Origin of the sequence: Kitasatospora sp. NPDC087861 (genome assembly GCF_044742585.1) — a bacterium.
GTDB lineage: Bacteria > Actinomycetota > Actinomycetes > Streptomycetales > Streptomycetaceae > Kitasatospora.
On sequence record NZ_JBIUUS010000009.1, the window covers coordinates 55,573 to 112,792 of the forward strand.

At 73.5% G+C, this 57,220-nt stretch carries 47 protein-coding genes and 1 pseudogene (1 of these 48 cut by a window edge); 34 read left to right on the top strand and 14 right to left on the bottom strand.

What is annotated here, in order from left to right; translation table 11 throughout:
* Positions 1 to 288 precede the first annotated feature (288 nt).
* From infC to ACIOJE_RS15215, 11 genes are all read left to right on the top strand, one after another.
* Positions 289 to 1,008, top strand: coding sequence for a translation initiation factor IF-3 (infC, locus tag ACIOJE_RS15165; protein WP_280681875.1), 720 nt, complete (start codon positions 289 to 291; stop codon positions 1,006 to 1,008).
* Between the two features lie 143 nt (positions 1,009 to 1,151).
* Positions 1,152 to 1,346 (top strand): 50S ribosomal protein L35, encoded by a 195-nt coding sequence (gene rpmI / locus ACIOJE_RS15170; RefSeq protein WP_030055648.1) that lies wholly within the window; start codon positions 1,152 to 1,154, stop codon positions 1,344 to 1,346.
* A gap of 108 nt (positions 1,347 to 1,454) precedes the next feature.
* Entirely contained in the window at positions 1,455 to 1,850 is a 396-nt protein-coding gene (gene rplT, locus ACIOJE_RS15175) for a 50S ribosomal protein L20 (RefSeq protein ID WP_030055649.1), read from the top strand.
* Between the two features lie 125 nt (positions 1,851 to 1,975).
* Entirely contained in the window at positions 1,976 to 2,842 is an 867-nt protein-coding gene (locus tag ACIOJE_RS15180; protein WP_400666462.1) for a TrmH family RNA methyltransferase, read from the top strand.
* Positions 2,843 to 2,962: 120 nt separating this feature from the next.
* Positions 2,963 to 4,066, top strand: coding sequence for a sensor histidine kinase KdpD (locus ACIOJE_RS15185; RefSeq protein WP_280681694.1), 1,104 nt, complete (start codon positions 2,963 to 2,965; stop codon positions 4,064 to 4,066).
* 246 nt (positions 4,067 to 4,312) lie between these two features.
* On the top strand, positions 4,313 to 5,434 hold the full coding sequence (pheS, locus tag ACIOJE_RS15190; RefSeq protein ID WP_280681692.1) for a phenylalanine--tRNA ligase subunit alpha: 1,122 nt from the start codon (positions 4,313 to 4,315) through the stop codon (positions 5,432 to 5,434).
* A complete protein-coding gene (gene pheT / locus ACIOJE_RS15195; RefSeq protein WP_400776506.1) occupies positions 5,434 to 7,935 on the top strand; it encodes a phenylalanine--tRNA ligase subunit beta in 2,502 nt (833 codons plus the stop codon). Before pheS ends, pheT begins: the two co-directional genes overlap by 1 nt.
* A gap of 103 nt (positions 7,936 to 8,038) precedes the next feature.
* Positions 8,039 to 8,476 (top strand): GntR family transcriptional regulator, encoded by a 438-nt coding sequence (locus ACIOJE_RS15200; RefSeq protein WP_280681688.1) that lies wholly within the window; start codon positions 8,039 to 8,041, stop codon positions 8,474 to 8,476.
* Positions 8,476 to 9,402 carry an ATP-binding cassette domain-containing protein gene (locus ACIOJE_RS15205; protein ID WP_280681686.1) on the top strand — a complete coding sequence of 309 codons (927 nt, stop codon included), beginning with the start codon at positions 8,476 to 8,478 and terminating at the stop codon, positions 9,400 to 9,402. The genes ACIOJE_RS15200 and ACIOJE_RS15205 overlap by 1 nt, the downstream gene beginning before the upstream one ends.
* Complete coding sequence (locus ACIOJE_RS15210; RefSeq protein WP_400776509.1) at positions 9,399 to 10,373, top strand: ABC transporter permease subunit; 975 nt, start codon at positions 9,399 to 9,401, stop codon at positions 10,371 to 10,373. Before ACIOJE_RS15205 ends, ACIOJE_RS15210 begins: the two co-directional genes overlap by 4 nt.
* 178 nt (positions 10,374 to 10,551) lie before the next feature.
* The gene (locus tag ACIOJE_RS15215) at positions 10,552 to 11,394 is read left to right on the top strand and encodes a chitosanase (protein ID WP_280681682.1); all 843 of its coding nucleotides are present in this window, start codon (positions 10,552 to 10,554) and stop codon (positions 11,392 to 11,394) included.
* A gap of 66 nt (positions 11,395 to 11,460) precedes the next feature.
* Here ACIOJE_RS15215 and ACIOJE_RS15220 read toward each other — a convergent pair.
* From ACIOJE_RS15220 to ACIOJE_RS15230, 3 genes and pseudogenes are all read right to left on the bottom strand, one after another.
* Positions 11,461 to 11,559 (bottom strand): annotated as a pseudogene (locus ACIOJE_RS15220) (3-hydroxyacyl-CoA dehydrogenase family protein); the annotation flags it as partial.
* Positions 11,560 to 11,600: 41 nt separating this feature from the next.
* Entirely contained in the window at positions 11,601 to 11,768 is a 168-nt protein-coding gene (locus ACIOJE_RS15225) for a hypothetical protein (RefSeq protein WP_400776511.1), read from the bottom strand.
* 41 nt (positions 11,769 to 11,809) lie between these two features.
* Entirely contained in the window at positions 11,810 to 12,292 is a 483-nt protein-coding gene (locus ACIOJE_RS15230; protein WP_400776514.1) for a hypothetical protein, read from the bottom strand.
* 954 nt (positions 12,293 to 13,246) lie between these two features.
* Between ACIOJE_RS15230 and ACIOJE_RS15235 the strand changes: the two genes are divergently transcribed.
* Positions 13,247 to 14,014, top strand: coding sequence for a helix-turn-helix domain-containing protein (locus tag ACIOJE_RS15235; RefSeq protein WP_400776516.1), 768 nt, complete (start codon positions 13,247 to 13,249; stop codon positions 14,012 to 14,014).
* 262 nt (positions 14,015 to 14,276) lie between these two features.
* Here the strand turns inward: ACIOJE_RS15235 and ACIOJE_RS15240 are convergent, their stop codons facing one another.
* Positions 14,277 to 15,146: a 3-hydroxybutyryl-CoA dehydrogenase gene (locus ACIOJE_RS15240; protein ID WP_280681667.1), complete on the bottom strand. Its 870-nt coding sequence runs from the start codon at positions 15,144 to 15,146 to the stop codon at positions 14,277 to 14,279.
* 282 nt (positions 15,147 to 15,428) lie between these two features.
* On the opposite strand from ACIOJE_RS15240, the gene ACIOJE_RS15245 reads away from it, so the two are divergent.
* Entirely contained in the window at positions 15,429 to 16,247 is an 819-nt protein-coding gene (locus ACIOJE_RS15245) for an SDR family oxidoreductase (protein ID WP_280681665.1), read from the top strand.
* Positions 16,248 to 16,268: 21 nt separating this feature from the next.
* Here the strand turns inward: ACIOJE_RS15245 and ACIOJE_RS15250 are convergent, their stop codons facing one another.
* Positions 16,269 to 17,174 (bottom strand): polysaccharide deacetylase family protein, encoded by a 906-nt coding sequence (locus ACIOJE_RS15250; protein ID WP_280681663.1) that lies wholly within the window; start codon positions 17,172 to 17,174, stop codon positions 16,269 to 16,271.
* A gap of 275 nt (positions 17,175 to 17,449) precedes the next feature.
* Here ACIOJE_RS15250 and ACIOJE_RS15255 point away from each other — a divergent pair, with 275 nt between their 5' ends.
* Positions 17,450 to 18,334 (top strand): SAM-dependent methyltransferase, encoded by an 885-nt coding sequence (locus ACIOJE_RS15255; protein WP_280681661.1) that lies wholly within the window; start codon positions 17,450 to 17,452, stop codon positions 18,332 to 18,334.
* A gap of 161 nt (positions 18,335 to 18,495) precedes the next feature.
* Entirely contained in the window at positions 18,496 to 19,002 is a 507-nt protein-coding gene (locus ACIOJE_RS15260) for an FBP domain-containing protein (protein ID WP_280681659.1), read from the top strand.
* A 5-nt stretch (positions 19,003 to 19,007) separates the two neighbouring features.
* Here ACIOJE_RS15260 and ACIOJE_RS15265 read toward each other — a convergent pair whose 3' ends face one another.
* Both ACIOJE_RS15265 and ACIOJE_RS15270 read right to left on the bottom strand, forming a co-directional pair.
* Entirely contained in the window at positions 19,008 to 19,382 is a 375-nt protein-coding gene (locus ACIOJE_RS15265; RefSeq protein ID WP_280681657.1) for an RNA-binding S4 domain-containing protein, read from the bottom strand.
* Between the two features lie 50 nt (positions 19,383 to 19,432).
* Positions 19,433 to 19,837, bottom strand: coding sequence for a VOC family protein (locus tag ACIOJE_RS15270; RefSeq protein WP_280681655.1), 405 nt, complete (start codon positions 19,835 to 19,837; stop codon positions 19,433 to 19,435).
* 82 nt (positions 19,838 to 19,919) lie between these two features.
* Here ACIOJE_RS15270 and ACIOJE_RS15275 point away from each other — a divergent pair, with 82 nt between their 5' ends.
* The 17 genes from ACIOJE_RS15275 (at position 19,920) to cobA (ending at position 41,540) form a co-directional block, all read left to right on the top strand.
* Positions 19,920 to 21,119, top strand: coding sequence for a methyltransferase (locus ACIOJE_RS15275; RefSeq protein WP_400776519.1), 1,200 nt, complete (start codon positions 19,920 to 19,922; stop codon positions 21,117 to 21,119).
* A gap of 129 nt (positions 21,120 to 21,248) precedes the next feature.
* On the top strand, positions 21,249 to 22,277 hold the full coding sequence (argC, locus tag ACIOJE_RS15280) for an N-acetyl-gamma-glutamyl-phosphate reductase (RefSeq protein ID WP_400776521.1): 1,029 nt from the start codon (positions 21,249 to 21,251) through the stop codon (positions 22,275 to 22,277).
* Positions 22,278 to 22,291: 14 nt separating this feature from the next.
* Positions 22,292 to 23,446 (top strand): bifunctional glutamate N-acetyltransferase/amino-acid acetyltransferase ArgJ, encoded by a 1,155-nt coding sequence (gene argJ, locus ACIOJE_RS15285; protein ID WP_400776746.1) that lies wholly within the window; start codon positions 22,292 to 22,294, stop codon positions 23,444 to 23,446.
* A 102-nt stretch (positions 23,447 to 23,548) separates the two neighbouring features.
* Positions 23,549 to 24,424, top strand: a complete 876-nt coding sequence (gene argB, locus ACIOJE_RS15290) for an acetylglutamate kinase (protein WP_280681871.1) — start codon at positions 23,549 to 23,551, stop codon at positions 24,422 to 24,424.
* The gene (locus ACIOJE_RS15295; RefSeq protein WP_280681649.1) at positions 24,421 to 25,626 is read left to right on the top strand and encodes an acetylornithine transaminase; all 1,206 of its coding nucleotides are present in this window, start codon (positions 24,421 to 24,423) and stop codon (positions 25,624 to 25,626) included. The genes argB and ACIOJE_RS15295 overlap by 4 nt, the downstream gene beginning before the upstream one ends.
* Positions 25,627 to 25,649: 23 nt before the next feature.
* Positions 25,650 to 26,198, top strand: a complete 549-nt coding sequence (locus ACIOJE_RS15300; protein ID WP_280681647.1) for an arginine repressor — start codon at positions 25,650 to 25,652, stop codon at positions 26,196 to 26,198.
* Between the two features lie 131 nt (positions 26,199 to 26,329).
* Positions 26,330 to 27,523, top strand: a complete 1,194-nt coding sequence (locus ACIOJE_RS15305; protein WP_400776526.1) for an argininosuccinate synthase — start codon at positions 26,330 to 26,332, stop codon at positions 27,521 to 27,523.
* Positions 27,524 to 27,569: 46 nt separating this feature from the next.
* Entirely contained in the window at positions 27,570 to 28,994 is a 1,425-nt protein-coding gene (gene argH / locus ACIOJE_RS15310) for an argininosuccinate lyase (protein WP_400776529.1), read from the top strand.
* Positions 28,995 to 29,104: 110 nt separating this feature from the next.
* Entirely contained in the window at positions 29,105 to 29,362 is a 258-nt protein-coding gene (locus ACIOJE_RS15315) for a hypothetical protein (RefSeq protein WP_280681641.1), read from the top strand.
* Between the two features lie 413 nt (positions 29,363 to 29,775).
* A complete protein-coding gene (locus ACIOJE_RS15320) occupies positions 29,776 to 30,279 on the top strand; it encodes a GNAT family N-acetyltransferase (RefSeq protein ID WP_400776532.1) in 504 nt (167 codons plus the stop codon).
* A 563-nt stretch (positions 30,280 to 30,842) separates the two neighbouring features.
* On the top strand, positions 30,843 to 31,868 hold the full coding sequence (locus ACIOJE_RS15325) for a methionine ABC transporter ATP-binding protein (protein WP_400776534.1): 1,026 nt from the start codon (positions 30,843 to 30,845) through the stop codon (positions 31,866 to 31,868).
* Entirely contained in the window at positions 31,865 to 32,590 is a 726-nt protein-coding gene (locus tag ACIOJE_RS15330; protein WP_280681635.1) for a methionine ABC transporter permease, read from the top strand. The genes ACIOJE_RS15325 and ACIOJE_RS15330 overlap by 4 nt, the downstream gene beginning before the upstream one ends.
* Before the next feature lie 57 nt (positions 32,591 to 32,647).
* Positions 32,648 to 33,472, top strand: a complete 825-nt coding sequence (locus ACIOJE_RS15335) for a MetQ/NlpA family ABC transporter substrate-binding protein (protein ID WP_280681633.1) — start codon at positions 32,648 to 32,650, stop codon at positions 33,470 to 33,472.
* A 198-nt stretch (positions 33,473 to 33,670) separates the two neighbouring features.
* A complete protein-coding gene (locus ACIOJE_RS15340) occupies positions 33,671 to 34,306 on the top strand; it encodes a GNAT family N-acetyltransferase (protein ID WP_280681631.1) in 636 nt (211 codons plus the stop codon).
* Positions 34,307 to 34,541: 235 nt separating this feature from the next.
* Entirely contained in the window at positions 34,542 to 35,813 is a 1,272-nt protein-coding gene (gene cbiE, locus ACIOJE_RS15345; RefSeq protein ID WP_400776537.1) for a precorrin-6y C5,15-methyltransferase (decarboxylating) subunit CbiE, read from the top strand.
* Positions 35,814 to 36,558: 745 nt separating this feature from the next.
* On the top strand, positions 36,559 to 40,158 hold the full coding sequence (gene cobT / locus ACIOJE_RS15350; protein WP_400776749.1) for a nicotinate-nucleotide--dimethylbenzimidazole phosphoribosyltransferase: 3,600 nt from the start codon (positions 36,559 to 36,561) through the stop codon (positions 40,156 to 40,158).
* Between the two features lie 104 nt (positions 40,159 to 40,262).
* Positions 40,263 to 41,540, top strand: a complete 1,278-nt coding sequence (cobA, locus tag ACIOJE_RS15355) for a uroporphyrinogen-III C-methyltransferase (RefSeq protein ID WP_280681625.1) — start codon at positions 40,263 to 40,265, stop codon at positions 41,538 to 41,540.
* 49 nt (positions 41,541 to 41,589) lie between these two features.
* Here the strand turns inward: cobA and ACIOJE_RS15360 are convergent, their stop codons facing one another.
* Positions 41,590 to 44,331: a SpoIIE family protein phosphatase/ATP-binding protein gene (locus ACIOJE_RS15360; protein ID WP_280681624.1), complete on the bottom strand. Its 2,742-nt coding sequence runs from the start codon at positions 44,329 to 44,331 to the stop codon at positions 41,590 to 41,592.
* Between the two features lie 100 nt (positions 44,332 to 44,431).
* Between ACIOJE_RS15360 and ACIOJE_RS15365 the strand changes: the two genes are divergently transcribed.
* Together ACIOJE_RS15365 and ACIOJE_RS15370 are read left to right on the top strand one after the other, a co-directional pair.
* Entirely contained in the window at positions 44,432 to 45,253 is an 822-nt protein-coding gene (locus tag ACIOJE_RS15365; RefSeq protein ID WP_280681622.1) for an RNA methyltransferase, read from the top strand.
* Between the two features lie 288 nt (positions 45,254 to 45,541).
* Positions 45,542 to 47,122 carry a Na+/H+ antiporter gene (locus ACIOJE_RS15370; protein WP_280681621.1) on the top strand — a complete coding sequence of 527 codons (1,581 nt, stop codon included), beginning with the start codon at positions 45,542 to 45,544 and terminating at the stop codon, positions 47,120 to 47,122.
* An 82-nt stretch (positions 47,123 to 47,204) separates the two neighbouring features.
* On the opposite strand, the gene ACIOJE_RS15375 is transcribed toward ACIOJE_RS15370, so the two are convergent.
* The 6 genes in view from ACIOJE_RS15375 to ACIOJE_RS15400 are tightly spaced (at most 17 nt apart) and all read right to left on the bottom strand, a layout consistent with a single transcriptional unit that may run on beyond the window.
* Positions 47,205 to 48,353, bottom strand: coding sequence for a class I SAM-dependent methyltransferase (locus ACIOJE_RS15375; RefSeq protein ID WP_400776542.1), 1,149 nt, complete (start codon positions 48,351 to 48,353; stop codon positions 47,205 to 47,207).
* Positions 48,350 to 49,546, bottom strand: coding sequence for a glycosyltransferase (locus tag ACIOJE_RS15380; RefSeq protein WP_280681617.1), 1,197 nt, complete (start codon positions 49,544 to 49,546; stop codon positions 48,350 to 48,352). The genes ACIOJE_RS15375 and ACIOJE_RS15380 overlap by 4 nt, the downstream gene beginning before the upstream one ends.
* Complete coding sequence (locus tag ACIOJE_RS15385) at positions 49,543 to 50,403, bottom strand: alpha/beta hydrolase (RefSeq protein WP_280681615.1); 861 nt, start codon at positions 50,401 to 50,403, stop codon at positions 49,543 to 49,545. The genes ACIOJE_RS15380 and ACIOJE_RS15385 overlap by 4 nt, the downstream gene beginning before the upstream one ends.
* A gap of 2 nt (positions 50,404 to 50,405) precedes the next feature.
* Complete coding sequence (locus ACIOJE_RS15390; protein WP_280681869.1) at positions 50,406 to 50,711, bottom strand: acyl carrier protein; 306 nt, start codon at positions 50,709 to 50,711, stop codon at positions 50,406 to 50,408.
* A 17-nt stretch (positions 50,712 to 50,728) separates the two neighbouring features.
* Positions 50,729 to 55,405: a beta-ketoacyl synthase N-terminal-like domain-containing protein gene (locus tag ACIOJE_RS15395; protein WP_400776545.1), complete on the bottom strand. Its 4,677-nt coding sequence runs from the start codon at positions 55,403 to 55,405 to the stop codon at positions 50,729 to 50,731.
* An 8-nt stretch (positions 55,406 to 55,413) separates the two neighbouring features.
* Positions 55,414 to 57,220, bottom strand: the end of a protein-coding gene (locus tag ACIOJE_RS15400) for an SDR family NAD(P)-dependent oxidoreductase (protein ID WP_400776547.1). The gene runs 5,168 nt beyond the window's last position; 1,807 of the gene's 6,975 nt are visible here — the last part of the coding sequence; its start codon lies off the right edge, out of view; it ends in the stop codon at positions 55,414 to 55,416.

Sequence of the window (57,220 nt, forward strand, 5' to 3'; positions counted from 1 at the left end):
GGGCAACCGCGAAAGTCTCCCACCTGGTCGACCTCGCGGTCGACGGGTCCCGGTCCGCGACGGGCGCCACGGCGCCGAGTCGCCGCAGCGCTCCTCACCAGGGCGCCGCCCCCGGTTGTGTGGAGCCCCGCTTGTACCGAGCGGGGCTTTTTTCGTGTCGCGGTGCACACGGTACCGAGCAGGTGCCTGGCAGCGCAGCACGAATGAAGCCCCGCCCAGTGGTCGAGTCCACTACGTGCGACCGCCGTCCGACGGCCGCATCGCAGAAGGTGCAACCGAGGAGGCCCCATCAGCACCGAGCCCCGCATCAACGACCGGATTCGCGTCCCGGAGGTGCGACTCGTCGGTCCCAGCGGCGAGCAGGTCGGCATCGTGCCGCTTGCCAAGGCGCTGGAGCTCGCGCAGGAGTACGACCTCGACCTGGTCGAGGTCGCGGCGACCGCCCGGCCGCCGGTGTGCAAGCTCATGGACTACGGCAAGTTCAAGTACGAGTCGGCCATGAAGGCCCGTGAGGCGCGCAAGAACCAGGCGCACACGGTCATCAAGGAGATGAAGCTCCGGCCGAAGATCGACCCGCACGACTATGACACCAAGAAGGGTCACGTCGTTCGGTTCCTCAAGCAGGGCGACAAGGTCAAGATCACGATCATGTTCCGCGGTCGTGAGCAGTCCCGCCCCGAGCTGGGCTTCCGTCTGCTGCAGCGGCTCGCCGACGACGTCCAGGACCTGGGCTTCGTCGAGTCCTCGCCGAAGCAGGACGGCCGAAACATGATCATGGTTCTTGGCCCGCACAAGAAGAAGACCGAGGCGATGGCCGAGGCCCGCGCGCTCGCCGACGCCCGCAAGGCCGAGCGTCAGGGCCGGACCCCCGGTTCCGACGCCGCCGCGGCTGACGAGGACGCAGCGCTCGAGGCCGAGAACGCCGCGGCCGAGGCGGAAGCCGACGAGGCTGACGTCGAGGACGCCGCCGAGGTCGAGCAGCCGGCCGAGGCCTCCCAGGACGCCTGAGCCGTTACGGCCAGGGCGGCCCGGGGGACCGGCCACCAGAGGTGACGGGGCGGCCCGCCCGGTCACCGTAGATCCATCCAGTTCACGCCCGCGTGGCTCAGGCCGCGCGGGCGCGGACGGGACCGACGAGGAGATACGGCGAAATGCCGAAGCAGAAGACGCACAGTGGCGCCAGCAAGCGCTTCAAGATCAGTGGCTCTGGCAAGGTGCTGCGCGAGCGCGCCGGCCGCCGCCACCTCCTGGAGCACAAGCCCTCGACGCTGACCCGCAAGCTGGCCGGGACCGTCGAGCTGGCCCCCGCTGACGCCAAGAAGATCAAGAAGCTTCTCGGCAAGTGATCGCCCTCCCGCTCGGCGCGAGCCCGAGCGGGGCAGCTGATCCTTCCCGACCCATTCGAATGACGGACCACGTGAAGTAGTCCGTGGTCCAATCCAAGGAGTAATCAAGTGGCACGCGTCAAGCGGGCAGTCAACGCCCACAAGAAGCGCCGGGTCATCCTGGAGCGCGCCAGCGGCTACCGTGGCCAGCGTTCGCGGCTGTACCGCAAGGCCAAGGAGCAGGTCACCCACTCGCTGGTCTACAACTTCAACGACCGCAAGAAGCGCAAGGGCGACTTCCGTCAGCTGTGGATCCAGCGCATCAACGCTGCGGCCCGTGCCAACGGCATCACCTACAACCGCTTCGTGCAGGGCCTGAAGGCCGCCAGCGTCGAGATCGACCGCAAGATGCTGGCCGACCTGGCCGTCAACGACCCGGGCGCCTTCGCGTCGCTGGTCGAGGTCGCCCAGAAGGCGCTGCCGGCCGACGTCAACGCCCCCAAGGCTGCCGCCGACGCCGCCTGATCTTCCGAGATCAGTTGAGCTCTGACCGGACCCGCAGGCCCTCCTGCGGGTCCGGTTCTGCGTTCCCCCGGATCTTCAGCGGTTTCCCCGGATCCTCAGAGCCGCCCGCCACAGAGAACGAGACCATGCCGAGCACCGACATCCCCCTGCTCACCTCCGTGCGCTCGCCGCGCGTCGTCGCCGCCCGCCGGCTCGCCAAGCGGAACCAGCGCACCAAGGAGCGCCGCTTCCTGGCCGAGGGCCCGCAGGCCGTCCGGGAGGCCGTCGCCTTCGGGCAGCTGCCGGGATCGGCCGAGCACGCCGTGGTCGAGGTGTACGTGACCCCGGAGGCCGCCGAGCGGCACGCCGGCATCGTCGAGGCGGCGCTGGCCGAGGGACTGCCGGTGCTGACCGCCACCGACGAGGTGATCGCGGAGATCTGCGACACGGTGACCCCGCAGGGCATCGTGGCGCTCTGCCGCTTCATCGACACCCCGTTCGCCGAGGTGCTCAAGGCCCGCCCGAGGCTCGTCGCGGTGCTCGCCCACGTCCGTGACCCCGGCAACGCCGGCACCGTGCTGCGCACCGCCGACGCGGCCGGCGCGGACGCCGTGGTGCTCACCGACGCCTCGGTGGACCTGTACAACCCGAAGGCCGTCCGGGCCTCCGTCGGCAGCCTGTTCCACCTGCCGGTGGCGGTCGGCGTGCCGGTCGAGGAGGCGGTCGGGCAGCTGCGCGCGGCCGGAGTCCGGGTGCTCGCCGCGGACGGCGCGGGGGAGCGCGACCTCGACCAGGAGCTCGACGAGGGCACCCTGGGCGCGCCCGGCGCGTGGGTGTTCGGCAACGAGGCGTGGGGGCTCCCGGAGGAGACCCGCGCGCTCGCCGACGAGGTCGTGCGCGTCCCGATCCACGGGCACGCCGAGAGCCTCAACCTGGCCACCGCAGCGGCCGTCTGCCTGTACGCCTCGGCCCGGGCGCAGCGTTCGCCCGGCGGCTGCCGCTCGAACGCCTGAACCGCGCGCTCGTGGTACGCCCGGATCACCCCGCCGCGGGCCCTACTGCGGGGGGCTGCGAGGCGCTAGGGTCTGCCTCGGTGGGGGGAACGGCACGGTGGGTAATCGGGGAGGACACCCATGGTCGGCAGCGGGCCAGAGCTCGACCCGGACGACCTACCGGACGGCCTGGTGGTCGCCGATGGGCGGGGCCGGGTGGTCTGCTTCAACCGGGCCGCGGTCCGGCTCACCGGCGTGCTCCGGGAGGTCGCGCTCGGGCAGGAGCTGGAGGACGTCCTCCCGCTGGAGGACCTGGACGGCCGCCGCTGGTGGCAGCTGACCGACCCGTACGGCGGCCTGGCCACCCGTACCGGACAGCCGGAGCGCAACCTGCTGCTGCCCGGCGGCCGTGAGGTGCTGGTCTCCGCCCGGTACGTCCGGGCCGTACCGCTGGGCCCGCCGGAGCGCCTGGTGATCGCGCTGCGCGGCACCGAGGCCCGGCGCCGCACCGAGCGCAGCCACGCCGAGCTGATCGCCACCGTCGCGCACGAGCTGCGCTCGCCGCTGACCAGCGTCAAGGGCTTCACGGCCACGCTGCTGGCGAAGTGGGAGCGGTTCACCGACGGGCAGAAGCGGCTGATGCTGGAGACCGTGGACGCCGACGCCGACCGGGTCACCCGGCTGATCGCCGAGCTGCTGGACATCTCCCGGATCGACGCGGGCCGGCTGGAGCTGCGCAAGCAGGTGGTGGACCTGGCCGCCGCGGTGCGCCGGCACGTCGAGCGCAAGGTCGCCACCGGCATCCCGGAGGAGCGCTTCGACGTCCGGATCAGCGAGTCGCTGACCGTCCTGTGGGCCGACCCGGACAAGGTCGACCAGGTGCTGGCCAACCTGCTGGAAAACGCGGTGCGCCACGGCGAGGGAACTGTCACGATCGAGGTGGCACCGGCCAAGGAGGTCGTCGAGGCACCCGTCTGGGAGCGCTCCGGCACCCCGCCCCGCATCGTGGAAGGCACCGCGGTCACCGTGAGCGACGAAGGAAGCGGCATTCCCGAGGAGTCGATGCCGCGCGTCTTCACCCGCTTCTGGCGCGGGTCCAAGCGCGGCGGCACCGGTCTGGGCCTGTACATCGTCAAGGGCATCGTGGAGGCCCACGGCGGTTCGATCCGGGTCGACCGCGCCCCCTGCGGCGGCGCCCGGTTCCGATTTATCCTGCCCGCCAGCGTGCCGGACTTCATGTTCTGAGGTCCCGCTGGACGGGCATCGCGGCAGCCGCGCTACGCGCTGCGACTACACTCGACCTTTGGCGTTGTGGGACGCCCTGTGCGGCTGAGCCGCGGACACCCCTCTTCCCCGTCGTGCGGAGAACGGCTGCCCGTGCCCCGGCCACGCCGGGCGTAGCGCAAAGGTCCCCTCCTGCCCGAGGGCGGGCAAGGAGGGAGAGCCACCCTTACCTGAGCACGGACGAGCAGGAGCACGGGAAAGATAGAGATGTCGGCACCCAACAAGTCGTACGACCCGGTCGAGGTCGAGGCCCTCAAGCCCGAGGTGGTGGAGCAGGCGCGGGACGAGGCCGTCGCCGCCTTCGCCGCCGCCAGCACGCTCGACGAGCTGAAGCAGGCCAAGGTCGCCCACACCGGCGACCGCTCCGCGCTCTCCCTCGCCAACCGCGAGATCGGCGCCCTGCCCCCGCACGCCAAGGCCGCCGCAGGCAAGCTGATCGGCCAGGCCCGCGGCGCCGTCAACCAGGCCCTCGCCAAGCGGCAGGTCGAACTGGAGGCGGAGCGCGACGCCCGCGTGCTGGTCGAGGAGGCGGTGGACGTCACGCTGCCGTACGACCGCGCTCCGCGCGGCGCCCGGCACCCGCTGACCACGCTGGCCGAGCGCATCGAGGACACCTTCGTCGCGATGGGCTACCAGGTCGCCGAGGGCCCCGAGGTCGAGGCCGAGTGGCTCAACTTCGACGCCCTCAACCTGGGCCCGGACCACCCGGCCCGCTCGATGCAGGACACCTTCTTCGTCCAGGCCCCGGACGGCTCCGCCGACTCCGGCGTGGTGCTGCGCACCCAGACCTCCCCGGTCCAGGCCCGCACCCTGCTCGACCGCGAGCCCCCCGTCTACGTCGTCTGCCCCGGCCGGGTCTACCGCACCGACGAGCTGGACGCCACCCACACCCCGGTGTTCCGCCAGGTCGAGGGCCTCGCGGTGGACGAGGGCATCACCTTCGCCGACCTCAAGGGCACCATCGAGGTGCTGGTCGAGAAGCTGATCGGCGGCGGCCTGGAGCTGCGCTGGCGCCCCTCGTACTTCCCGTTCACCGAGCCGAGCGCCGAGATCGACCTGCAGTGCTTCGTGTGCCGCGGCGAGAGCGTCGGCAACCCGGACCGCCCCTGCCGCACCTGCTCGTCCGAGGGCTGGATCGAGCTCGGCGGCTGCGGTGTGGTCAACCCGCGCGTGCTGGTCGCCTGCGGCGTCGACCCGAACCGCTACAGCGGGTTCGCCTTCGGCCTGGGCCTGGAGCGGATCCTGATGAATCGTCACAACGTCGCCGACATGCGCGACATGGTCGAGGGTGACGTGCGCTTCACCCTCCCGTTCGGGATGGAGATCTGATGCGCGTCCCGCTTTCCTGGCTGCGTGAGTACGTCGACCTGCCGGCCGGCGAGACCGGCCGTGACGTGGCGGAGCGCCTGGTCCGGGCCGGCCTGGAGGTCGAGACCGTCGAGCAGCTCGGCGGCGACCTCAAGGGCCCGCTGGTGGTCGGCGAGGTGCTCTCCATCGAGGAGCTGACCGGCTTCAAGAAGCCGATCCGGCACTGCTTCGTCAACGTCGGCGACGCCAACGGCACCGGTGAGCCGCAGGAGATCGTCTGCGGTGCCACCAACTTCGCCGTCGGCGACAAGGTAGTCGTGGTGCTCCCGGGCGCCGTGCTGCCCGGCCCCTTCCCGATCTCGGCCCGCCAGACCTACGGCCAGACCTCGGCCGGCATGATCTGCTCCGCCCGCGAGCTCGGCATGGGCGACGACCACGACGGCATCATCGTGCTGCCGCCGGAGTTCGAGCCCGGTACCGACGCGATCGAGCTGCTCCAGCTGGTCGACGAGGTGCTGGACATCGCCGTCACCCCGGACCGCGGCTACTGCCTGTCCCTGCGCGGCGTCGCCCGCGAGGCCGCCGCCGCGTACGGGCTGCCGCTGGCCGACCCGGCGCTGCTCGACGTGCCGCCGGCCAACTCCTTCGGCTACCTGGTCAAGGTCGCCGACCCGGCCGGCTGCGACCGCTTCGTGGCCCGTACGGTCGTCGGCGTCGACCCGACCGCCAAGTCCCCGATCTGGCTGCAGCGCCGCCTGCAGAAGGCCGGCATCCGCCCGATCTCGCTGACCGTCGACATCACCAACTACGTGATGCTGGAGGTCGGCCAGCCGCTGCACGCCTACGACAAGCAGCGCGTGGAGGGCCCGATCACGGTCCGTCGGGCGGAGCAGGGCGAGACCCTCACCACCCTCGACGGCGTGAAGCGCACGCTCTCCGCCGAGGACCTGCTGATCTGCGACAACAGCGGCCCGATCGGCCTGGCCGGCGTCATGGGCGGCGCCTCCACCGAGATCCTCGACCCGGCCGCCGGCCCGGGCACCACCGAGGTGATCATCGAGGCGGCGCACTTCGACGCGGTCGCCATCGCCCGCGCCGCCAAGCGGCACAAGCTGCCCTCCGAGGCGTCCAAGCGCTTCGAGCGCGGCGTCGACCCGGAGGCCGCCCGCGCCGCCGCCCAGCGCGCCGTCGACCTGCTGGTCCTGATCGCCGGCGGCACCGCCGAGGCCGGGGTCACCGACATCGCCGCCCCGCACCCGGTGCGCACCATCACCATCGCCGCCGACCTGCCCGACCGGGTCGCCGGCACCGCGTACGGCCGCGAGACCGTCACCCGGCGCCTGCAGGAGATCGGCTGCTCGGTCGCCGGCGCCGACATCCTGGAGGTCACCCCGCCGACCTGGCGGCCCGACCTCACCGACCCGTACGACCTCGCGGAGGAGGTCATCCGGCTGGAGGGCTACGACAACGTCCCCGCCCGGATGCCCAATGTGCCCCCGGGCAAGGGACTGACCGAGGCCCAGCGCACCCACCGCCGGATCGGCGTCGCGCTGGCCGGGGCCGGCTACGTCGAGGTCAACAACTACCCGTTCCTCGGCGAGAGCGCCTTCGAGGCGCTCGGCCTGGAGCCGGAGGACCGGCGCCGCCGCACCGTCAAGCTGGTCAACCCGCTCAACGACGAGGAGCCGGCGCTGCGCACCACGCTGCTGCCGGGCCTGCTCGGCGCGCTGCGCCGCAACGTCGGCCGGGGCAACACCGACCTGGCGATCTACGAGACCGGCACCGTCTTCCTGCCCAAGGACGAGCTGACCGTGGCCCCGCGCCCGGCCGTCGACCACCGGCCGAGCAACGAGGAGCTGGCCGAGCTGGACGCCGCGCTGCCGGACCAGCCGCGCCGGGTCGCGGTCGCCCTCGCGGGCGAGCGGCTGCCCTCCGGCTGGTGGGGCCAGGGCGCCCAGGCGTTCTGGGCGGACGCCGTCGAGGCGGCCCGCACGGTGGCCCGCGCGGCCGGTGTCGAGCTGACCGTCCGCCAGGGGCAGCAGGCGCCCTGGCACCCGGGCCGCTGCGCCGAGCTGGTCGTCGCCGGCACCGACCGGGTGGTCGGCCACGCCGGTGAGCTGCACCCGCGCGTCGTCAAGGCGCTCGGCCTGCCGGCCCGCACCAGCGCGATGGAGGTCGACATCGACCTGCTCACCGCCGACGGTGCCGAGAAGGTCAACGGCCCGGCCGTCTCCGGCTTCCCGGTGGCCACCCAGGACGTCGCGCTGATCGTCGACGCAGCCGTCCCGGCCGCCGACGTGGAGGCCGCGCTGCGCTCCGGCGCGGGCGAACTGCTGGAGGCCATCCGGCTGTTCGACGTCTTCACCGGCGAGCAGGTCGGCGAGGGCCGCAAGTCGCTGGCGTACGCGCTGCGCTTCCGCGCCGCGGACCGCACGCTGACCGCCGAGGAGGCGACCGCCGCCCGTGAGGCGGCCGTCGCCGAGGCCGTCGCCCGCACCGGCGCGGTGCTGCGCGGCGCCTGATCACGCCCGGCCCAAGGGCCCCGTCCGGACCTCGGTCCGGGCGGGGCCCTTTGCCTTTCCTTGGGTTGACGGCCCGTCGCCATCGCCACTTAACTCATTAACTATGGAACTAGACAAAGGTGCCGACCAGCCCTCCCCGATCGAGTTCCGTCTGGACCCGGCCTCCGGTGTCCCGACCTACCTGCAACTCGTGCAGCAGGTCGAACAGGCGCTGCGGATGGGCTGGTTGACCGAGGGGGACCGCTTGCCCCGGGTACGCGAGGTGGTGGCGGGGCTGGCGATCAACCCCAACACCGTGCTCAAGGCGTACCGCGAACTGGAGCACCGCGGCCTGGCGGTCGGCCGGCGCGGTCAGGGCACCTTTGTGCGTGGGCTGCCCGCCGGAGTGGTGCCGCTGCGCGAACGGGCCGCGCTGCGGCGGGGGCTGCTGGACTGGATGCGCTCGGCGCGGAACGCCGGGCTGGACGAAGGGGGGATGGTCGCGGTGTTCGAGGACGCGCTGCGCGACCTGCGCGAGGGACGGGACGGGGTGGTGGCCTGATGGCCGCGGACACGGTGATCGACTGCGGCGGGCTGGGCAAGCGCTACCGCCGCTCCTGGGCGCTGCGGGACTGCAACCTCGCCGTCCCGGCCGGGCGCGTGGTGGCGCTGGTCGGCCCGAACGGCGCCGGCAAGTCCACCCTGCTGGGCCTGGCCGCCGGCCTGACCCTGCCGAGCGAGGGCATGCTGTCCGTCCTCGGCGGTCAACTCCCTGGCTCACCAGAGGCGTTGGGCCGGATCGGCGTCGTCGCCCAGAACGCCTCGCTCTACCCGGGCCTGCCCGTCCGCGATCTGCTCCGGATGGGCGGCCACCTGAACCGCCGCTGGGACGGGGCCCGGGCGCGTACCCACCTGGACGGTCTCGGCATCCCGCTGGACCGCAAGTACGGCCGGCTCTCCGGCGGCCAGCAGGCCCAGGTGTCGCTCGCCCTGGCCCTCGCCAAGCGTCCTGAACTGCTGTTGCTGGACGAGCCGTTGGCGGCCCTGGATCCGCTGGCCCGGCACGACTTCATGGCCGTGCTGCTGACGGCCGTGGCCGAGGACGGCCTGTCGGTGGTGTTCTCCTCGCACGCCGTCAACGAGCTGGAGCAGACCTGCGACTACCTGGTGGTGCTCGGCGGTGGCCGGGTCCAGGTGGCGGGGGAGGTGGACGACCTGGTCGGCGGCCACCGGATGCTGACCGGTCCGACGGCCGAGGCGGACGAGCTCGCCGCCCGCCTGCCGGTGGTCCGCGACCGCCGGGCCGGCGTCCAGTCCCACCTGCTGGTCCGCACCGGCGGCGTGGACGCGCCGGTCTCCGGGGGCTGGCGCCAACAGCGTGTCGGCCTGGAGGAGCTGGTGCTCTCCTACTTGCGCGAGCCGGCCGTCTCCGCCCTGCCCGGCCCGCGCGGGGCCGTCCGTACGTCCGAGAAAGCGATGCTGTCATGAGTGCCGTCACCGCCGTTCCCGCCGCGCTGCCCCGCAGCGGGGCGATCCGGGCGGCCTGGCTCCGCCACCGGTACGCGCTGCGGACCCTGCTGGGCGTCCTCGCCGGGCTCACCCTGCTGCTGGCCGTCACCGGGTACTTCCTGCACGCCGGGTTCGAGCGTTCCGGTGCGGGTGGCTGCGACATGACGACGCGGGCCTGCAACGAGCGGTGGAAGGAGTTCCTGCGCGAGTACGGTACCGAGCTGACGGTCGGTGGGAACATCGTCTACTTCCTGGGCGGAGCCCTCGGCGCTTTCGTGGGCGGCCCGTTGCTGGCGCGGGAGTTCGAGCACGGCACGGTCCGCTTCGCCTGGACCCAGGGGGCCGGGCGGACCCGGTGGACGGTGGGTGTGCTGGCCGTCGTGGGCAGTGTGCTGGCGGCCGCGACGGTACTGGTGGCCGTGGTGTTCAGCTGGTGGATCGCGCCGATGGCGGGGGAGTCGGGCCGCTTCCTGCCCCTGCTCTTCTCGGCCGCTCCGCCCGCCCTGGTCGGCCGGGTCCTGCTGGTCTTCGCGGTGGCCGCGCTCGCGGGCGCGGTGCTGCGGCGGACGGTGGTGGCGGTCGGGATCGGTGTGGTGGCCTCGGTCGTGACCACTCTGGTGGCCGAGTCCCTGCGCTTCCACTACCGAACCCCGCTGGAGGAGACGGTGCACACGCTGGCCCAGTCCTCGGTCGACCACCGCTGGGAGTTGAGCGTGTGGTACGCCGACCCGGCCGGGAATCGGATTCGCAGTGGTGAGATCTACGACCTGGGACACGACTACTACGGCGCCCAGAAGCTGGTGAGCGAGGGAGGCTACTCGGTGCACGAGACGTACCAGCCGGACGGGCGTTACTGGTCGTTCCAGTTCATCGAGCTGGGGTGGATGCTCCTGCTCGCGGTGGCGCTGTGCGCGGCGACGGTCTGGTGGGTGCGCCGCCGGGCGGTCTGAGCGGAGAGATCGAGGACGGTCGGTTTAAGTCCTTGCCGTGGCGGCCGCCTCCGGGCCCTTCGTCCGGTAGCGAAGAAATTTGAAGAGGTTCTGTCAAAACCCTTGCGGAGGCGGGGGTCCGAGGCGCTAATTTCCCGTTAGGAAAGTTTCCTAACCGCCCGAGGAAACGGAGCATCGTATGCGTCCCCAGTACCACCGTGCCCTGCGCATAGCCCTCGCCGCCGCCCTGGTGGCCGCACCCGCCACGGTCGCGGCCGCCGGCGCGGCCGCCGCCGCCCCGGCGGCCGCGGCATCCGTCCAGCTCAAGGGAGTCGGGCTGGACGACCCGCACAAGAAGGACATCGCGATGCAGCTGGTGTCCAGCGCGGAGAACTCCTCGCTGGACTGGAAGGCCCAGTACAAGTACATCGAGGACATCGGCGACGGGCGCGGCTACACCGCCGGCATCATCGGCTTCTGTTCCGGCACCGGTGACATGCTCGACCTCGTCCAGCACTACACGGACCTCAAGCCCGGCAACATCCTCGCCAAGTACCTGCCGGCCCTGAAGAAGGTCAACGGCAGCGCCTCGCACTCCGGCCTCGGCACCCCCTTCGTCAAGGACTGGGCCACCGCCGCCAAGGACACCGTCTTCCAGAAGGCCCAGGACGACGAGCGCGACCGGGTGTACTTCAACCCCTCCGTCAACCAGGCCAAGTCGGACGGCCTGCGCGCGCTCGGCCAGTTCGCCTACTACGACGCCATCGTCATGCACGGCCCCGGCAACAGCTCGGACAGCTTCGGCGGCATCCGCGCCGCCGCCATGAAGAAGGCCAAGACCCCCGCCCAGGGCGGCGACGAGGCCACCTACCTCAAGGCCTTCCTGGACGCCCGCAAGGTGGTCATGAAGAAGGAGGAGGCGCACTCCGACACCAGCCGGGTCGACACCGAGCAGTCGGTCTTCCTCAACGCGAAGAACTTCGACCTCAACCCGCCGCTCAAGTGGAAGGTCTACGGCGACAGTTACGCCATCAACAGCTGACGTGACGTAGGCCTGGGCCCGGGAGCGGCATGCTCCCGGGCCCCGTCGCCGTCCGCCGGCCGGTGCTCAGGCGCTCGCGGTGTAGTCGTAGAAGCCGCGGCCGGACTTGCGGCCCAGCAGGCCCGCGTCGACCATCCGGGAGAGCAGCGGGGGAGCGGCGGCAGGCCATGGCCGGCCGTGCCGCCGTACGGCCGGCCAGGGGTGTGCTACTCGCTCGGGACCGGTTCCATGAGGAACCCGAGACGAGGAGGTACAGGCTCGTCGTCAGCCCGGAAGACTGGCCGGCCGAGCGCCTGTTCCGGGTCGGGATTCACCTGCTGCTGCCGGTACCACTCGACAACGTGCGCGTAGCGCGGGTTGATGTACTCACCCATGGGAGAACCTCCTGTCGACTGTCCGGCAGCGTACGCGTCCGTCAGGCAACGGCCGGCTTGTTGCAGGGCTTCTCCGGTTTCGGCATGGGCCGGATCTTGCAGCGCGGCGCGTGCTGGCAGTTCGCCGCGACGGATACGAGGGAGTCGTCCGTGGGCGCCCGCCACAGCTCCGGGTCGACCTCGAACCCGGCGGCCCGAATGGCGTCCTGGGTCTGCTCCAGGATGTTTGGGTCGAAGTTGTCCGGGTCGAAGCCGGGACTGTGGTGGACGAACACGCCCTCACGGGCGCACAACTCGGAGTAGACCTCGGTGTGGACGATGAGTGCGTGCCAGCCCTCGTCCACGATGCGACTCGGCGCCATGGCCAGGTGGGGGCGCCGGGCGCCGGTGACGACGAACGCGAGCGCCTCGCGAACGATGCGCTCCGCCATCTCGACCGTCATGCCCTCGTTGTTGGCGAGCACAGTGGACACGACAGAGCCGAACGTCGTCGTGCTCACGAGCGGACCCGGCGAGCTGATCATGATGACGCTCCTCTCGGTGATATCGAGTGGTGCTACCTCCCGGACCCGGTGTTGTCGTCAGGCTGGGAGGAAACGAGAACAGGGCAGTGTTCGACGACCGCCGTGCGGACGGTCGGATCTGTCCCGAGGCGGGTCTACTTGTAGGCCGCTCGGTAGCCGGGTAGCCGGTCACCAGATCCAGGGCGACCCACTGGTCGGGGTGGCCAGCTGGGCGTTCCACCAGCTCCGGGCGGTAGCGGGCGGCGACGCGCTGCCGACAGGTCAGGCGGTCGCCGTACGACACCCGCGCGACAGCGACGGCATCCCCTTCGAGGGCGAGCGTCCAGTCGGTGGCCTCGTCGCCGTGCATCCAGCGCTCCAAGTCGCGCGTGTCGCCGCTGCCCACCAGCCGCTCCATCGCCCGCAGCTGGTACTCGCCGATCGGCAGCTCGCGCAGCGTCTGCCACAGGATGTCCAGCGCCTGCAGCGCCGGCGCGGTGACCGGCTCCAAGTGGCCGTCCACCGCGACTGTGAGCTCATCGATCAACATGTCCTCTCCTCCACGCACTGGAGATGGGCGACGACCGGCCAGCCGAGCGGAGCGCGGCCTGGGCCAGCGTCGGTGTAGACGTGGCCAACTGCTACGAGCGTCGTGTCAGAGCACGCGTTGCTGGTGATGCATGCCCGGCCGTGCAGTTGCTCGCTGGTGACGCTGATACGGCGAGGGGTGCCGCGGGCCGGCCGGAACTCGGCCAGCGTGCGAACCGGCGTCGGTGGGGTGACCATGCCGAGAGGATCGGGCCACCGCCAGAGATCCGACAATGGCGGCGTCACCGTGAACGGTGACCGCGATCACCATGCCGTGGTGAAGAACGCGCGCGATCTCCTAGCGGCGTGATGAACTCTCTCCGCGCCGCCTACAGGATGACCTAACGTGGTGTCATATCCCCCACCGTGTCGGACTCGGAGCCGCTGATGCCCCGCGCCACCACCCGGCAGGCCGCCGCTCGCCTGGTTGCCCAGTCCAGCGTCGCTGGCTGGGCCCCCTGGCAACTCGTTCAGGCGATCGCTGAACAGTGCGGGGTGTCCCTTCTGCAGGCCGCGCGCCTTGCTCGGGGCTGGACGCTGCAGGAAACCGTGACCATGTTCGCCGAGGTCGGCCACCGGGTCACGGTGCAGCAGCTGTCGTCCTGGGAGCACGGCGCCAGCCGACCCAGCGACCCACGCCTCGACGGCCTGTGTCGGCTCTACCAGACCCGGCCCGACCGGCTCGGCTACGGCGCCGACTACACCCCCTTCAACGCCGACTCCGACGCTGCACCTGGAACTGCCCAGCAGGCTGACACAGAACCCACCCTCGGACCCGCGCCGCCCGCACGCCACGCGATACTCCGCGGCCTACTCGGCGCCGTCGGCATCACCCTCTCCGCCCCCGTCATGGCCGCGCTGGCGAGCGCCCGACAGGACCTGGCCGACACCCTCACCAGCAGCCTCGCTGCGCCGATCGTCGGCAACGGCAACCGGCCCACGGCCACGGTCAAGCTGCTGATGACGACCTGGTTCTACAACCCGATCAACCCGAACAGGTTCAACCCCAAGGCTTGGAAGCCCGCGTTGGCCGAAGCGGGGCTGATCGCGCCGAAGGACCTGGCGGCCGAGGGCAGCGGGTGGGAGCCTTCCGGGAGCTCATGTTCCATCGGTGCAGGCACACGTACGCGAGCGTCCAACTGCGCGCTGGAGTAGACGTGGTGTCGGTGTCCCACTGGATGGGGCATGCCTCGCCGGACGTGAGGTTCAAGACGTACGCGCACTTCATGCCGGAGCAGGGCCCACGAGGGCGAGTAGCCGTTGATGCCTGGTTCGGTGCCTGAGAAGTGGATCTCTCCGTAGGCTCTACGGGGGCCTTCCAGGGCAAGATCAAACGGCGCGGCCGAGACCTTCGAGGTCTCGGCCGCACCGCATTGTGCTGACTGGGCGCCAGCTAACTGACGTGCGTTCGTGCAGGTCAGGCGCTCGCGGTGTAGTCGTAGAAGCCGCGGCCGGACTTGCGGCCCAGCAGGCCCGCGTCGACCATCCGGGAGAGCAGCGGGGGAGCGGCGTACAGCGGCTCCTTGTACTCGTCGTACATCGACTCGGCGATCGAGACGATGGTGTCCAGGCCGATCAGGTCGCACAGTCGCAGCGGGCCCATCGGGTGGGCGCAGCCGGCCTCCATGCCCTTGTCGATGTCGGAGGCGGTGGCCACGCCCGATTCGAACATCCGCACCGCGGACAGCAGGTAGGGCACCAGCAGCGCGTTGACCACGAAGCCGGCCCGGTCCCGGGCGCGGATCGGCTCCTTGCCGAGTTCCTGCGAGGCGAAGGCCTCGACCCGCTCGGTGGTGACCGCCGAGGTGGTCAGGGTCGGGATGACCTCGACCAGCTTCTGCACCGGCGCGGGGTTGAAGAAGTGCAGGCCGATCACCTGCTCGGGGCGGGAGGTGGCGGCGGCCAGCTTCACGATCGGGATCGAGGAGGTGTTGGAGGCGAGGATCGCGTCGCGGCGCTCGACCACCTGGTCCAGGGTCTGGAAGATCTTGACCTTGACGTCCTCGCGCTCGGCGACCGCCTCGACCACCAGGTCGCGGTCGGCGAAGTCGGACAGCTCGACGGTGAAGGTCAGCCGGGCCATCGCCTCGTCCCGCTGCTCGGGGGTCAGCTTGCCGCGCTTGACCGCCGTGTCCAGGGAGTTGGTCAGCCGGGTGCGGCCGAACTCCAGCGCCTCACCGCTGGCCTCCGCCACCAGGACGTCCAGCCCCGCCCGGGCGAAGACCTCCGCGATGCCCGACCCCATCAGGCCGCAGCCGATCACTCCGACGCGCGCGATGTCACTCACTCAGTTGCCCTTCGGTGGTGCTGGGGGTCGCCCAGCGACTGGTGGCCCAGCGAGCTGCTGGTCTGCGGGCCGGGGTACCGGTATGGGTGCACCGGTCACCGCCCCGACGACGTTACTACTCCGTACCGGCCAGTAGGTCACCCCCTCCCCGGGCGGGTGCCACCGCTTCCGATCGCCCGATCGGGTGAGGCCGCGCCCGCCGCCCGTGCGCCCGGGGCCGCGCCCGCCCGGTGGCCGCGAGAATGCCGCAGACGGGGGCCGGGGACGGGAAGGGAGCACGTGGTGTCGACGGTATCGCTCACAGGACAGGTCGCCCTGATCACCGGCGCAGGCCGGGGCATCGGCCGGGAGATCGCCATCGGCCTGGCCGCCGAGGGCATGGCCGTCGGCCTGGTCGGCCGTACCCACGAGACGCTGACCGACACCCTCAAGGAGTGCGTCCGGCACGGCTCCCGGGGCGTCGCCGTCACCGCCGACGTCACCCGCCCGGGCTCGGTCCGGGAGGCCGTCCGGCTCGTCGAACGCGACCTCGGCCCGGTCGACCTGCTGATCAACAACGCCGGCCTGGTCGACCGCGCCGAGGTGCCGCTCTGGGAGACCGACGCCAACCAGTGGTGGCAGGTGATCGAGACCAACCTGCGCGGCCCCTACAACCTGCTGCGCTGCGTCCTGCCCGGCATGGTGTCCCGGCGGCACGGCCGGGTGGTCAACCTCAACTCCGGCTTCGCGCTGCGCCCGGACGGGGACTACACCGCGTACGCCACCTCCAAGGGCGCGCTGCTGCAGCTCTCCGACAACATGGCGGACTCGCTCGCCCAGCACGGCGTCGTCATCCTCGACATCAGCCCGGGCGCGGTGGCCACCGACATGACCGCCGGGATGCCGATGTTCAAGGACAAGAAGACCTGGGGCTCCATCCCGTACATGGTCGCGGTCACCGCGGACGTGGCCCGCGGCCGCTTCGACGGCCTGCACGGACGGTTCATCCACGCCGAGCGGGACGACCTGGAGGAGCTGGTCAACCGGGCCGAGGAGATCCGTACGGCGGACGCCCGGACGCTGCGGCTCCGCCCGTACAAGGAGGACGACCCGATGGGCTGAACGGGCCCGGGTGGCGGGCTCCTAAGCGCACAGCTGACTGGCGGTCACCGGCTTCAGGCCCGCCTTGGCGAGGCCGTCCAGGATGGCCGGCAGCGCGTCCACCGTGCACTGGTGGCCCATGTGCAGGGCGACCACCGAGCCGCCGCGCACCGAGCCCAGCACCCGGCGCTGCAGCTCGGCGGCCGTCGGGTCGTTGTAGTCGCGCGGGTCGACGTCGAAGGAGAGCACGTGCTCGTAGCCGACCGCCCTGGCCTGCTCGCGCACCATCCGGTTGGCGTACTGCGTGGCGGACGGGCGGAACCAGCGGCCGATCGAGCCGGTGAGCCGCTGCAGCCGGTCGGCGCACTGGGCGATCTCGGCGCGCGCCTGGTCGGGGCTCATCGCGGAGATGTTGAGGTGGTTCTGGGTGTGGTTGCCCAGCTCGTGGCCGGCGTCCAGGATCCGGCGGGCCATCTGCGGCTGCTGGTCGAGCCAGCTGCCGACCGCCATCACGGTCAGCTTGGCACCGCGCTGCTCGGCGGCCTCCAGCAGCGCGGTGGCCAGCTTCGGATCACCGCTGCCGTGGACGGTGAGTGCCACGTTCTTGCCGGTGCGCGGCCCGTTCACCACCTCGACCGGGGTGCCGGGGGCGAGCGGCGGCAGCACGGGCGGCGTCGGCGGCTGGGTGGCGGCCGCGGTGGCCGTTTCGGTCGCGGTGGGCTGCGGCTCCGGCGGGGCGCTCGGCGCGGCGGAGGCCGGGCCCTCGCCGCCGTTCCAGGCCGGGTCGGTGGTGTGCTGCGGGTCGACGGTGCCCGGGTGCACGGCGAGCGTTCCGGTGTCGGCCCGATGCGGGGTGCCGCTGGTGCACGACGTCAGGAGCCCGCCGGCGGCGGTCAGGGCGGCCAGCTGGGCGGCGGTGCGCAGTACGGTGCGGCGGTCGGCAGTCATCGGCAGTCAGCATAGAGAGGGCGGACCTCCGGGGCGATCCGGGGAGCGTCCGGATACCGCCGTTGACGTGCACACACTCCACCGGCCGGGTGTTGCGTAAACCTGAACTCCCGCTGTTTCCCCGGCGTGTCGTCGGATACGATCACGGCGCACCGTACGCCACGCAACGATGGCGGGGTCGGAGGCGGGTCAACCGGCCGTACCGGACGGGCCCGCCGACCGCCGCGGCGGTGACCATGTCCGGCAGTGAGCATTGCATTGGGGGGCGGAACAGGATGCACGAGGACACCGCGGCGGTCGGCGAGGCCACCGGCACCGACTGGGACTGGGCCAGAGCGGACGACTGGCAGCCGCCGAGCGAGCTCGACACCGGCGTCCCGCACACCGCCCGGATGTACGACTACTACCTGGGCGGCAAGGACAACTTCGAGGCGGACCGCAAGGCCGCCCAGGCCGCCATAGCCGCCTACCCCGCGCTGCCGCTGCTGGCCCGCACCAACCGCCGGTTCCTCGGCGACGCGGTCGAGTTCGCCGCCGGTCGGGGTATCCGCCAGTTCATCGACATCGGCACCGGCATCCCGGCCGTCGGCTCCACCAGCGAGGTCGCCCAGCGGGTCGCCCCGGACGCCCGGGTGGTGTACGTCGACAACGACCCGATCGTCGCCACCCACGCCCGCGCCCTGCTGGCCGGTCACCCCGCCGGGCACACCTCGGTCATCGAGGCCGACCTGCGCGACCCGGCCGAGATCCTCGACCACCCGGGGCTGCGCGCCGCCGTCGACCTGTCCGAGCCGGTCGCGCTGATGCTGGTCGCCGTGCTGCACTTCATCCGCGACGAGGACGGTGCCCAGCAGATCGTCCGCACCCTGCGCGACGCGCTCGCCCCCGGCAGCGCGCTGATCCTCTCCCACGGCAGCCCCGACTTCGCCTCCCGGGAGAGCGCCGCCGAAGGCACCCGCATCTACCGCAGCGCCAGCGCCCCCCTGGTGCTGCGCCCGCGCGCCGACGTCGAACCCTTCTTCGGCGACTTCGAGTTCGCCGGCCCCGGCCTGGTCCAGCTCCCGCTCTGGCGCCCCACCTCCGGCCACGTCCCGACCACCGAACTCCCCGAGGGCTGGCAGGACGTCTCCGCCTACGCGGGCGTCGCCTTCAAGAAGTAGCCCCACCCGCGGACCGGTCCCGGCGCCTCCCTCCTACGCCGGGACCGGGCCCGCACACCGAACTCTAGGGTCGAGCACTGACAGCCCGTCACCCGGCCCCGGGGACGTATCGGGAGAAATTGCTGCGACACCGGGCCCGGGCGAGTGTTAGCTTCCGCGGCATGGAACCCCTGAGCGAGAACGAGATCCGCGCGTCCTTCGTCAACTGCTCCAAGGGCGAGGCCCGTCGGCTCAGCCTTCCCCGGGGCCTGGCCGAACTTCCCTGGCAGAACCTGGACTTCCTCGGCTGGCGGGACCAGGGCGCGCCCGACCGGGCGTACCTGGTGGCGCCGTACGCGGGCGAGCCGGTCGGCGTGACGCTGCGGGTGCCGACGATCCGCCGCAGCCTCACCAAGACGAACGTCTGCTCACTGTGCATCACCGCGCACGCCGGCTCCGGCGTCGCGCTGCTCGCCGGCCGCCGGGCCGGGGCGGCCGGGCGCGAGGGCAACACCGTCGGCACGTACATCTGCGCCGACCTCGCCTGCTCGCTGTACGTGCGCGGGCTGAAGAAGTCCACCTTGATCACCAGGCCGGACGAGTCGCTGCCGCTGGAGCTGCAGATCGACCGGACGGTCGGCAACCTGGACGCCTTCCTCGCCAAGGTGCTCGGCGACACCACGCCCTGACGGGATCAGCGCCCGCGCAGGTGGTTGAGGTCGCGCCGTTCGCGCTTGGTCGGACGCCCCGCGCCCCGGTCCCGCTCGCCGGCCGCCACGACGACCTCGCGCGGCGGCCGCGGCGGGCTGTTGTCGATCAGGCACTCCGCCGCCACCGTGGCGCCGACCCGCTTGCGGATCAGCTTCCGCACCACGACGACCCGCTCGTAGCCCTCCTCGCGCACCCGCACCTCGTCCCCGGGGCGCAGCGCCTGGGCCGGCTTGACCCGCTCGCCGTTCACCCGCACGTGCCCGGCCCGGCAGGCGGCGGCCGCCAGCGCCCGCGTCCTGGCGAGCCGGACCGACCAGATCCAGCTGTCCACCCGCACGCTTCCCTCGTGTTCAGCCATCCCTGGAGCCTACCCAGCGCGGGCCGAGACCGGCCGGGCCGACCCGGGCGCTAAGCCGCCTGCGGCTCCTCCTGGACCGCCCAGCCGTTGCCGTCCGGGTCGTTGAAGAACACGAAGGAGTTCCACGCCTCCCCGTGCCCGTTCACCCGCAGCCCCGCCTCGAAGTGCTGGACCGGGCTGACCTCGACGCCCCGCGCCGCGAGTTCGTCGTGGGCCCGCTCGATGTCCGGCACGACCAGCTGCAGCCCCTTCACCGATCCGGGCGGCGACGTGATCACCCCGGTGCCGACCACGATGGAGCACGCCGAGCCCGGGGGAGTCAGCTGGACGACCCGGACCCCGTCCCGCAGCCGGGTGTCGTGGTCGACCGTGAAGCCGGCCCGCTCCTCGTAGAACAGCTTCGCGCGGTCCACGTCGGACACCGGGACCACCAAGACCTCGAGCTTCCAGTCCATCGCCCTCACCCCTCTCGGCCGGGCTCTTTCAGTATCCGTCGAAACGGTTCCCCGTCGGGGTGTCGGATAGCCTGAGAACACGATGAATCCCGAGATCACGCCCGCCGCGGCGACCCCGTTCAGCACGCCGTGGGGCGTCTTCGACCTCACCCGCTTCCCCGAGGACCCGCGCGAGCGGCTGCGGGCCTGGGACGCCGCCGACGAGTACCTGCTGCGCCACCTCGCGGGCGAGGCGGACGGCGCCGACGGCGCCACGGACCTCGCCGGCCGCCGGATCGTCGTCCTGGGCGACCGCTGGGGCGCGTTGACCACCGCGCTCGCCGCCCACGAGCCGGTCCAGATCGTCGACTCCCACCTCGGCCGCCGGGCCACCCTGGCCAACCTGGCCCGGGCCGGCGCCCCCGCCGACCCGGCCCGGCTGCGCACCACCCGGGACACCCCGCCGGAGCGGATCGACGTCCTGCTGGTGCGCGTCCCCAAGAGCCTGGCCCTGCTGGAGGACCAGCTGCACCGGCTCGCCCCCGCCGTCCACCCGGGCACCGTGGTGATCGGCACCGGCATGGTCACCGAGATCCACACCTCGACCCTCCAGCTCTTCGAGCGGATCCTCGGCCCGACCCGTACCTCGCTCGCCGCCCGCAAGGCCCGGCTGATCTTCTGCACCCCGGACCCGGCGCTGGACCCCGGCCCCAGCCCGTGGCCGCACCGCTACGCGCTGCCGCCGGACGTCGGCCCGGTCTCCGGGCGCACGGTGGTCAACCACGCCGGCACCTTCTGCGCCGAGCGCCTCGACATCGGCACCCGCTTCTTCCTCGGTCACCTGCCGACCCCCGCCCCCGGGGACCGGGTGGTCGACCTGGGCTGCGGCAACGGCGTGGTCGGTACGGCCGCCGCGCTGGCCGGGCCGGGTACGGAGCTGGTGTTCGTCGACGAGTCCCACCAGGCGGTGGCCTCGGCGGAGGAGACCTTCCGCACCAACCTGGGCCCGGACGCCCGGGCCGAGTTCCTGACCGCCGACGCGCTCGCGGCGGAGGTGATCGCCCCGGGTTCGGTGGACCTCGTCCTGAACAATCCGCCGTTCCACTCGCATCAGGCCACCACGGACGCCACCGCCTGGCGGATGTTCACCGGTTCCCGGCGGGCACTGAAGCCGGGTGGGGAGCTGTGGGTGGTCGGAAACCGCCACCTCGGTTACCACGTCAAGCTGCGCCGTCTCTTCGGCAACTGCCAACTGGTGGCGGGGAACCCCAAGTTCGTGGTGCTGCGCGCGGTCAAGCGGTAGTCCGGCGCCCGCCCGGTCCGCCGGGCGGGCGAGGGGCGGTTTTCGGGCGTTCTCCGCGGTCCCGGCAGGAGCTTCTTGCATGGATGTTCCGTGCTGCGTATATTCATGCCACGACAAAGGAGGAACGCCATGGCATTGCGAGTCGCCGTCGCCGGCGCGAGCGGATACGCGGGCGGCGAGGTGCTGCGCCTGCTGCTCGGCCACCAGGAGGTGGAGATCGGGGCGCTGACCGGCGGCTCGAACGCGGGCACCCGGCTGGGCGCGCTCCAGCCGCACCTGATCCCGCTCGCCGACCGCGTCCTCGAACCCACCACCCCCGAGGTGCTGGCCGACCACGACGTGGTGTTCCTGGCGCTGCCGCACGGCCAGTCCGCGGCCGTCGCCGAGGCGCTCGGCGGCAACGTCCTGGTGGTCGACTGCGGAGCCGACTTCCGGCTCCGGGCCGCCACCGACTGGGAGCAGTTCTACGGCTCCGCGCACGCCGGCACCTGGCCCTACGGCCTGCCCGAACTGCCCGGCCACCGGGCCGCGTTGAAGGGCAGCAACCGGATCGCCGTACCCGGCTGCTACCCGACGGCCGTGTCTCTGGCGCTGTTCCCGTCGTACGCGGCCGGGCTCGCCGAGCCGGAGGCCGTCGTGGTCGCCGCCTCCGGCACCTCCGGCGCGGGCAAGGCCGCCAAGACCCACCTGCTGGGCAGCGAGGTCATGGGCAGCGTCAGCCCGTACGGCGTCGGCGGCGTGCACCGGCACACCCCGGAGATGGTGCAGAACCTCACCCCGGTCGCGGGCGAGCCGGTCACCGTCTCCTTCACGCCGACCCTCGTCCCGATGCCGCGCGGCATCCTCGCCACCTGCTCCGCCAAGGCGAAGCCCGGGGTGACGGCCGCGAGCCTGCGCGCCGCCTACCGCGACGCGTTCGCGGCCGAGCCGTTCGTCCACCTGCTGCCCGAGGGGCAGTGGCCGCAGACCAGCAGCGTCTACGGCGCCAACACCGCCCTCGTCCAGGTCGCGCTGGACGCCACCGCCGGGCGGATCATCGCGATCAGCGCGATCGACAACCTGGTGAAGGGCACCGCGGGCGGCGCGGTGCAGAGCATGAACATCGCCCTGGGCCTGCCCGAGGAGCTGGGCCTTCCCGTGAACGGAGTCGCACCGTGAGCAGCAGCACGAACGTGGGGGTGACGGCCGCCAAGGGCTTCCGCGCCGCCGGCGTCACCGCCGGCATCAAGGCCTCCGGCACCCCGGACCTCGCCCTGGTGGTCAACGACGGCCCCGCGCTCGCCGCCGCCGGCGTCTTCACCGCCAACCGGGTCAAGGCCGCGCCGGTCCTCTGGTCCGAGCAGGTCCTCAAGGGCGGCCAGGTCTCCGCCGTGATCCTCAACTCCGGTGGCGCCAATGCCTGCACCGGCCCGCTCGGCTTCCAGGACACCCACGCCACCGCGGAGAAGGTCGCCGAGGAGCTGAAGCTCAACGCCGGCGAGGTCGCCGTCGCCTCCACCGGTCTGATCGGCGAGCGCCTCCCGATGCACGTCCTGCTGCCCGGCGTCACGCTGGCCGCCCAGGAGCTGAGCGCGACCGGCGGCGAGGCCGCCGCGATCGCCATCAAGACCACCGACACCGTGCACAAGACCGCCCAGGTCACCAGCCCGGCCGGCTGGACGGTCGGCGGCATGGCCAAGGGCGCGGGCATGCTCGCTCCGAGCCTGGCCACCATGCTGGTCGTGATCACCACCGACGCCGACCTGGACGGCGCCGCCCTGGACGCCGCGCTGCGCGGCGCCACCCGCACCACCTTCGACCGGATCGACTCCGACGGCTGCATGTCCACCAACGACACCGTGCTGCTGCTCGCCTCGGCCGCCTCCGGCGTCACCCCGGACCAGGCCGAGTTCGCCGAGGCCGTCCGCACCGTCAGCGCCGACCTGGCCGGCCAGCTGATCGCCGACGCCGAGGGCGCCGGCAAGGAGATCCGGATCGACGTCACCGGCGCCGCCACCGAGGGCGAGGCCGTCGACGTCGCCCGGACGATCAGCCGCAACAACCTGCTCAAGTGCGCCATCCACGGCGAGGACCCCAACTGGGGCCGGGTGCTGGCCGCCATCGGCACCACCGACGCCGCCTTCGACCCGGACCGGCTGGACGTGGCCATCAACGGCGTCTGGGTCTGCCGGAGCGGCAGCGTGGGCGAGGACCGCGACCTGGTGGACATGAGCGGCCGCGAGGTCGTCATCACCGCGAACCTCAACGCCGGCACGGCGAGCGCCTCGCTGTGGACCAACGACCTCACCGCCGACTACGTCCACGAGAACAGCGCCTACTCCACCTGATCCGCGGCACCTGACGCGCGACACCCGTTCGGACGAGGGACACCCGTGAAGATCGCACCCAAGGGCGAACAGGCCCGGAACAACACCGCGTTGCCCAAGGCGATGACGCTGATCGAGGCGCTGCCGTGGCTGGAGCGCTTCCACGGCAAGACCGTCGTGATCAAGTTCGGCGGCAACGCCATGGTGGACGAGGGCCTCAAGGCGGCCTTCGCCCAGGACGTCGTCTTCCTCCGCTACGCCGGCCTGCACCCCGTCGTGGTGCACGGCGGCGGCCCGCAGATCAGCGCCCAGCTGGACCGGCTCGGCCTGGAGTCCAACTTCACCAACGGGCTGCGGGTCACCACCCCCGAGACCATGGACGTGGTCCGGATGGTGCTGGCCGGCCAGGTGCAGCGCGAGCTGGTCGGCCTGCTCAACGGGCACGGCCCGTTCGCGGTCGGCATGACCGGCGAGGACGCGCACACCATGACGGCGGTCAAGCGGTACGCGGTGGTGGACGGCGAGCAGGTCGACATCGGCCTGGTCGGCGACATCGTCAACATCGAGGCCGGCGCGGTGAAGGCGCTGATCGCCGACGGCCGGATCCCGGTCATCTCCTCGATCGCCCGCGGCGCCGACGGCCACGTCTACAACATCAACGCCGACACCGCCGCCGCCGCCCTGGCGGTCTCGCTCGGCGCCGAGATGCTGGTGGTCCTGACCGACGTCGAGGGCCTCTACAAGGACTGGCCGAACTCCGACGACGTGATCAGCCAGCTCAGCGCGAGCGAGCTGGACGAGCTGCTGCCGGGCCTGGCCAGCGGCATGCTCCCCAAGATGGAGGGCTGCCTGCGCGCCGTCCGCTCCGGGGTGGGCACCGCCCGCGTCCTGGACGGCCGGGTGCAGCACAGCCTGCTGCTGGAGATCTTCACCGACGAGGGCATCGGCACGATGGTCGTGCCGGACGACGAGACGATGGTGACCGGGGGACTGGCATGACCGCGAACGAGCAACTGACCGGCCGGTGGCAGCACACCTTCACCGACAACTACGGCACCCCGCGGATCCCGCTGGTGCGCGGCGCCGGCGCCAAGCTCTGGGACGCCGACGGCAAGGAGTACACCGACCTGCTCGGCGGCATCGCCGTCAACGCCCTCGGCACCGCCCACCCGGCGGTCGTCGAGGCGGTCAGCCGGCAGATCGCCACCCTCGGTCACGTCTCCAACCTCTTCATGGCCGAGCCGACCATCGCCCTCGCCGAGCGGCTGCTGGCGCTGGACGGCCGGGAGGGCGGCCGGGTGTTCTTCTGCAACTCCGGCGCCGAGGCCAACGAGGCCGCGTTCAAGATCAGCCGCCGGACCGGCCGCACCCACCTGGTCGCCCTCCAGGGCGCCTTCCACGGCCGGACGATGGGCGCCCTCGCGCTCACCGGCCAGCCCGCCAAGCAGGAGCCGTTCCGCCCGCTGCCCGGCGACGTCACGCACGTCCCGTTCGGCGACGTCGAGGCGCTGCGCGCGGCCGTCACCACCGAGACCGCGGCGGTCTTCCTGGAGCCGATCCAGGGCGAGAACGGCGCCGTCCCGCTGCCCGAGGGCTACCTCCGGGCGGCCCGCGAGATCACCCGGGCGACGGGCACCCTGCTGGTCCTGGACGAGATCCAGACCGGCGTCGGCCGCACCGGGTACTGGTTCGCCCACCAGGCCGTCGAGGGCGTCGAGCCGGACGTCGTCACCCTCGCCAAGGCGCTCGGCGGCGGGCTGCCGATGGGCGCGGTGCTGGCCTTCGGCGAGGCTGCCGAACTGCTCACCCCGGGCCAGCACGGCACCACCTTCGGCGGCAACCCGGTGGCCGCGGCGGCCGGGCTCGCGGTGCTGGACACCATCGAGTCCGAGGGCCTGCTGGAGCACGTCCGCAAGCTGAGCGAGCGGCTGCGCCACGGCGTCGAGGCGATCGGCGACCCGCTGGTCTCGCACGTGCGCGGCGCCGGCCTGCTGCTCGGCATCGTGCTCACCGAGCCGGTGTCGGCGAAGGTGCAGGCCGCCGCGCAGGAGGCGGGCTTCCTGGTCAACGCGGCCGTCCCGGACGCCGTCCGACTGGCCCCGCCGCTGGTGCTGACCGAGCAGGAGGCGGATGCCTTCCTCGCCGCGCTGCCGGGCGTCCTGCAGGCGGTGCGCGAGAGCGCCCCGGCCGATGCGAGTTGACCGTCGTCCGGGAGAATAATCACATGACCGCTTCCCAGTCCGGCCCGTCCGCCGCAAGCCCGTCGCCGCAGGTGCCGCAGACCCGCACCGCGCGGCACCGGCGGATCGTGGACCTGCTCACCCGCCAGCCCGTGCGCTCGCAGAGCCAGCTCGCCAAGCTGCTCGCCGACGACGGACTCGTGGTCACCCAGGCGACCCTCTCCCGGGACCTGGACGAGCTGGGCGCGGTCAAGATCCGCAACCGGGACGGCGCGCTGATCTACGCCGTCCCGGCGGAGGGCGGCGACCGTACGCCGCGCGCTCCGATGGGGGAGTCGGCCAGCGAGGGCCGGATGGCCCGGCTGGCCGGCGAGCTGATGGTCTCCGCGACGGCCTCCGGCAACCTGGTGGTGCTGCGCACCCCGCCGGGGGCCGCGCAGTTCCTCGCCTCGGCGATCGACCAGGCCGAGGTGTTCGAGATCATCGGCACCATCGCCGGCGACGACACCGTCCTGCTGATCAGCCGCGATCCGGCGGGCGGTCAGGCGCTCGCCGACCACCTCATGCAACTCGCCCAGGCCAAGGCGCAGTAGCGCGGCACCCCGCAGACCCCGGCCGGTGGATTCCACCGGCCGGGGTTTTGTGTTTCATACGGAGTAGTGCATACTTATGCCCATCGCCGCAAACCTGTACGACCTGTACACAGCACAGTGAGGAGAAAGCCGTGGCCGAGCGCGTCGTACTCGCCTACTCGGGCGGTCTGGACACGTCCGTCTGCATCGGCTGGATCGCCGAGGAGACCGGTGCCGAGGTCATCGCCGTCGCCGTCGACGTCGGCCAGGGCGGCGAGGACCTGGACGTCATCCGTCAGCGCGCGCTGGACTGCGGCGCCGTCGAGGCCGAGGTCGCGGACGCCCGCGACGAGTTCGCCGACGAGTACTGCCTCCCGGCCGTCAAGGCCAACGCGCTCTACCAGGGCCAGTACCCGCTGGTCTCCGCGCTCTCCCGGCCGGTCATCGTCAAGCACCTGGCCGCCGCCGCCCGCAAGCACGGCGCCACCACCGTCGCGCACGGCTGCACCGGCAAGGGCAACGACCAGGTCCGCTTCGAGGTCGGCATCAACTCCCTGGCCCCCGGCCTGAAGTGCATCGCCCCGGTGCGCGACTACGCGATGACCCGGGACAGGGCGATCGCCTTCGCGGAGGCCAAGGGCCTGCCGATCGCCACCACCAAGAAGTCCCCGTACTCGATCGACCAGAACGTCTTCGGCCGGGCCGTCGAGACCGGCTTCCTGGAGGACATCTGGAACGCCCCGATCGAGGACGTCTACGAGTACACCCAGGACCCGGCCGCCCCGCGCGAGGCCGACGAGGTGGTCATCACCTTCGACGCCGGCGTCCCGGTCGCCGTCGACGGCCGCAAGGTCACCGTCCTGCAGGCGATCGAGGAGCTCAACCGGCGGGCCGGTGCCCAGGGCGTCGGCCGGCTGGACATGGTCGAGGACCGGCTGGTCGGCATCAAGTCCCGGGAGATCTACGAGGCCCCCGGCGCGATCGCCCTGATCACCGCCCACCAGGCCCTGGAGAACGTCACCGTCGAGCGCGAACTCGCCCGCTACAAGCGGCAGGTGGAGCAGCGCTGGGCCGAACTCGTCTACGACGGCCTCTGGTTCTCCCCGCTCAAGCGCGCGCTGGACGGCTTCGTGAACGAGGCGAACCAGCACGTGTCCGGCGAGATCCGGATGGTCCTGCACGGCGGCCGGGCCGTGGTCAACGGCCGCAAGTCCGGCCAGTCGCTGTACGACTTCAACCTCGCCACCTACGACACCGGCGACACCTTCGACCAGTCGATGTCCAAGGGCTTCATCGAGATCTTCGGGATGTCCTCGAAGCTCGCCGCCCGCCGTGACCTGGCCTGATCCCGCTGACCTCCCCAACTCCCGCCCACTGCAAGGAGCCCACGCGATGACCGCCGATCAGAACGCCGACGTCCGCCTCTGGGGCGCGCGCTTCGCCGACGGCCCGTCCGAGGCGCTGGCCAAGCTCTCCGCCTCGGTCCACTTCGACTGGCGCCTCGCGCCGTACGACATCGCCGGCTCCAAGGCCCACGCCCGGGTCCTGCACAAGGCCGGCCTGCTGTCCGACGACGAGCTCGCCGCGATGCTGGCCGGCCTCGACGCCCTGCTCGCCGACGTCCAGGCGGGCACCTTCACCGGCACCGTCGCCGACGAGGACGTGCACACCGCCCTGGAACGCGGCCTGCTGGAGCGCCTCGGCGCCGAACTCGGCGGCAAGCTGCGGGCCGGACGCTCGCGCAACGACCAGATCGCCACCCTGTTCCGGATGTACCTGCGGGACCACGCGAAGACCATCGGCGCCCTGGTGCTCGACCTCCAGCACGCCCTGGTCGGCCTCGCCGAGGCGCACCCGGACACCGCGATGCCGGGCCGCACCCACCTCCAGCACGCCCAGCCCGTCCTCTTCGCCCACCACGTCCTCGCGCACGTGCAGGCCCTCGGCCGGGACGCCGAGCGGCTGCGCCAGTGGGACGTCCGCACCGCCGTCTCCCCGTACGGCTCCGGGGCGCTGGCCGGCTCCTCGCTCGGCCTCGACCCGCAGGCCGTCGCCGCCGACCTCGGCTTCGAGGGCGGCTCGGTCGGCAACTCCATCGACGGCACGGCCTCGCGCGACTTCGTCGCCGAGTTCGCGTTCGTGACCGCGATGATCGGCATCAACCTCTCCCGGATCGCGGAGGAGGTGATCATCTGGAACACCAAGGAGTTCGGCTTCATCACGCTGCACGACGCCTTCTCCACCGGTTCCTCGATCATGCCGCAGAAGAAGAACCCGGACATCGCCGAGCTCGCCCGTGGCAAGTCCGGCCGGCTGATCGGCAACCTGACCGGCCTGCTGGCCACCCTCAAGGCCCTGCCCCTCGCCTACAACCGGGACCTCCAGGAGGACAAGGAGCCGGTCTTCGACTCCTGCGACACGCTGGAGGTGCTGCTGCCCGCGTTCACCGGGATGATGGCCACCCTCACCGTGCACCGGGAGCGGCTGGAGGAGCTGGCCCCGGCGGGCTTCTCGCTCGCCACCGACATCGCCGAGTGGCTGGTCAAGCAGGGCGTGCCGTTCCGGGTCGCGCACGAGGTGGCCGGCGCCTGCGTCAAGGTCTGCGAGGCCGAGGGCATCGAGCTTTCCGACCTGACGGACGAGCAGTTCGCCGCGATCTCGGTGCACCTGACGCCCGACGTCCGGTCGGTGCTCAGCGTGCACGGCGCCATCGCCTCCCGCAACGGGCGCGGCGGCACCGCGCCGTCGGCGGTGGCGGTCCAGCTCGCCGAGGTGAAGGCGGACCTGGCGCGGCAGCAGGAGTGGGTCCAGGGCTGACCTCTGGTCGACCGGGGGAGGGGGCGCGACGGTCCGACCGTCGCGCCCCCTCCCGTGTCCGCGCCCCCGGTCGGGCGTAACCGGCCTCGCCCCGGCCCGTCATGCACGGTGTGTGCACAACCCTTCCGCCCGTTCCCTCCGCCGAGGACGTCTACCTCGCCGAACGCCGCCGCCGCGTGGTCCGCGAGACCGTGGCCGGCCTGCCGGGCCGCTGCCCCGAGCTGGTCGCCGCCCTCGCCGAGGACCCGCCGCCCACCTACCGGGAGCTCTCCGAACGCCTCGGGATGCCGCGCGGCTCGATCGGGCCCACCCGATCCCGCTGCTTCGCCTGCCTGCGCGTCCTCCTGCACGCCGAGCGGTTCCTGTGAGTCGAGGGGCCGGGGCGACGCTTCTCACCCCGGTCACCCCGGAGGCTGGCTCCGGCCGGGTGACGCCCCTCGCGTCCGGCCGTCGCCGCTTTCCGGCCCGTCCTCCGCGCGGCGTCCGCCGCCCGCCCGGATCTCCGCGTGACCCTCGCCACGTCGAACGCCCTGGAGGTTGAGAGCAGCTGACGCGCGGGTAGAGCGCTGGCGAACGTAGCTCTTGACGGTGCCGCGATCACTCGGATACTGAGCGTGAGCGCGTCGCCGTCGACCCGGGTCACTTCCGGGCCGCACGGCTGGTACGTTCGTGCGCCACCCCCGGCCAGGGCAGATCCCCGGCCGGGACATCTCCGGCAGGGCATCCGGTGCGGCACCCTCACGTTTGCGCGCCGGGCACGACGATGGGGAGGCCCCAGCACATGGGCATGAGCGTGATCATCTCGGCGGCGGGCGTCGAGGACGCGGAGCAGATCCTCAAGCTCCAGTACCTCGGCTACCAGCCCGAGGCGGAGCTGTACGGCGACTGGGCGATCGAGCCCCTGACGCAGACCCTGGAGAGCCTGCGCGCCGAGCTGTCCGAGCAGCACGTCCTGGTCGCCCGGCTCGGCGACGAGGTGGTCGGCACCGTGCGCGGCCGGGTCGACGCCGACGGCGTCGGCCGGATAGGGCGCCTGGTCGTCCACCCGAGGATGCAGCGGCACGGCCTGGGCGGCCGGCTGCTGGACGCGCTGGAGCGCCGCCTCGCCGAGGGCGGCCGCCCGCTGACCTCCTACCGCCTGTCCACCGGCCACCGCAGCCTCGGCAACCTGCGCCTGTACGCCCGCCTGGGCTACCGGCAGGCCGCGGTCGAGCCGATCAGCGACCGGCTCAGCCTGGTGCACCTGGAGAAGCCCGTCGTGGTGCCGCTCGCCGCGACCGCCTGAGTCCTCCGCCCGTTCCGGCCCGCCCGGCGCTGCCACCATCCGGACATCCCGGTGGCGGCGCCGAGCCGTATCGTCGCTGGTGGCGGGGCTGGCCGTCCGCATTGCGGACATCACATCCAAGTAAATTGGGCCCAAATCGGCCCATCTGATTTACTGGCTCACATGACTGCGACGACGAAATGGACCCCCACCGGCACCCTGCCGGCAGGTGAGCGCGCCATGTGCCGTCGAATGTGTCACCGCTGAGGGCCATCGCCCCCGGCACCCGACCGAGGGTGCCCCACCTCGCGCCCCGAAGCGAGACCCGGCGTCGTTCCCGTCCGTACGAGCGCGCCCAGCCTGCCACGCCTCTCCCCCCTGCCCACCCATGGGCGGGTGGTCGTCCACGGCTCCTCGTGCCCGATGACTCGTAAGGGCCACGCCGTCGCGCGGCCCGGCCGTCCAGCGGCCACGATCAAGAGGTGGCAGGTCCGGATCCCCCCTGGCGAAGCGCCGTGCGCACCGCCGACCGCAACCCGGTCGGGTGGCCGCCCGCCGCCCGCCCCCGACCCACGGAAGCAGCTGTGATCACCACCACGGACCTCACGAAGGTCTACCGCTCGCGAGGCCGCGAGGTGACCGCCCTCGCCGGCGTCGACCTGCACGTCCGCCCGGGTGAGGTCTACGGAGTCGTCGGCACCAGCGGCGCCGGGAAGTCCACCCTCATCCGCTGCGTGAACATGCTGGAGCGTCCGTCGTCCGGCACCGTCACGGTCGACGGGGTCGAGCTCACCGCGCTGTCGGGCGGCGAGAACCGGGCCGGCCGGGAACTGCGCGAGGCGCGGCGCCGGATCGGCATGGTCTTCCAGCACTTCAACCTGCTCTTCTCGCGCACCGTCCAGCAGAACGTCGAGCTCCCGCTGGAGATCATCGGCCTGGACCGCACCCAGCGCCGCCGCAAGGCCGCCGAACTGCTCGACCTGGTCGGCCTCGGCGACAAGGCCCGCAGCTTCCCCAACCAGCTCTCCGGCGGCCAGAAGCAGCGCGTCGGCATCGCCCGTGCCCTGGCCGGTGACCCCAAGGTGCTGCTCTCCGACGAGGCCACCTCGGCGCTCGACCCGGAGACCACCCGCTCGATCCTCAAGCTGCTGCGCGACCTCAACCAGCAGCTCGGCCTCACCGTCCTGCTGATCACCCACGAGATGGACGTCATCAAGTCCGTCTGCGACTCCGCGGCCCTGATGCGCGGCGGCCGGGTGGTCGAGTCAGGCGAGCTGACCGACCTGCTGGCCAAGCCCGGCTCCGAGCTGGCCCGCGAGCTGTTCCCGCTCAGCGAGTTCGGCACCGGCCACCCCGGTTCGACCGTGCTGGAGATCACCTTCCAGGGCGACACCTCGGCTCGGCCGTTCGTCTCCCAGCTGGCCCGCACCTACCAGATCGACATCAACATCCTCGGCGCCGCCGTGGAGACCATCGCCGGCCGGATGGTCGGCCGGATGCGGGTCGAGCTGTCCGGCGGCCACCAGGACAACGTGGTGCCGATCGGCTACCTGCGCGAGCAGGGCCTGCAGGTGGACGTACTCGGCGCGGCGGACGGAGCGGTGGCATGACCTGGGACCAGATGCAGGAACTGATGTGGCCCGCCACGCAGGAGACCCTCCAGATGGTCGGGGTGTCCACGGTCGTCACCGTGCTGATCGGCCTGCCGCTGGGCGTCCTGCTGGTGCTCACCGACAAGGGCGGCCTGCTGGCCAACCGGGCCGTCAACAAGGTCCTCGCCTTCGTGGTGAACATCGCCCGCTCGGTGCCGTTCATCATCCTGATGATCGCGCTGATCACCTTCACCCGCTGGCTGGTCGGCACCTCCATCGGCTGGCAGGCGGCGACCGTGCCGCTCACCATCGGCGCCATCCCGTTCTTCGCCCGCCTGGTCGAGACCTCCGTCCGCGAGGTGGACCGCGGCCTGGTCGAGGCCGTCCAGTCGATGGGCGGCAGCACCTGGACGATCGTCCGCAAGACGCTGCTCCCCGAGGCGCTGCCGGCGCTGGCGGCCTCGGTGACCACCACGATCATCACGCTGGTCAGCTACTCCGCGATGGCCGGCGTGGTCGGCGGCGGCGGCCTCGGCACCCTCGCCGTCAACTACGGCTACTACCGCTTCGAGACCGCCTTCATGTGGGTCATCGTCGCGGAGCTGGTGATCATCGTCCAGATCATCCAGATGCTCGGCGACTACGCCGTCCGCCGCCTCGGCAACCGCGGCCGGTCCGGCCTGTTCGGCTCCCGGGACCGCACCCCGGCCGCCCCCGACGAGGACCTCGTCGCCTCCTAGACCTCCCTCGTCCGACTCCGGACGCGGCTCCCCGCATCACGCAGAAAGGCACTTTTCGTGCGCAACGCCCTGAAGTTCACCAGCATCCTCGCCACCGCCGGCATCGCCCTCTCGCTGGCCGCGTGCGGCAGCTCCGGGTCGTCCTCCTCGGACCCGAACGCGCCGCTCAAGGTCGTCGCAAGCCCCACCCCGCACGGGCAGATCCTCAAGTTCGTCAAGGACAACCTCGCGGAGAAGGCGGGCCTCAAGCTCGACATCAAGGAGGTCACCGACTACGTGACCCCCAACACGGCGGTGCAGGACGGTTCGGCCGACGCCAACTACTTCCAGCACGTCCCGTACCTGGAGGACTTCAACAAGAAGCACGGCACCGAGATCGTCTCGGTGGAGCCCGTGCACCTGGAGCCGCTGGGCGTCTACTCCAAGAAGGTCAAGGCGATCGCCGACCTGCCGGACGGCGCCACCGTCGGCCTGCCCAACGACGCCACCAACGAGGGCCGCGCGCTCAAGCTGCTCGCCGACAACAAGCTCATCACCCTCAAGGACGGCGCCGGCACTGCCGCCACCCCGGCCGACGTGACGGGCAACCCGAAGAACCTCAAGTGGAAGGAGCTGGAGGCCGCCCAGCTGCCCCGCTCCATCGCCGACCTCGACGCCGCCGTCATCAACGGCAACTACGCGCTCGACTCCGGCCTGAAGCCGGCCACCGACGCGCTGGTGCTGGAGAAGGCCGAGGGCAACCCGTACGCCAACATCCTCGCCGTGAAGAAGGGCAAGGAGAACGACCCGCGCGTGAAGAAGCTCGCCGAGCTGCTGCACTCCGACGAGGTCAAGAAGTACATCGACGACACCTTCCAGGGCTCGGTCATCCCGGCCTTCTGAGCCGGCACCCGATCCACGCCCTGATCCCGACCGGGCCCCCGCCGCACCTCGGCGGGGGCCCGGTCGGGCAGGATGCACCAGGGACGCCCTGGCCGGTGGCGCTCTGACGCACCGTCGTGCGGCCGGCGCACCGCGTGGTAACCCTGGCGCGGCGGAGGCGTACGGTGTTGTGTTCACGACCCGGCGAGGAGAGACGGCATGGCAGCGAGCTTCCCCGAGACCGCCATCAGCACCGAACGGCTTCTGCTGCGGCCCCTTGCGGAGGACGACGCGCCCGGCCTGGCCGAGATGATGGCCGACGACCTCGTCCTGGCCTGGACGGACCTGCCGCACCCGTTCACCGAGGCGTACGCGGCCGAGCTCGCCCGCACCCTCGCCCCCGCCCACCGGGCCGCCGGCCGCGGCATCGTCTTCGCCGTCACCGAGCACCTCACCCAGCGCCTGGTCGGCCTGGTCGAACTGCGCAACACCGACTGGCGGCTGCGCACCACCGAGATCTCCTACGTCACCGCCCCCTGGGCCCGCGGCGAGGGCTACGCGCCGGAGGCCGTCCTCGGCGTCGCCCAGTGGCTGTTCGAGGACCGTGACTTCCTGCGCCTGGAGATGCGCACCGCCGCCGGGAACACCGCCGCCCAGCAGGTCGCCCAGAAGATCGGCGGCATCAGCGAGGGCGTGCTGCGCAGCGCCTGGATAGTCCGCGGCGAAACCGGCGAGGTCGTCGTCGAGAGCCGCAGCGACCTCATCCTGTGGAGCCTGCTCCCGGAGGACATGGAGGCGCCCGAGCCGCACCGGGGCGGCTGGCACGGCGACCACCGGTACGTGCTGCGGGACTGAGCCGCCCGTTCCGCGAAGGCCGCCCGAGCCGCCCGAGCCGCCGACCCGCCACCCGCCCGTCACGGACATGTGTGCGAGATGTCGGCGTCGAGGGGATCACACCCGGTAACCTCTGGACCGGCGCCGCACACCGGCGCGGTTTGTCGGCGCACCGAGGCGCGTACCGGTTGGCACTACAGGGGCACACCGGACCGCCTGCCGGGTCGCGCACCGAGTCGAGGGAGAACGGCCGCAGATGGCTGACCGGATCACGGTCATCGGGTGGGACGGCACGCCGCTGACCGAGGCCGCCGGTGCGGCGCTCGCCGCCGCGACCCTGGTGGCCGGAGCCCCCTACCAGCTGAGCGCCCTTCCGGTGCCGGACGCCGCCGAGCGGATCACGCTCGGCAACGTCCAGCAGGCCGCCCGGCGGATCGCCGAGCACCGGGGCGCCGCCGTCGTGGTCGCCGAGGGCGATCCCGGCTTCTTCGGCGTCGTGCGCGCGCTGCGCCGCCCCGAGTTCGGCCTCGAACTGGAGGTCCTGCCCGCCGTCTCCTCGGTCGCCGCCGCCTTCGCCCGGGCCGGCATGCCCTGGGAGGACGCCCAGGTGGCCAGCGCCCACGGCGGACGGCTGCGCCGCGCGGCCAACATCTGCCGGGCCCACCCCAAGGTCGCGGTGCTGACCGCGCCGGGCGCCGGCCCGAGCGAACTGGCCCTCATGCTGCGCGGGGTGCACCGGACCTTCGTGGTCTGCGAGGCCCTCGGCACCCCGGACGAGGACGTCACCGTCCTCACCTCCGACCGGATCGCCGACCACGTGTGGCGCGACCCCAACGTGGTGCTGGTGATCGGCGGCAACAGCGGCGGCCCGCAGTCCGGCGGCGTCGGCGCGGCGGCCGGCTGGCTGGCGGGGCGCCCGGTCGGCTTCCCCGGCGCGGACCGCGGCTGGGCGCTCCCCGGCGACGCCTACGCGGGCGCCGGGCGCGCGGGGGACGAGCCGGGCGCGTCGGAGGCGCTCCCCGCGCACGTGCGCGCCCTGGTGCTGGCCCGTCTGGGTGCTCGTCCCGGGGACCTGGTCTGGTCGGTCGGCGCGGGCAGCGGCGCCCTCGCGGTGGAGGCGGCCCGCTTCGGCGCCGCCGTGGTCGCGGTCGAGGCGTCCCGTTCGGCCTGCGCCCGGCTCGCCGTGAACGCCCGCCGGTACGGCGTCGAGGTGGAGACCGTGCACGGGCAGGGCCCCGAGGTGCTGGGCGGCCTGCCGGAGCCGGACGCGGCGGTGGTGGAGTCCGGCGGCCTCGACGTGGTGCGTGCGGTGCTGGCCCGCCGGCCGGAACGGTTCGTCGCGCTGCCCCGGACCCTCGCCGAGGCGGAGACGGTGCACCGGTCGATCGCCGAGGCCGGCTACCGGGCGGACGGCGCGCTCCTGCAGTCCACCCCGCTGCTGGCGGCCGGCGGTGACGGTGGTGGGGGGCTGGCGCTGGGGGCGGGTGGAACCGGTGTGCTGCTGCTCTGGGGTGAGCAGATCGCGTGAAGGCCTCGGGCTCGTCCTGTGCGGCCGGGTGGCCGCGACGGGGCCCGGCGGTGATCCAGGTCGCATCCGGACACCGATTCGAGAGGTGACCGTGCGGGGCCGGTAGTGTGGCGTCCTGGGGCCGCTGCGACGGTCGGTGATCCACCCGATTCGGTCGGTTTGTCGCCTTTTTGACGCGGTGCAACCAGGTTCCGCTCGAAGTGTGGGCAATTCGACGGGCCGCGTGCCGGACCTGGAGAATGCCGTAGGGTCCGGTGCGGTCGTGCCGGTTGCCCCGGGTTGTCGTTGTTTCAGATGGTGCGTCGCCCGTGCGGGCGGCGCGCGGGCCGGGGTGCCGCAGCGCGCCGGAAGGACGTGGGCCGCAGCGCCTCGGCGCGGCGGCCGCGTGTGGTTGAGGAGCGGGTCGGTGCAGGCCCGGCCCGTGCGGATGGGCGCTGCGGTCGGTGATCGTGTCGCCAAGGGCGCGGCAGCGGCCTGGAAGGAGCGTTTGACAATGACCGATGGCGGCCACGTCCCGGGCGAGGGACTGCCGGAGCACCTGCACGCCGGGCCGGACCCGCTCGGCGGACCGGAGGGCGTCGCGGGCGTTGCACCCCTGCAGGGCGTCGCGACGGACGGTGGCGTGATCCCGAACCCGACGGTGCCGGGCCACGGCCTGGCCGGAGCGGTGCCCCCCGGCGCGGGTGTCATCCCGCCGCAGGGCCGGCCGCTGGGCGCGTCCGGCTTCGGTGTTCCGGCCCCCGGCATGGCAGGGGCCGGCGTTCCGGCTCACGGCGTGCCCGGTGAGGACTGGGGCGTCGACCAGGGCGCCCCGCGCCCGGCCTTCCACTTCCTCGACCAGCCCGACGCGCCGGACCTGCTGGACGACGAGGACGACGTGCTGCTGATGCCCGGTCCGCAGGGCTCCTGGGGCGAGCCGCTGGCGTCCGTCCCGACCGAGCAGACGCCGCTCGCACCGCAGCAGGACGGCCTGGCGGTCGAGCCTTCGTGGCCGCCGCTGGAGCCGCCGGTGCTCGGCGCCGAGCAGGCGCAGCAGCCCGTCCACGCCGTCCCGCCGCACCTCCAGGCCCCGGAGGCGATGACGGCGGCTCAGCCGCCGCGCCGACCGCTGCACGCCGGCCCGCCGGTCCCGGACCCGTCGCTGATGACCGGCCAGGTCCCGGTCCGTTCGCTCGCCGACCGTGGCCCGTCGCAGGGCGGTACGCCCGCGCACGGCATCCCGGTGGTCGGTCGGCCGCCGATGGCCGAGGCCGCCGCCCCGGCGCAGGCCGCCGTGCCGCAGGCCGTTCCGGCGGCGCCGGTGCCGGTGGCGCCCGTGACTCCGGCGGCTCCGCCGGCGGGGGCTCAGGAGTTCCAGCAGGTGCCGCTGGCCGCGCAGCCGGTCGAGGCCGTGCTGGCCGTCGAGATGGTCGGGGCGATCGAGGTGATCGAGGTCGTCGAGACTCCGGAGACCGTCGCTGTCGCCGAGGCCGTGGCGGACGCGTCCCGGGCCGTCGTCGCCGAGCCGGTTCCGGCGGAGGCCGGTCGGCCGGTCGCCGATCCGACGGGCACGCCGATCGCCTCGCCCCTCGCCGGGTCCGTCGTGCCGGCCCCGGCCGAGGCCGCTGTCGAGCCCCTGGCCGAGGTGGCCGAGCAGGTGGCCGCGCCCGTGGAGCAGGCCGAGGCGGCCGCCCCGGCCGGCCAGCCGCGGCGCATCTCCGCGTTCCTCGCCGCACCCACCCCGCACGGCCTGCCCCCGATCTCGGCGGCCGGTCAGGCCCCGGTGGCCCCGGTGGCCGAGGAGGCCGCGCCGCAGCAGCCCGCTCCCATAGCGGCCGCCGAGCAGGCCCAGGCCGTCCCGCCCGCCGAGGCCGGTGAGACCGCCGAGACCGTAGAGCCCGCGCCGGAGCCCGTCGTCGCGGCGGTGGCCGAGACCGCCGCCGGTACCGGTGAGATGCCGTCCGGCCAGGCCGTCGGCGAGCCCGTCGTCGAGCCCGTCGTCGAGGGCGGGCAGCCGCGGCAGGAGGTCGTCGCGGCCGAGGTCCCGGCCGAGCCGGTGGTGGACCAGGCCGCCGAGGTCGCGGTCGAGCCCGCCGCCGAGGTCGTCGTGGCCGAGCCCGGGGCCGAGGTCGTCGCACCGGAGGCCGGGGCACAGTCGACCGCTGATGCGACCGAGGTCGCCGAGCCGGCAGCCGTACCCGCCGAGGCTGTCGTCGAGACCGCCGTCGAGGCCCCGGCGACGTCGGAGGCTCAGACCCCGGCCCAGGCGGAGCCCGTCGCCGAGCCGGTCGCTGAGCCCGCCGTGCCCGCCGAGCCCGCCGAGCAGGCCCCGGCCGCCGCGGAGTCCGCCGTCGCCGAGCCCGTCGCCGTGGAGGCCGCCCAGCCGGAGGCCCCGGCCGCCGACCAGGCCCCCGAGGCACCGGAGGCCCCGGAGACCCCCGAGACTCCTGAAGCCGCTGAGACCCCCGAGGCCGTCGCCGAGGAACAGCCGGTCCAGCAGCCCGCCGAGCAGTCGGCCGCCCCCCAGGTCGACGAGCAGCCGGCCGAGGAACACCCGGCCGAGGACCCGCCGGCCGAGGAGACGCAGTCCGAGGAGCCGGCCGAACCGCGCGGCCCGGCCGCCGCCGGCTTCGACGAGATCGGCCGCGAGGCCGTTCACCAGGTCATCCGCGAGCGCCGCGACGTCCGCAACGGCTTCCGCCCGGACCCGATCCCGCACGAGGTGCTGATCCGCGTCCTGGAGGCCGCCCACACCGCGCCCAGCGTCGGCTACTCGCAGCCCTGGGACTTCGTGGTGATCCGTTCGGCCAAGACCCGCCGGCGGATGCACGCCCTGGCCGAGCGCCAGCGCGAGGCGTACGCGGACTCGCTGCCCAAGGGCCGGGCCAAGCAGTTCAAGGAAATCAAGATCGAGGCCATCCTCGAGACGCCGGTCAACATCGTGGTGACGGCCGACCGCACCCGCGGCGGTCGGCACACGCTGGGCCGGCACACCCAGCCCCAGATGGCCCCGTACTCGGCCGCCCTGGCCGTCGAGAACCTCTGGCTGGCCGCCCGCGCCGAGGGCCTGGGCGTCGGCTGGGTGAGCTTCTTCGACGACGAGGAGCTGGTCCGCGAGCTCGGCCTGCCCGAACACCTGGAGGTCGTCGCCTACCTCTGCGTCGGCTACGTCGACGCCTTCCCGGACGAGCCCGAGCTGCAGCAGCAGGGCTGGGCCAAGAAGCGCCCGCTGTCCTGGGTCGTCCACGAGGAGCAGTACGGCAACCGCGCGCTGCCCGGCGAGGAGCCGCAGAGCCTGCTCTCCGAGACCCTGCGCGGCATCCGCCCGCTGGACGCCAAGGCGCTCGGCGAGGCCTGGGACCGGCAGAAGCGGATGACCAAGCCGGCCGGCTCGCTCGGCATGCTGGAGATCATCTCCGCCCAGCTGTGCGGCCTGTCCCGCAAGTGCCCGCCGCCGATCCCGGAGCCCGCCTGCGTGGCGATCTTCGCCGGCGACCACGGCGTGCACGCGCAGGGCGTCAGCCCGTGGCCGCAGGAGGTGACCGCCCAGATGGTCGGCAACTTCCTGGCCGGGGGAGCGGTGATCAACTCCTTCGCCAAGCAGATCGGCACCGAGGTCTGCGTGGTCGACGTCGGCGTCGCCGCCGAGCTGCCGGACGCCATCCAGCAGGGCCGCACCACCGGCCTGCTGCCGCGCAAGGTCAAGCCCGGCACCGCCGACATGACCCAGGGCCCGGCGATGACCCGCGAGGAGGCCCTCAAGGCCATCGAGGTCGGCATCGAGACCGCCCGCGACCTGGTCGCGGCCGGCAACAAGGCACTGGTCACCGGCGACATGGGGATCGCCAACACCACCGCCTCGGCCGCCCTGATCTCGGTGTTCACCGGCCTCGACCCGGCCGAGGTCACCGGCCGCGGCACCGGCATCGACGACGAGACGCACGCCCGCAAGATCGAGGTCATCCGCGCCGCGCTGGCCCTGCACCGGCCCGACCCGGCCGACCCGATCGGCGTCCTGGCCGCCGTCGGCGGCCTGGAGCACGCGGCCCTCGCCGGCTTCCTGCTGGGCGCGGCCTCGCTGCGCACCCCGGTGATCCTGGACGGCGTCATCGCGGGTTCGGCCGCGCTGGCGGCCAAGGCGATCGCCCCCGAGGTGCTCGCCGCCTGCATCGCCGGGCACCGCTCCGCCGAGCCCGGCCACCAGGCCGCGCTGGCGAAGCTGGGCCTGCGTCCGCTGATCGACCTGGACCTGCGGCTCGGTGAGGGCACCGGTGCTCTGCTGGCCCTGCCGCTGGTGCAGAGTGCGGCCCGGGCGATGCACGATGTAGCCACCTTCGACTCCGCCGGGGTCACCGAGAAGGCCTGACGCTCGACGTCACCACTCCGCGGACCGGCCCGAGGGCGCGCCGGTCCGCGGAGCGGCATCACGCCGCATCCGCACCCACGAATCCCCGATCAGGAGCACCGCCGATGACCGCGCCGACCCCGCACCCCAGCACCGAAGGCCGTACCCCGTACCCGGTCGGCCTGCTGCTCGCCGGCCGCCGCGTGGTCGTGGTCGGCGGCGGCCAGGTCGCGCAGCGCCGGCTCCCGGCGCTGATCGCCACCGGCGCGGAGCTGCACCTGATATCGCCGGACACGACCCCGGCCGTCCAGGCGATGGCCGACGCGGGCGAGCTCACCTGGCACGTCCGCCCGTACCGGGACGGCGACCTGGCCGGCGCCTGGTACGCCCTGGTGGCCACCGACGACCCGGCGGTCAACGGCGCGGTCAGCGCCGAGGCTGAGCGCGAGCGGGTGTTCTGTGCCCGCAGCGACGACGCCGCCGCCGCGACCGCCTGGACCCCGGCCAGTGGTCGTGACGCGGGTGCCACCGTCGCGGTCCTCACCGGCGACCCGCGCCACTCCGCCGCCCTGCGCGACGCCATCGTGGGCGGCCTGCGGGACGGCTCGCTGGCCGTCCGCCAGTTCCGTGCGCACGGCGTCGAGGGTGCCTCCGGGCTGCCGGGCCAGGGGAGCGTCGCCCTGGTCGGCGGCGGCCCGGGCGACCCGGACCTCATCACCGTGCGCGGCCGCCGCCTGCTCGCCGACGCGGACGTGGTGGTCGCCGACCGTCTCGCCCCGCGTGAGCTGCTCGCCGAACTGCCCGAGCACGTCGAGGTGATCGACGCGTCCAAGATCCCGTACGGCCGGTTCATGGCCCAGGAGGCGATCAACCGGACGCTGATCGAGCACGCCAAGGCGGGCCGGTTCGTGGTCCGGCTCAAGGGCGGCGACCCGTACGTCTTCGGGCGCGGCGGCGAGGAGCTGCTGGCCTGCGCCGAGGCCGGGCTCCCGGTCACGGTCGTCCCGGGCATCTCCAGCTCGATCAGCGTCCCGGCGGCGGCCGGCGTCCCGGTCACCCACCGGGGCATGACGCACGAGTTCACCGTGATCTCCGGCCACGTCGGTCCGGACGACGAGCGTTCGCTCACCAACTGGGAGGCCGCCGCGAAGATGCGCGGCACCCTGGTGCTGCTGATGGCCGTGGACAAGATCGGCGAGATCGCCGCGAAGCTCGTCGAGCACGGCCGCCCGGCCGACACCCCGGTGGCGATCGTCCAGGAGGGCACCACCGCGGCCCAGCGCCGGGTGGACGCCACCCTGGCCACCGTCGCCGCGACCGTCGAGGCCGAGGGGATCAAGCCCCCAGCCGTGATCGTCGTCGGCGACGTGGTCAACGTCCTGGCGGCCGCCTTCCGGCACTGAGCGCCACGGAGTGGGAAGTCGGTCCCGCCGACTTCCCACTCCGGTCCGGCTACTCCAGCGGCTGCTCCGTCCAGATCACCTTCCCCGTCGCCGTGTAGCGCGTCCCCCAGCGGTCCGCGAACTGCGCGACCAGGAACAGCCCGCGCCCGCCCTCGTCCGTGGTCGCCGCGTACCGCAGGTGCGGCGAGGTGCTGCTGCCGTCCGACACCTCGCAGATCAGCGTCTGGTCCCGCAGCAGCCGCACCCGGATCGGCCCGGTGCTGTACCGGATCGCATTGGTCACCAGCTCGCTCAGGATCAGCTCGGTGACGAACGCCACCTCGTCCAGCCCCCAGGCCGCCAGCCGCTCCGCCACCGCGGCCCGGACCTCGCCCACCGCCGCCGGCTCGGACGGCACGTCCCACTCCGCCACCTGGTCCGGCGCCAGCACCCTGGTCTGCGCGACCAGCAGCGCGATGTCGTCCAGCGGATGCTCCGGCAGCAAGGCCCCGAGCACGTCCGAGCAGGTCTGCTCCGGCGTGCGCGGCGGCCCGGTCAGCGCCGCCCGCAGCAGGTCGATCCCCACGCCGATGTCCCGTTCGCGGTCCTCGACCAGCCCGTCCGTGTACAGCACCAGGCGGCTGCCCTCCGCGAGGTCCAGCTCGACCGTCTCGAACGGCAGCACCGACAGCCCCAGCGGCGGCCCGGTCGCCAGCTCCGGGAACACCACCCGCCCGTCCGGGTCCACCACGGCCGGCGGCGGATGCCCGGCACTGGCCAGCGTGCACCGCCGGGACACCGGGTCGTAGATCGCGTACAGGCAGGTCGCCCCGGCCAGGGCCGAGCCCTCGCCGCTCGCGGCCTCGTCCTGGTCGATCCGGTTCACCAGGTCGTCCAGGTGCCCCAGCAACTCGTCCGGTGGCAGGTCCAGCGTCGAGAAGTTGTGGATCGCCGTCCGCAGCCGCCCCATCGTCGCCGCCGCGTGCAGCCCGTGCCCCACCACGTCCCCCACCACCAGCGCCACCCGCGCGCCCGGCAGCGGGATCACGTCGAACCAGTCCCCACCCACCCCGGCCTGCGCCGGCAGGTAGCGGTGCGCGATCTCCAGCGCGTTCTGCGGCGGCAGGTTGCGCGGCAGCAGGCTGTGCTGCAGGGTCACCGCCATCGCGTGCTCACGGGTGTAGCGGCGCGCGTTGTCGATGCACACCGCCGCGTGCGCCACCAGCTCCTCGGCCAGGGTCAGGTCTTCCGCCTCGAACGGCTCCGGCCGATCCGCCCGCCAGAACCGGGCCACTCCCAGCAGCACCCCGCGCGCCCGCAGCGGCACCCGCACCAGCGAGTGCACCCCGTACGCCAGCGCCTGCGCGGACCGCTCCGGATCCTGCTCCCGCCACCCCAGGGCCTCGGCCAGCCGAGGCTCCAGCCCCGGGGCCCCGCTGTGCAGCGCCCCGGCCAGCGGGGTGGCCGGCACCACGTCCAGCACCGTGCCCACCGGGTAGAACGGCGAGTCGTCGCGGATCCCGGCGACGGCCGCGCGCCGCATCCGCGCCAGCGAGGAGCCCGGCGGCGGCTCGTCGCCCGTCAGCACCTCGTCCGCCAGGTCCACCGTGACGAAGTCCGCGAACCGGGGCACCGCGACCTGCGCCAGCTCCTCCGCCGTCCGCGTCGCGTCCAGCGAACTGCCCACCGACACCCCGGCGTCGTACAGCAGCCGCAGCCGCCGCTGCGCGCCCTCGGCCCGGCCGGACAGCGCCAGCAGCTCGGTGGAGTCGCGCAGCGTGGCGACGCAGCCCGGCGGGCCGCCCACCTGGTCGGTGAGCCGGACGTTCACCGCCAGCAGCCGCTCCCCGGCCAGCACCACCTCGTCGGTCACCGGCCGGTCGCCGGTCAGCAGGGCCAGCGGCGCGGGCTCCAGCCCCAACTCGGCCACCGGCCGGCCCTCGGCGTCCGGCGGCAGGTCCAGCAGGCGCCGCGCCTCGTCGTTGCAGAGCAGCAGCCGACCATCCGCGCCGACGATCACGACGCCCTCGCGCACCGCGTGCAGCACGGCCGCGTGGTGCTCGTACATCCGGGTCATCTCGGACGGGCCCAGGCCGCGGGTGTGGCGCCGCAGCCGACGGCTGATCAGCGCCGTGCCGAGGACGGCCAGCCCGACCGCGCCCGCGGCGGTGCCCAGCACCACCGGCAGCTGCCGCTCGCTCGCGCTCCTGACGTGCTTCACCGTGATGCCCGCCGAGACCAGCCCGGCCACCGAGCCGTCCGGGGCGTTCACCGGGACCACCGCCTGGACCAGCGGGCCGAGTCTGCTGGTGACCTGCTCGGTCACCACCTGTCCGTGCAGCGCGGGCAGGTAGGTGCCGACGAATTTCCGGCCGATCAGGTCCGGGTCGGGGTGGGTGTAGCGGATGCCGTCGTCGTTCAGCACGACGATGAAGTCGACACCCGACCCGACCCGAGCGGCCTCCGCCTTCGGTTGCAGGATCGCGGTCGGATCGGGGGAGCGGAGGGCCTCGACGATGCCCGGCGAGCCGGCGAAGGTCTGTGCGACCGCAACGGACCGGCTGCGCGCCTCGTGGTCGACGTCGCTGTCCGACTGCACCACGAGCGCGACCGCGGCCGCCGCCACCAGCAGCAGCACGACGAGGATCTGCAGCGCGAACACCTGCCCGGCCACCGAGCGGAGCCGCCCGGGCCACGGCCGCTTCGGGCGTGGCAGCTGTTGCCGACCGTTTGGGCGCCCACCGGAGGAGCCGGCGGAACCAGTAGCACCAGAGGCCGACGGAGCCCAGGATCGGCCCGGAAACTGGGCCATACGATCATATTTGCACCATGGCTGGCACAGGGCCAAGGCCAGCCCACCCCGCGGCTTGGGCCGTTTGGCCTTCCCCGTCCGGCCTTGGCAGGATCGCAGGGTGTCCGAACCCAGCACCATCACCGACCCCGCCGACCCTCGTCTCGGCGACTACACCGGCCTCACCGACGTCGAACTGCGCCGCCGGCGCGAACCCGCCGAAGGCCTGTTCATCGCCGAGGGGGAGAAGGTCATCCGCCGCGCCCTCGCCGCCGGCTACCGGATGCGGTCGATGCTGCTGACCTCCAAGTGGCTGGACGTGATGGCCGATGTCATCGCCGAGGCCGACGCGCCCGTCCACGTCGTCGAACCCGCGCTCGCCGAAGCCGTCACCGGGTACCACGTCCACCGCGGCGCGCTCGCCTCGATGGAGCGCACGCCGCTGCCGCAGGCCGCGGAGCTGCTCGCCGGGGCCCGCCGGGTCGCCGTCTTCGAGGACATCGTCGACCACGCCAACATGGGGGCGGCCTTCAGGAATGCGGCTGCGCTGGGCGTTGACGGGATCCTCCTCACCCCGCGCTGTGCCGATCCCCTCTACCGCCGGTCCGTGAAGGTGTCGATGGGCGCCGTCTTCCAGGTGCCGTGGACTCGTCTGGAGGCCTGGCCGAAGGACATCGAGATCCTGCGTTCCGCAGGCTTCACGGTCGCGGCACTGTGCCTGAGCGACCAGGCGATCACCCTCGACGAACTCGCTGCGCGGAACGACGAGAAGCTCGCCCTGGTTTTCGGCACGGAGGGTACGGGCCTCGCCGCCGACACACTCGCTTCGGTCGACGAGCATGTCCGCATCCCGATGGATGCCGGTGTCGACTCGCTCAACGTCGCAGCAGCCTCGGCGGTGGCCTTCTACGCGACCCGCCCGCGAGGTGAGCTGGTCCAGTAGGTCACTCAGGGCAACTCATGGGCGCCCACGCTCCGCCAACCCGGCGGATCACTCCTGCCGCGCCGAGTGTCGCCCCCCGGAGCGGAGTGCCGGATCTTGGCAGGACCCCGCTCAGGCGGCGCCTCCGCCATGTCCGCTGCCTGGCTGCCTTCTCGGCCGTCGTCGCCCGCCTTCCGTCGCCGAAGGCCGACAGCTGTCCAGTATGGGAGGAGCGGTACCCGGCGGGCATCGGGGAGCAGCCGGTCACGAGGGCGAGGGCTACTCGCCCCAGCAGGAAGGCGGTGCCGGATGCGTGGCCTGGAAGTCACCGTGGTGGTCCTCGCGGCCGTGCTGACCATGACGTGGCTGGCTCGCCGCCTGCAGTGGAACGAGCCGGTCCTGCTGGTGGCGGGCGGCTGCCTGATCGGCCTGACCCCCGACTTCCACAGGCTGGCCCTGCCTCCCGAGGTGGTCCTGCTGCTGTTCCTGCCCCCACTGCTCTACTGGGAGTCGCTGACCACCTCGCTCCGTGAGATCCGGACGAACCTGCGCGCCATCGTGCTGCTCGGGACCGGCCTGGTGCTGGCCACCGCTGCCGCCGTGGCCGCGGTAGGGCACGCGCTGGGCCTTTCCTGGCCGCTCGCCTGGGTCCTGGGTGCTGTCGTCGCCCCCACCGACGCCATCGCCGTGGCGACGGTCGCCCGGAAGCTGCCCCGCAGGGTCCGGACCATCCTCCGGGCGGAGAGCCTGATCAACGACGGCACCGCGCTCGCCCTGTACACGGTGGTGGTCGGCGTCGCCGTTCAGCAACTGGCCGTCAGCTGGTCGGGTACCGCCGTGCGATTCCTGCTCGCCTACGTGGGCGGTGCCGCGATCGGCTCCGCATGTGCCGCCGCCGTGGTGGCCCTGCGCAGGCGGTTGCGTGACCGCACGGTGGAGAACGCCTTGGGCGTGCTCACCCCGTTCGCCACCTATCTGCCCGCGCAGGCCGTGGGCGTCTCCGGCGTCCTGGCGGTGGTCACCTGTGGTCTCATCCTCAGTCAGGCGGGCCCCAAGGTGATCAGCGCGGGCGCGAGAGTGCAGATCACCTGCTTCTGGGAGGTGAGCACCTCCATCCTCAACAGCGCTCTCTTCGTCCTGGTCGGCATTCAGACACCCGCCATCGTCAGCGCGATCGGCTCCGTCTCTCCGGGACACGCGGCCATCACCGCCTTGCTGGTCAGCGGCGTCGTGATCGCCACCCGCCTGCTGTGGCTGTACTCGGTGCCCTACCTCATCCGCGCCGTCGACCGCCGCCCCATCCAGCGCACACTGCGTGCCGGTGCCCGGCAGAGGTTCCCACTCGCCTGGAGCGGGGTGCGCGGGGCCGTGTCGCTGGCAGCCGTCCTCGGCGTCCCGGCCACCACCACCGCAGGCCGGCCGCTCGCGGGACACGGTCTGCTGGTCTTCACCGCCGTCACCGTCATCCTGGTCACACTGGTCCTCCAGGGGACGACCATGCCTGCGGTGATCCGCTGGTCCGGACTGCACGGAGATCCCGAGGAGACCACCGAGGAACGCCGCGCCCACCGCCACATCGCCGCCGCCGCGATGGAAGCCCTCCCCGAGCACGCCGAGCGCCTGCAAACGCCGCCGAGGACCGCCGAGGCCATCCTGAGCGAACTGCGCCAGTACGCCGCCGAGGACGCGGAACCACTGGACGATTCCGGCGCGCGTGCCGGGCTCGAACTGCGCCGCGCCCTGATCGACGTCAAACGCGGCGCCCTGATCCGCCTGCGGGACCAGCGCAGCATCGACGACATCGTCCTGCGCCGACTGCAGCTGCTCCTGGACGTCGAGGAGATCAGGGTCGAGCTGGCCCTGCGTGACCTCACCGATCCGCCGCCGTAACCACCGGCGGCGAAAACGGGGGTCCGCACGGGCGGCCGCCCCGGATCGGCGCCCAGGGCGAGCAGCAGGCCACCGACGGCTCCTACGGCACCTGCTGGTCCGGCGCCGCGTCCCGGCGGGCGAGCAGGCGGTAGGCGTTGGACAGCCGCGCGCGTCCGGCGAAGCGGGCGACCAGGCGGTCGAGCACGGTTGCCGGCAGCAGCACCGGGGCGCCGGCCAGGAAGAGGGCGCCGCGCAGCAGCCGCCGCAGCCGCCCGGGCGGCGCCCCCGGCAGCCATGGCACGTCCTCGCGCGGTGCGACGGCGTCCAGCAGCAGCCAGCAGGCGGCCAGCAGGTCCACCGGGTCGTGCGGCTCGCCGTGCGCTTCCAGCACCACGTCGAAGCCCAACTCGCCGAGGCGGCGGCGCAGGTTGGCCGCAGGCATCAGGTTCAGGTGCTGCGGCTGCAGCCAGGGCAGCCACCAGCGGCCCAGCAACCGGGCGAAGCGGCATTGCGGGTCGGGGACCTCGATCAGCAGGAACCCGCCGGGGCGCAGCGCCTCCCGCGCGGCCGCCAGTTCCCGCGCCGGGTCCGTGCTGTGCTCCAGGTAGTGGAACATGCTCACCACCTCGTACCGCCCGGCCATGGTGGGCGCCAGCTCGGCGAAGGAGCCGCGGAAGCCGCGGGCCAACCGGCCCTCCCGCTCGGCCAGTTGAACGCCCTCGCTGAGGTCCAGGCCGTCGAATGGCGTGTCGGGGAAGACCTCGCGGGCACTCTCGCAGAAGTGCCCGTGTCCCGTCCCGACGTCCAGCCACCTGCTCGGCGCGGTGGTGAACGGGGCCACCGACCGGGCGCGGCTCCGGTAGACCCCGGCCCGGGTCGCGAACACCCCGCCGAGCCGCTGCTCGCCGAGGCCGTCGTAGAAGTCGCGGTAGTAGAACTCCAGTCCGGCACCGGTCAGTCGGGGATTCTGGAAGACGTGCCCGCAGTCCCGGCACTCGTCCAGCACGAACTGCCCCGGCTTGTGCTGCAGCAGGTCGCGGGTGCGCAGGCGGACCCGCAGCAGGGTGGAGCCGCACCACGGGCAGTCGGTGCGGCGCGGTTCGAAGAACCGGTCGGTGCCGTCGGCCAGGTCGGCCTGGTAGCCGGGACGGAGCGCGGCGACCCGCTCGGCGCGGGCCGCCGCCTTGCCCGTGGACGGGCGAGCTGCGGACGGGCCGGGTGCCGGCGAGCCTGCTTCGGTCGTGGTCATCGGGTCTCCCTGTCCGTCTGCTGCGGGCCCGCGGGCAGCAGCTGTTCGAGGTGGGTGGCGGCCGCGGCCGCGCCGCCCGCCGACCGGAAGGAGGCGCCGATCCGGCGCGCCGCGACCCGGTGGGCGGGATCGTCGAGCACCGCGTCCAGCGCCTGGCCGAGCCGGGCCGCGTCGGCCCGGCCGAAGCGCACCCGGACGCCGGCTCCGGCCGCCGCCACCTGGCCGGCCACCACCGGCTGGTCGTCCCGGATCGGGGCGACCACCAGCGGGACGCCGTGCCACAGTGCCTCGCAGACGGTGTTGTGACCGGCGTGGCAGACCACGGCGGCGGTGCGGGCCAGCAACCGCACCTGCGGTACGGAGGGCAGTACCAGGACATCGGGGTCGGGTGCGGGGCTCCCCAGGGCCCCGCCCGGGTCGACGATCACCGCCTGCAGCCGCTCGGCGCGGGCCCGCAGTGCCTGCCGAGCGGCCGTCAGGAACGCGGCGCCCGTGTCGGTGTTGACCGTACCGAGGCTGACCAGCACCGTCGCGCGGTCCGGGGCCAGCCAGTCCCAGGGGAACGGCGGGGCCGTCGGGCGGCTCGTGATGGACGGGCCGACGAACCGGATCGGGCCCGCCGGTGACGCGACGGGCCCGGCGAGCTCCGCGGTGGTGAAGGCGAGGGTCAGCAGCGGGGAGAACCGCGGGTCGGCCGTCCCGTCCGGGGCACCGATGAGCTTGCGCAGGTCGGCGAGGAGGCCGGAGATCCAGGCGTCCACCAGGGGCATGCCGTCCAGCGCGCCGGCGAACTCGGCCGAGGTGGTCGCCGAGGTGGCCCACGGCAGGCCGAGCCGCTCGGCGACCAGCGCGCCGGCGACCGCCTGCTGGTCCACCACGACCACGTCGGGGCCGAAGCGCCGCACCGCTTCCGCCACGCCGGGGGCCATCGCCTCGGCGAGCGGGACCAGGAAGTCCTCCCACAGGAACTTCAGCGCCGCCGGCCCGCGCAGCTCCGGTGGCCGCTGCGCCTCGTCCGCCGCGGGGACGGCGCAGGGGAAGACCTCGGCATCCGGGCCGGCGAGCGCGCCGACCACCTCGGGCAGCCCCGCCCAGGCCGTCGTGTGCCCGCGGGCGGCCAGCTCGGCCGCGACGCCCACGGCCGGGTTCACGTGTCCGACCAGCGGCGGGACGACGAAGAGGAAGCGGCTCACCGGACGGCTCCCCGGGCAGGCTTCCGGACGGCTTCGCGAACGGGCGGGTCGGCGGCCCGGCCGCGCAGCTCCGCGCCCTGCTCGCGCAGCCAGGACAACGCGAGTTCGCGGACCACGTCCGGGGTCTCGATCAGGACGGAGTGCTCCTGCCCGGGGACGAAGGTGCTGCGGCAGTCGGGCAGCAGCCCGTCCAGCCAGGCGGCCTGGGCGGCCAGATCGGACCGGGTGCCGTAGACGGCCAGCACCGGGCAGCGGATCGCCCGCAGCTGCGCCTCGTCGGGCAGCCGGCTGGCGGGGATCTCCCGCGCCAGCGAGGTCTCGGCCAGGATCGTGCCGGCCGAGCGGGCGAGCCGGGCGGTGTGCCGGCCGCGTTTCGCCGCCACCCAGGCCAGTGTGGACTTCTTGACCAGCTCGGTCTCGGCCCGCCGCAGGATGCCGTCCAGCTTGGCGGCCCAGGCCGCGGTGGCCGGCTCGGACTCGATGGCCAGGATGCCGACGACCTGCTCCGGCCGCCGGGCGGCGAGGCCGAACGCCACCGTGCCGCCGAAGGAGTTGCCCAGCAGGTGGACGGGCCCGGTCACCTCCCACCGGTCCAGCAGGGCTTCCAGGTCGTCGACGAACCGCTCCAGCCGGTAGCCGGTCGGCGGCCGCCCGGTGCGGCCGTGGCCGCGCTGGTCGTACATCAGCACCTCCACCCCGGCGGCGGCGAGCGTGGGGGCCAGGGTGAAGTAGTAGCTGGCGAGGCTGTCGGTGAGCAGCCCGTGCAGCAGGACGACGGTCGCGGCGGGCGGGCCCGCGTCCTGCGGGCCGAGCCGCTGCACGTGGAAACTGAGTCCGTCGAGGTCGATGAAGACCATGGTCAGCTCAGCTCCGCGGTCCGCAGCCGGTCCGCGACGTAGCCGACCAACCGGCCCACCGTCAGGCCGATGATCTCCTCGAGCTCCATGCCCGCGATGAACTCGGCGAAGTTGATCCGGGCGCCCCAGCGTTCCTGGAGCTTCCCGGCCAGGGTCACCAGGTCGATGCTCTCCAGTTCGAGGTCCTCGGTGAATCGGGCCTCCATGGTGACCTCGGCCTCGTCGAGGCCGTACTCGCCGAGCACGGTGGCCAGCATGCCGGCGATCTCGCCGAGAATCTCCTGCTCGGTGGGCGGGCGCTGCTCCATGGTCTGCTCGCTGACGGTCACTTGGTCACTGCCCCTTCGTGCGTCTCGGCAAGGTGGTCCACCACGAGGTCGTTCTCGGTGGTGCGGTTCTCGGTGTGCTGGCTCTCGGCGTCGTCCGTGGTCCAGGCCACGACGTAGCGGCGGTCCGGGAGGCCGGGCGGGCCGCCGACCAGCGTGCAGCGCACCCGGTGGGCACGTGGGCCGCCGGGCCCGGCGACCCTGACCAGCAGGGCGGTCGGATCGGCGCGGACGACCGTGAAGTCGCGTGGCAGACCCCGGGGTCCGGTGCCCTCGGCCTTGGCCACCGCCTCCTTCGCGGCCCGGAAGCGGGTGAACCAGAGCGTCTCGGTGCCGCCGTGGGCCGCGCGGCAGGTCGCCAGCAGAGCCAGCTCCGCCGGACCTGGCGCGAGCGGCTGCGGCTGGGCCGGACGGTCCGCCACCTCCTCCAGGCCGATGCCCGGGCCCGTCCCGCCGGCGGCCCCGGGCGGCCGGACGAGGGCGACCGCCACCTCGTCCCGGTGCGCGAGGGAGACGTCGAGTTCGGGGACCTGTCGGCCGTGCAGCCCGACCACCCGGGGTCGGCCGCCCGGGTCGTCGCGCACCTCGATCTCGGCGGGGAACACCGGACCCTCGCCCTGCTCCCACAGCCACCGCCGCACCGCGTCCTTCACCGCGATCCGCCCCAGCAGCCACGCCCGGCGGCCGCGCGGCGGCTGTTGCTCGTACCGGGCCCGTTCGGCGGCACCCAGGTGGTTGCGCATGATCAGGTCGCGGGAGGCGAGGTCGGGCCAGCGCTCGTGCAGCAGCACCCAGCCGCCGCGCTGCGGCGTCGAGAGGGTGTTGCGCTCGACGAACCGCTCGACCGGGCGGGCCTCGGGGTGGCTGTCGAAGCGGCGGTCCTGCCAGCCGCGTAGCTGGGCCCAGACCGTGCCGCCCGACTGCAGCTGCACGTCGGCTTCGAGGGTGGTGTCGGTGAGTTCGGTGATCCGGATGTGGCAGTGGAGCTCGGTGCCGGGCCGCGGCGGTCGTCCGTGGAAGCGGAGCTGCCGCAGGCCGACGGGGAAGACGACGGTGCGCTCGGTGTGGGTGGCCATGATCCAGTAGCCGAGCAGCTGGCCGACGTTGTCCAGCAGCGCGCCGGGGGCGGGCGGCGCGGTGATCACGCCGCGTACGTGCCGCTCGCCGAGCGCGGTCAGCTCGGTCAGCCCCTGGAACGCCGGGCCGTGGAACATCCACCGCTCCTCGTACAGCCCGGCTGCCGTCAGCTCCGGGGTGCGCTCGCCTCCCGGGTCCACCGGCCAGGGGGCCGGCGGCGGATCGTGACGATCCGTCAGTTCGACCGTGCCGCGCGCGTATTCGCCGAACGACGCGGTGTACAGGCCCGGGCCGGCCTCCTGCAGGGTGAGTTGCACGTCCATCGGTGTCGCGGCCGGCACCCACTGCCCGAACCGCATCTCCCGCACACCGCCGGCCACTCGGCCGGGCTCGGCCCGCTCGGCGGCGTCCATCAGGTGCTGCACGATCGTGGTGGCCGGGACGACGGGCCAGCGGTCCGCCAGGTCGGGCCAGTCGGGGCGCTGCCGGAAGAAGCAGTGGTCGCGCAGGTAGGGCATGGCGTCACACGAGATGTGCACGCTGCTGGTGCGCACGGACCGCGTCCGGTCGGTCAGCGACCGCGGCCGATCGCTCACCGGCCGGGGCGGTTCGCTCACGGGCCGCCCCGCGCCGAGCAGTTCGACTGCGGCCCGTTCGGTGTCGCGCAGCAGCGCGTCGAGTTCGGCCGCCACCGGGAAGCGGTCGGCCAGCGCGGCGAGGTCCGCACCGCCCGGGCCCGGCCGGTGCGGCGGCGCCGCGGGCGGGCTCGACTTCCGCGCCCCGGCGACCAGTTCGGCGCGGAGCCCGCCGAGCGCGGCCGCGTCCAGCGAGACGAGCGCACCGCCGAGGTCCAGCCGTACCGCCGGGTGCGCCCGTTCCGCCACCCCGGCGCCGGCCACCGCCGCGCGGGCACCCGCCGGCCGCAGCGCGTCCGTGTCCGGTTCGGCGCCGTCCGCCCAGAGCGCGGCGGCGACCCGGCGCAGCTGGGCCATCCCGTCGCGGTGCGGGGAGTTCGCCGCGACCGTCAGGTGCTCCCGGTCGCCCAGCGTGTCGCCCACCAGCGAGGCGAGCTGCCCGCTGCCCAGCTGGACGAACGCGCGGAAGCCGGCCGCGTACAGGGCTTCGACCAGCGGCCGGAACCGCACCGGCTGGACCAGGTGACGGAGGAACAGGGCGCGCACCTCGGCCTCGGCGGCCGGGAAGGGTGCGGCCGTCGTGCCGGACCAGACGGGCACGGTCGGCCGGTGGAGTTCGAATCCCTCGGCCGCCCGCTGGATCGGCGCCAGGTACGGGGCCAGCATCGGCGTGTGGAAGCCGGACTGGAACGGCAGCACCTGGCCCAGCACGCCGTGCGCGCGGAACCAGCGCACCAGCTCGGCGACGGGCCGCTCCGGACCGCAGACGATCGACTGCTGCGGCGCGTTGTCGTGCGACAGCACGACCTGCGACATGCCGTCCACCGTCGCCAGCGCGTCGAACACCCGTGCGGCCGGGGCGCCGAGCGCGGCGAAGGCGAGCCCCGGGACGCGGAGCGTGTCGGGGTCGAACGCCTCCAGGAAGGCGTCCACCGAGGCGCCGGAGTAGAGGCCGCCGGCGGCCATCGCCGTCCACTCGCCGACGCTGTGTCCGGCCACGGCGTCCGGCCGCACGCCGATCCGGCGCAGGGCCGCGTCGAGCAGCCGGCCGACGGCGAAGACCCCGACGCCGTGCCGCCCGATGTCGCCCACGCCGCCCGCCAGGACGGGGCGGGGCAGGCCGAAGTGGTCGGCGACGTCGTCCACCCGCGGGGCGAACTCGGCCTCCAGGCCCGGGAAGAGGAACGCCACCCGGCCTGCCCGGCCTCCCTGATCGGCGGCGAGCAGCGGCTCGGGCGCGAACCAGACGTCGCTGCGCCCGCGCCAGGCCCGTCCGTTGGCGACCGCGCGGCGAGCCAGCGCCAGCCGCTTTCCGGTCGGGTCGGCGATCGCCACTCGGCAGCGCGGCGCGGGGCCGCCCGGCTCGGGCAGGCCTGCGGCGAGCAGCGCGCGGTCGTCGGCCGCGAGCAGCTCCGCGAGCTGCTCGGGCCCGTCGGCGGCGAGCCGCAGCACCCGCTCGGGTTCGGCCACGACCGCGGTGGTCCGTACGGCCGTGTCGGCCACGACCGCGGTGGGTCGCACGGCTGCCGCGCCTACCCGGGCCGGGCCCGGGGCCTGCTCCAGCACCACGTGGGCGTTGATCCCGCCGAAGCCGAAGGCGTTCACCCCGGCGCGACGGGGCGTGCCGTCGGCGGTCTCCCAGGGCTGCGCGGTGTCGACGGTCCGGAACCGGGTGCGGGCCAGCGCGGGGTGCGGTTCGTCGCAGTGCAGGGTGGGCAGCAGGACCGCGTGGTGCACGGCCAGCGCCGCCTTGACCAGTCCGGCGACGCCGGCGGCCGGCATGGTGTGGCCGATCATCGACTTCACGGAACCGAGCACCGCTCGCTCCTCACCCGCCATCGCAGGGCCGAAAACCTCGGCCAGCGTGGCGAGTTCGGCCGCGTCCCCGGCCGGGGTCGCGGTGCCGTGGGCCTCCAGCAGGCCGAGAGCGCCGCCGGCCGCCGGGTCGAGTCCGGCCGCCCGCCAGGCCGCCCGCACCGCCCGGCTCTGGCCACCCGGGTCGGGGGTGGCCGGCCCTGCGGTCCGGCCGTCGCTCGCCACGCCGGTGCCGCGGATCACCGCGTACACCCGGTCGCCGTCGCGCTGCGCGTCGGCGAGCCGCTTGAGCACCACCACACCGGTGCCCTCGCCGATCAGCAGCCCGTCGGCGCCCCGGTGGAACGGGCGGATCCGCTGGCTCCGGGAGAGCGCCCGCAGCTGCGCGAACACGCTCCACAGCGTGACGTCGTGACAGTGGTGCACGCCGCCCGCCAGCACCAGGTCGCAGCGCCCGCTCGCCAGCTCGCCGACCGCCTGGTCCACCGCGACCAGCGACGACGCGCAGGCGGCGTCCACCGTGTACGCGGGGCCGCGCAGGTCGAGCCGGTTGGCCAGCCGGGAGGCCGCGAGGTTGGGCACCAGGCCGATCGCCGACTCCGGCCGGTCCGGGCCGAGCCGGTCGGTGAACGCGGCCCGCACCCGGTCGAGTTGGCCGGCGGTCAGCTCGGGCAGCAGCTCGCCGAGGGTGCGCACCAGCTGGTGGGCACCGCGGACCCGCTGGTCGAGCCGGACCAGGCCCGGCGTCAGGTAGCCGCCCCGGCCCAGCACCACGCCGACCCGGTCGCGATCGGGCAGCCGCTCCGGGCCGCCCGCGTCGGCGATGGCGGCGGCGGCGACCTGCAGCGCGATCAACTGGTCGGGCTCGGTGCCGGGCACCGAGGTCGGCATGATGCCGAACCGGGTCGGACACACCTCGGCCAGTTGGTCCACGAAGCCGCCGCGCCGGCAGTACAGCCGGTCCGGCGCGGCCGGTCCGGCGGCCGCCGCCGGGTCGTAGTAGTCCGCGTCCCAGCGGCCCTCGGGGACGTCGGTGATCGCATCGACGCCGCCCACCAGGTTCTGCCAGTACGTCGCGAGGTCCGGGGCACCGGGCAGCAGCACCGCCATGCCCACCACGGCCACTGGCGGCAGTTGAGTGCCGGTCACCGCTCCCCTCACCAGCCCGAGGCGGTGTAGACCACGGACCGGACCGACTCCTCGCCCCAGGCCAGCTCGCGCAGCAGCGCCAGCGTGCCCGCACCCGGGTCGATCAGCCGCACGCCCCGGCGGGCGTAGTCCCGGGCCAGCTCCGGCGAGACCATGCCGCCGTGCGGGCCGGACGGTGCCCACGGGCCCCAGTGGACGGTCAGCGCCCGGCGCCCGGTGCGGTCCGACCAGCGGGCGCCCAGCTCCTCCAGCGCGTCGTTGGCCGCCGCGTAGTCGGCCTGCCCGCGGTTGCCCAGGGCGGCGGCGATGCTGCCGAAGAGCACCGTGAAGCGCGGCCCGGCCGGCAGCTCGGCCAGCGCGTCGAGCAGGGCCCGCGCGCCGTCCGCCTTGGTGGCGAAGACCCGCCGGAACGACTGCGGGTCCTTCTCGGCGAGCACCTTGTCCTCGATCACGCCCGCGGCGAAGACGACGCCGTCCAGCCGGCCGTGTTCCGCGTACACCTCCTTGACCGCCTGCCGCAGGGCCGCCGGATCGGCCGCGTCCACGACCTGGTAGCGAGCCGTCGAGCCCAGCGCGGACAGCTCGTCGAGCGTCGCCGCGATCTCGCGCCCGGCCAGCAGCCCGGCGGCGGTGCGGTCGACGTCGGCCAGTGGCACACCCTGCCGGGCGAGCACGGCCCGCAGCGCCGACCGGTCCTGGGCGGCGGCCACCGTCGGGGCCTCGACGCCCTCCGGCGGCGCGGTGCGGCCCAGCAGTTCCAGGCGGCAGCGCGAGGCCGCCGCGAGGGCCGCGGCGAACCGCGCGGTGATTCCGCGCGCCCCGCCGACCAGCAGCACCACCGCGTCGCGGTCCAGACCCAGCGCGGCGGCCTCCGCCACTCCGTCACCGGCCGGCCCTGCCCCGGTACTGCCCAGCACCCCTAGGCCGCGCTCCACCAGCGCCAGGCCCTGGCGTCCGTCCGGCCCGTGCAGCACCACCGGCTCGCGGTCCTCGGCCAGCAGCTCGCCGACCAGCGCGTCCGCCACCTGCGCCGGACCGACCCCGAGGCCGAACTCGACCAGCCGGGCGGTGGTCTGCGGGTACTCGCGACTCACGGTGCGGAACAGCCCGCGCAGTCCGTCCGTCCGGCCGCGGCCGGCCGGTGCCGCGGTGCGGGCGCCGAGCAGCCAGCGGGGAGCGCCGGCCAAGGCGCTCTGGAGCGCGGGCACAAGGCCCGGCAGCACCGGCGCACCGTCCTCGCGGAGCGGGTCCAGCAGCAGCACACCGTCCACCGGGCCGTCTGCCGTGGACAGTTGGTGCCCGGCGTCCAGGGCCAGCAGCTGCGCCCCGGCCGCGGTGAGCCGCGCCGCCAGGGCCTCGGCGACCGCGCCGCCGTCCGAGCCCAGCACGGCGAAGCGCCGGCCGGCCAGCGACTGGGGTGCCAGGGCGGGCCCGGCCAGCGGCACGGCGGCGAACTCCAGGCGGGCGGGCTCGTCACCGACGACGTCCGACGGCTCGGGAAGCTCCGCTGCCGACGCTGCTGCCACCGTTGACTCCGGGGCCGGCCTGCGCTCGGGAGCGGCCCCGTCCAGCCGGTCGGTCAGCCAGCGGGTGATGGCGGCGGCGGTGCGGGCGCCGGAAAGCCGCTCCAGCCCCTCGTCGCCGAGCGTGACGAGCTCGCCGCCCGGGCCGGCGGCCAGCCGGCGGGCGAGTTGGCCGATGATCTCGGTGCGCTTGATCGAGTCGATGCTGAGGTCGGCTTCGAGGTCCAGGTCGGGTTCGATCATGTCGGCCGGGTAGCCGGTGCGTTCGCTGATCACCTCGACCACCGTGCGC

Bases quoted from the DNA above. Each gene is read 5' to 3' on its own strand.
- rpmI (WP_030055648.1), top strand. From the start codon at position 1,152: ATGCCGAAGCAGAAGACGCACAGTGGCGCCAGCAAGCGCTTCAAGATC.
- ACIOJE_RS15180 (WP_400666462.1), top strand. From the start codon at position 1,976: ATGCCGAGCACCGACATCCCCCTGCTCACCTCCGTGCGCTCGCCGCGC.
- ACIOJE_RS15185 (WP_280681694.1), top strand. From the start codon at position 2,963: ATGGTCGGCAGCGGGCCAGAGCTCGACCCGGACGACCTACCGGACGGC.
- pheS (WP_280681692.1), top strand. From the start codon at position 4,313: ATGTCGGCACCCAACAAGTCGTACGACCCGGTCGAGGTCGAGGCCCTC.
- pheT (WP_400776506.1), top strand. From the start codon at position 5,434: ATGCGCGTCCCGCTTTCCTGGCTGCGTGAGTACGTCGACCTGCCGGCC.
- ACIOJE_RS15200 (WP_280681688.1), top strand. From the start codon at position 8,039: ATGGAACTAGACAAAGGTGCCGACCAGCCCTCCCCGATCGAGTTCCGT.
- ACIOJE_RS15205 (WP_280681686.1), top strand. From the start codon at position 8,476: ATGGCCGCGGACACGGTGATCGACTGCGGCGGGCTGGGCAAGCGCTAC.
- ACIOJE_RS15210 (WP_400776509.1), top strand. From the start codon at position 9,399: ATGAGTGCCGTCACCGCCGTTCCCGCCGCGCTGCCCCGCAGCGGGGCG.
- ACIOJE_RS15215 (WP_280681682.1), top strand. From the start codon at position 10,552: ATGCGTCCCCAGTACCACCGTGCCCTGCGCATAGCCCTCGCCGCCGCC.
- ACIOJE_RS15225 (WP_400776511.1), bottom strand. From the start codon at position 11,768: ATGGGTGAGTACATCAACCCGCGCTACGCGCACGTTGTCGAGTGGTAC.
- ACIOJE_RS15230 (WP_400776514.1), bottom strand. From the start codon at position 12,292: ATGATCAGCTCGCCGGGTCCGCTCGTGAGCACGACGACGTTCGGCTCT.
- ACIOJE_RS15235 (WP_400776516.1), top strand. From the start codon at position 13,247: ATGCCCCGCGCCACCACCCGGCAGGCCGCCGCTCGCCTGGTTGCCCAG.
- ACIOJE_RS15250 (WP_280681663.1), bottom strand. From the start codon at position 17,174: ATGACTGCCGACCGCCGCACCGTACTGCGCACCGCCGCCCAGCTGGCC.
- ACIOJE_RS15255 (WP_280681661.1), top strand. From the start codon at position 17,450: ATGCACGAGGACACCGCGGCGGTCGGCGAGGCCACCGGCACCGACTGG.
- ACIOJE_RS15260 (WP_280681659.1), top strand. From the start codon at position 18,496: ATGGAACCCCTGAGCGAGAACGAGATCCGCGCGTCCTTCGTCAACTGC.
- ACIOJE_RS15265 (WP_280681657.1), bottom strand. From the start codon at position 19,382: ATGGCTGAACACGAGGGAAGCGTGCGGGTGGACAGCTGGATCTGGTCG.
- ACIOJE_RS15270 (WP_280681655.1), bottom strand. From the start codon at position 19,837: ATGGACTGGAAGCTCGAGGTCTTGGTGGTCCCGGTGTCCGACGTGGAC.
- ACIOJE_RS15275 (WP_400776519.1), top strand. From the start codon at position 19,920: ATGAATCCCGAGATCACGCCCGCCGCGGCGACCCCGTTCAGCACGCCG.
- argC (WP_400776521.1), top strand. From the start codon at position 21,249: ATGGCATTGCGAGTCGCCGTCGCCGGCGCGAGCGGATACGCGGGCGGC.
- argB (WP_280681871.1), top strand. From the start codon at position 23,549: ATGACGCTGATCGAGGCGCTGCCGTGGCTGGAGCGCTTCCACGGCAAG.
- ACIOJE_RS15295 (WP_280681649.1), top strand. From the start codon at position 24,421: ATGACCGCGAACGAGCAACTGACCGGCCGGTGGCAGCACACCTTCACC.
- ACIOJE_RS15300 (WP_280681647.1), top strand. From the start codon at position 25,650: ATGACCGCTTCCCAGTCCGGCCCGTCCGCCGCAAGCCCGTCGCCGCAG.
- argH (WP_400776529.1), top strand. From the start codon at position 27,570: ATGACCGCCGATCAGAACGCCGACGTCCGCCTCTGGGGCGCGCGCTTC.
- ACIOJE_RS15320 (WP_400776532.1), top strand. From the start codon at position 29,776: ATGGGCATGAGCGTGATCATCTCGGCGGCGGGCGTCGAGGACGCGGAG.
- ACIOJE_RS15330 (WP_280681635.1), top strand. From the start codon at position 31,865: ATGACCTGGGACCAGATGCAGGAACTGATGTGGCCCGCCACGCAGGAG.
- ACIOJE_RS15340 (WP_280681631.1), top strand. From the start codon at position 33,671: ATGGCAGCGAGCTTCCCCGAGACCGCCATCAGCACCGAACGGCTTCTG.
- cbiE (WP_400776537.1), top strand. From the start codon at position 34,542: ATGGCTGACCGGATCACGGTCATCGGGTGGGACGGCACGCCGCTGACC.
- cobT (WP_400776749.1), top strand. From the start codon at position 36,559: ATGGCAGGGGCCGGCGTTCCGGCTCACGGCGTGCCCGGTGAGGACTGG.
- cobA (WP_280681625.1), top strand. From the start codon at position 40,263: ATGACCGCGCCGACCCCGCACCCCAGCACCGAAGGCCGTACCCCGTAC.
- ACIOJE_RS15360 (WP_280681624.1), bottom strand. From the start codon at position 44,331: ATGGCCCAGTTTCCGGGCCGATCCTGGGCTCCGTCGGCCTCTGGTGCT.
- ACIOJE_RS15370 (WP_280681621.1), top strand. From the start codon at position 45,542: ATGCGTGGCCTGGAAGTCACCGTGGTGGTCCTCGCGGCCGTGCTGACC.
- ACIOJE_RS15375 (WP_400776542.1), bottom strand. From the start codon at position 48,353: ATGACCACGACCGAAGCAGGCTCGCCGGCACCCGGCCCGTCCGCAGCT.
- ACIOJE_RS15385 (WP_280681615.1), bottom strand. From the start codon at position 50,403: ATGGTCTTCATCGACCTCGACGGACTCAGTTTCCACGTGCAGCGGCTC.
- ACIOJE_RS15390 (WP_280681869.1), bottom strand. From the start codon at position 50,711: ATGGAGCAGCGCCCGCCCACCGAGCAGGAGATTCTCGGCGAGATCGCC.